This window comes from Fibrobacter sp. UWH1 (assembly GCF_002210365.1).
Lineage (GTDB): Bacteria > Fibrobacterota > Fibrobacteria > Fibrobacterales > Fibrobacteraceae > Fibrobacter.
This window is the reverse complement of sequence record NZ_MWQG01000024.1, coordinates 1-52,440: the sequence shown is the minus strand read 5'-3', so window position 1 is coordinate 52,440 and position 52,440 is coordinate 1. Positions and strand designations below refer to the sequence as shown.

Below are 52,440 nucleotides of genomic sequence, written 5' to 3'. Positions count from 1 at the left end.
GGAAACCATAGGGAGCAGAAGCCACATAGCAACCGTTAGAAGCCACAGCAGGATAGGCATCACAGGTAAAGGAACCATGGAGAGATGCATCGGTATCATAGAGAACAGCCGCCATGGAATAGGTACAGTTACCCTCAATTTCAGGATCATTCAAGGAAATCACCTTGCCATCGGGGGATTCGCCCGGATCAGCAATAAAGAACAGTTCGTCAACGCCATAGCCTTCATACAATGCGGCAGAAGCGATAGGAGTCAACTTAGAAGCGCCCCATCCATCAATACCAATTGCATCATCAAGAGATTCATCTTCAGCCTTGAAGAAAATCAGATTTTCAGGCAGTTCTTCATCCATCCACACTGCGTAATACCAGCCGCACATATCGGGAGCGACCTTCAGATACTGGCGGTTTTTATAGGTACCATCACCGGAATACATGGGAACGGAAGCCTTCCACTCTTCATCGTCGGGTACAAGGACATAGAAGTACTTGATATCAGGCTTTTGGGAAGAAATCAAAGTAGATCCAGGCTTCTTGGGATTTTCCATCACATAGACATCGCCGTCATCTGTCGGACAGGGAATATCAAGATGGCTAGGAATAAGCATAGAATACATAGATTCGTAGCCGTTCCATTTAGACGCAAGAACATAATACAGTTCAGTACGGCCATAAGCAGAAGATCCCGAATTGACCTTAACCATATGCTGGATACCAAACTTTTCCTCAGGGCTCGAATACACGCTTTGATTTACCTTAATATCATAAAAACCGGTAGCCGAATTGAACATGTCTTCTGTAATGGCAAAAGTCTTGTTCAAAATGACGACATCCATTGCGCCAGACCATTCAGCCGGTTTCTGAAAATGAATTGTTCCAGAACATGTGGCGAAAGCACTTTCGGAGCAAGCAAAAATCGCAGCGACACTCAGCAAACTTTTAATAAACTTCTTCATGTCACCCTCCTATTACAAGAACCAGAAGGTTAAATTAAACTGTCCCTGCCAAGTCTTGGGCGCATCATCAGCATCGTTTAAGGCAGTGATACCCATAACAAAACGCAAGCTCATGTCAAGGGCCTTTGTACCGATGTACTTCGTGGAACCGACACCAATGACTGCATCCATTTCAAACACGTCGCTCACGTCATGTTCGCGGAAAGTCTGCTTTCCGAAATCATCTTCGATAACAGTCTTACTCTTGGAATAAAGGGCGAAAGACGCCTGGGGGCCCACTTCCAGGAAAGCCACATTCGGCAAGGCGAAACGAGCCAATACCGGCACATCGATACGAAGCTGCTTGACGTAATATTCAATGGTCATGTCTGACTTTTCGGGAAGTCGATCAGAATCATCCCAAGTAAGAATCACAGATATGTCCGCTTCACTGCTTGCATAACGATAAGCCCCGCCCACTTCCACATGGACACCGGCAAATTCACTGGGCATGTACAGCACGCTAAGGCCGGCATTATAGCCAAGACCCCAGAAATTGCCCAGAATATCATCGGCCCCGGAAGTCTTGATGGAATAGCCCGAAGCACTCTTACCGAGGGAACCGAATCCAAGCTTTGTGTCGTAGAAATCGTTATAGGTTCCAGCAGCAAATACACCCGCGAAGAATTTCTTGCGGTCATCATTTGCGGGAACAGACGAAGTGGAGTTGACCGCAGGTTGTGAACCAAAAGGAACAAAGCTATCGCCATCCTGTGCAGCAGGAACGGCAGCAGGTGCCGCAGCATTTGCATTCCCAGTAAAAGTCCATTGCAGTCCTTCTTGCTGAGCCGCAGCAGGAGCGGCAGTGGCAGGAGCGGCCGCAGTTTTAGATTCGGCAGAGGAAGCCGGGGCGGGAGCTGCCTGACTAGGAGCAGCCGGTTCCGCAATTTCTACAAAACCGTGATCCTGAGGTGAGGGAGGCACAGGCGGAATTTCATCCTCCTGAACCGCCACAGGCGCAGGCAACGCTTCAGCGGGAGCAGCATTCCCATCGGCAACGGCACCCGTTGCAGGAGCGGCGGGCTCATCATCCCATCCAACATCAGCAGAATCCCAGTTTCCCTGGGCAAAGGCGGAAGCAAAGCAAATTCCCAGCAGGGCCATCAGTCGCTTCATATCTTCTCCTTAAAATTAAAAGTCAACTGTCCCCAGTTGACTCCCATCATTATTAAAAAATTTTCTTGGCGTCGGTCAGTTCGCCACCCTTTTCGTGGAACAGAACCAAAGTACCGCCACCCATCTTCCGGAATACGGCAGTCAATCGGGTCACCACATCGGACTCCTCGAAGCCGATTTCATTGGCAGCGGTTTCGCCAATGACCAAACCCACAGCTACCATCTGAGGAGAAACCCTACGCAGGTAGTTCAGCAAGTCTTCGTCGCTATTCAGGATATCTGTTGCGGTAGGCTTTTCCAGTTCAGCGGGATCACGCATGCTCACCAGCAGCGGATACATTTCGTCAGAAACCATCTGCTTGGCGTTCAAGTACAGCGTATTGCCAACAAAAAGGCTAATGGAATCGTTCAGGACCTGACGGACTTCGACAACCACGTCACTCTGGACAGCCATTTCCTGAATTTCCAACTTAGAAGGTCCGCAAGCCACAAGGGCCATAGACAGGGCGGACAGCAAAACAATCGCAAACTTCTTCATGATTCCTCCTATAGAGTTTGCGAGAATATAAGAAAATTATAATAAGCCTCAAAGACCTATTCAAAAAACATCCCCCTCACATCCTTTTATTTTTCGAGGATATGCAGAGCCCTTTCAATCAATTCCGGCTTAAGATCGAACACCCGGCTCAAAGTTTCCACGCGATCGGGCACCTCAATCCGTTCCATACGGGAGCCATTGGCATCTCGGGTTACCAGATTTCCCTTCTGGTAATAGTACTGCACGCCCCGTTCGCGGTCTAGGCGGTTCAGCACCGGATAAGTCATCATTTCCCTATAAAAACTTCCATTCCAGTGCTGCTTAAATTCCTCTACAGAAACGCCCTCCACCGGATAGTCAAAACGCAATTTCATGGGAGCGCCCGCACCCCCAGTCCAAAGGGACATGGCGTCGGCAGAAGGACGGTCCAGACGGACGCAGTTAGGAACCAGCGGAAAGAACGCAGTTCCCGTTCCAAAGGGAGGCGGCTGGGGAATCGGCAGCGGATCAAAAATCAAGTACCCCGGATCAAAAAGATATTCCGTTGCAGGAGCCAATGGAGACGACGTATTGTCGGGCAGAATCAACGCGCAATGGATATTCCGTTCCTTACGTTTATGGCCCATGACCAGGCGAGGCTTAAAACCCATATCCACAAAAACCTGATACAGGTGCCAAGTCATGCTAAAGCAGGTGCCGCCACCCATCCAGGCGTCCACATCGTTCTGAAAACTATCGTCCAGCTTCTGGGCGGCAGACGAACTTCCCGTCTGTTCAAGACGGATAATCTTCGTCAGGTTCTCGTAAGTCACCTTTGATAGTTTATCGCAAATTTCGCGAATCTTTTCCCACTGTTCAGAAGTCATTTTTTTACGGACAGTTAATTTTCGATTTATGGGGTAAAGTTAGAAGTGTACCGCAAACTTTATAAAAACAATAAAAGGCCGTCTACACCAAGAACCGTAACACAAGCCACCACGGCAACGCCAACAAGACCCGCGCCAAACAAGGAAGCCACCACGGCAGCCACAAGAGCGCAGGCGCCAGAAAGTTTGCTATCGGTTGAATAGAATATGGCAGGGACAGTCATGGCCGCAAGAACCGTGTAAGGCACATAAGCCAAAAAGGAACGCCAGAACGGGCTCTTCAATTTTGACTTCAGCAGCACAAAGGGGACGGCACGCAAAAGGTACGTCACCACAGCCATCACCGCCAGATACATAAAGTATAGCTTCAAGTTCATGTTTCAGCCTCCTCATCCTTGACAGGGAAAAGAGCCGCGCAAATCAGGGAAGCGATCAAGGCGCAGATGATAATGGCAAAGCCCACGGTAACACCGCTTAGGGCCGGCACAAACTTAAAGGCGAGACTACAGCCTATCGCGATAGCCACAGCAAGCATCGTCGGCTTATGGGCCTTCATCTGGGGAACCACGATGGCAATGAACATACCATACAGTGCAACCCCCAGGGCATTAGTCACAATAGCCGGTAAAATTTCGCCACATATGGCACCAGACAAAGTTCCCAGGGACCAACCTATATAAGGCAAGGTGGCCAGGCCCAAAAAGTAAATCGGGGTGACCGGTTCCTTCTGTACCATGGAAACGGCATAAATTTCGTCGGTAATACCCATGGCCAGGAACAATCGCTTTCCAGTACCGAAACTAGGCGCCACCTTCTGGGAAAGGGAAATGGCCATCAGGCTGTAACGCAGATTGATAAAGAAAGTCGCAATAGCCATTTCGACGAATGTGCCTGCCGCATCAGCCATAATCTGCAAACCGGCAAACTGCCCTGCAGAAGTCAAGTTAGTCATGGAGATCAAGGTGACCAGAGGCCAAGTCAATAATTTGGACCCGGCAATGCCAAAAGAAAAGGATACGGCAAAATATCCAATTCCAATGGGAAGTCCGTCTTTTACACCTTTCGTAAATTTCATGAGGCCAAATATACAAAAATGCCCGCTATTTCTAGCGGACACTTCGTCTAACAAATTTAGGGAATGAAGATTACTTCAGCATGATGCGCTTGGTCATGTTGGCAGAGCCAGCACGGACGCGTACGATGTAGCTACCGCCAGCCAGAGTTTCCAGGGCAACATCGCTATTGACGTTGCGGAGACTCATCATGGGGCGACCCTGCATATCGAACACATCAACATTCACAAGGTCAGCACCACCAATCTGGAGGGTACGGCCATGGAGAGCCACAGACAGCGGGTTAGCAACAACGGTATTCAGAGCGACGGTAGAAGCAGAAGAGCTGGGATCCTTGCTATCGCTGCTTGCCGGCGGAACAATCTTGAGACCATCGCACTTGAAGTTATCCACATAGAGGTAGTTGGGTTCAACTTCAGCCTTGATTTCCCAGTGGAAAGCAGAAACCAGAGACTTATCCAGAACCACTTCAGCACCCCAGCCATCCTGTTCCAGGTCAGACCAGGCGATCTTGGCAGTAGTCCAGGAAGTAGAAGCCTTCATAGCAACCATATGGCGGTCATAATCAGTCAGAGCGCCCGTGCCATCACCCTTGAGGACAGCCTTGAAGTTATGAGCGGAACCGATGTAGTCGTAAGAAATTTCGGTGCAGCTGGAAAGATCATAGGCTTCATCTTCTTCGCCCAGGTTCAAACCGAGAGCCACATAAGGATCATACTTGTTATCACCCTGATCCAGAACGACATCCTTAAGGCCAGCCATAGTGGTGGAACCGTTGGTTGCCGGGAAAATTACCACATAGCCACCATTTTCAGCGTCTTCTTCGTTAGCGAAGGTAGATGCGCCCTTGTCGCCCTTATCGTTGTAAGCGAACCAGTAGCCACCAGTGTAAGCCTGGTTGTCGCCATCTTCGAAGTCATCCACTACGCCTGCGGGGGTAGCAACAGTTGCGCTGCTTCCTGCTGTTGCAGAGCTGGAGGAACCGTTCTGGACAGCAGAGCTGGAAGAGGCACCCGCAGCAGCAACGGTCAACTTGACAACGACCTTTTCACCATTGATGGTCAGAGTTTCAGACTTGGAAGATGCCCATTCGGGAACAGTTCCAAAAATGGTTACGGTACCGTTCTTTTCTTCAATTGTCAGGAAGGACAGAGCCCAGTCGCGGCTGAAGGAAGTTACGCCGGTAATAGTAACAGTAGCGAAGGTACCGTTCGGAGCAACAGTCTGTTCCAGGTTACCGGAAACCTTGTAGCCGGCAGCGGTGGCGCTGGAGCTATTAGCCACAACGGTGCTAGAGGAGGAATTGGTCACAACGGTACTGGAGGAGGAATTGCCAACGACAATGCTAGAGGAGGAGTTGGTAACGACGGTAGAGCTAGAGCTATTGTTCAAAACAGTAGAGCTGGAGGAATTACCGGTGGTAGAGCCGGAACCAGCAACAGGCTTGATGGCCAGACCGTCGCAACGGACGTCGTCAATGTAGAGATAGTTGTAGGTGGGAGCGTCATAGGTCTTGTTAGCGTTTTCAATACCCTTCACTTCCCAGGTCAGCTTGTTAATGGTGTTCAATGCGGTAGAAATGCTGAAGTGAGTTTCCATTTCTGCCTTGCCCCAGTTTTCCTGGTCCAGATCTTCCCATGAAATTTCGGCCTTTGTCCAAGAACTCTGGGCCTTGAAGGCAATCTTATGGTAGTTGAAGTTTTCAACCTTGGAGGACTGAGCCTTGAAATTGTGTTCGGCACCCTTGTATCGGTAGCTGATAGACTTGCAGGAGGACAAGTCATAATCGGATTCGTCCTTGTTCAGCTTCACGCCGAGAGCCACATAAGGAGCATACAGATTCTTACCCTGAACCAGCTTAATGCCCTTGAGAGCCAGCATGCCCTTAGTGTCATCACCCTTCACCACAACCTTGAAACCGTCAACACCATCTTCATCCTTTTCAGGATCGTTGGTGATGGTAGATTCGCCGGCACCGTTATCGTCCTTGGAGTCATCGTAGGCATACCAGACGCCACCGGTAAAGGCATACTTGTCGCCATCTTCAAAGTCATCGATGTAGTCGGTATAGCCTGCGGCCATAGCGCTGCTGGAAGCAGTAGAAGAAGAGGTATTCGGAGTAGAACCATTTACCCACGGGGCAGTCTTGTAGTTGTTCTGCAGCTGATTGTAGACATACTTACCAGAAGCAGAATAACCGTCTACGCTCCAGTTGGAAGGATTGGTGTAGTTACCCTGATTCATGAATGCGGAAGAGGTTTCGCCCTTGTTACTTACAGACCAGTTGCACCAGGAAATCTTCTTGCTATCCAGGTAGGTCATCCATTCATTGGACTTGGATTCGCTGACGGTACCGTCGCCGCTAGCTTCGGTAGTTCCCCATTCAGTAACAAAAACAGTCATACCATTCTGGAGAGCGGTATTGACACGGCTCTTGAAGTTAGAGTAGCCGCTGTATGCACCATCGGAAACACCATGTTCCGTAGCGTAGAAATGGAACGTTACGGCATAGTTGTTGTCGTTAATGTCACCTGCGCCAACTTCTTCGGGATGAGCGGAGTACTGGCTGTTACCCACAATGACCAGATTGTCAGCTCCACCATTTTTACGGATCACCGGAATGATTTCATTGGCGTAATTCTTGATAGTGTTCCACATCTTTTCGCCGGTGGGTTCGTTGAACACTTCGAAAATGACGTTAGGATACTTACCATATTTGGAGGCCATATGGGTGAAGAATTCCTTGGCCTCTGCAACTTCATTCTGAGCGTTGTGAGAATGGTAGTCGATAATGACGTAGATATCGTTACTGATGGCAGCGTCAATGACGGTTTCGTCCAGAGACTTCCAATTGCTATTCAAATTAGTGCCGGTACCATGGGCGACACGGATAATTTCAATTTTCCAGTCGCGAACCAGGGCGTCAATAACGTTCTTCTTATAGAAGTTGTAGCCCACATCCCAGGTATCCCAGAACATGCTCATACCCTTCAACTGAACCTTATCTCCGGTATTAGCAGAATACAGGGCGGCATTTTTTGCCTGAAGTTTTCCGTAGTAGCTTACGGGTCCGGCAAAGGCTGCAGCTGCCATTACCAAGAGAGACACTAATAATTTTTTCATTTGAACATCCTTTGTTAATACACCAATCCCAAGGATCCGGCTCATTATAGATTTACAAAGGACAAAACTCAATACATATTTTGTTTACGTAATAAAAAAAACGTATACGGAGGAATACACCCCCGCCTCCAGAATGAAAAAAGCCCCGCTTTTTACAGCAGGGCGTTTTTAAGGGCTTTTGGAATTCCCCTTTTCAAGACTACATCATCTGACGGCTGGGTGGGAGTCTGGGGGCGGGTCTGCGCCCCGCCTCCAGAATGAAAAAAGCCCTGCTTTTTACAGCAAGGCGTTTTTAAGGGCTTTTGGAATTCCCTTAATTAGTTTTCGTTGTTGCGCATTTCGGTCTGTTCGCGGTCCATAGTGTGCTGGAGGTATTCCTTGAAGTCACGGTCGATGTTCACGCCGTCGAAGTCAAGGTCATCGTTTTCCAACACGAACACTGCAGACGGGTTATCGAGCCAGCCGACCACGTCCACGCCTTCGAGCTTCATGGACTTATCGCCAGCAGCCTGAGCAACGTATTCGATCTTGGACTTAGCGACCCAACCCTGACCGCAAGAACCCTTAACGAGCACTTCGGTATCACCATCCTTAACGATGGTCAGTTCTTCGTTGAAGCCAGCGGTACATACAACAGCGCCGCCATCCTTTTCCTTGGTCAGATCAACATCGCCAAGCTTGGACTTCACCTTCTTACCTGCGGCGAAAGACATTCCGACCATCAGGGCAAGAGCAATCAACAATACCTTCTTCATATTCTTCCTCAGAAACAGGGTAAAATTCAATTATGCGATAGGAATATACCTTTTATTTTTCCCTTTTGTCATAATTTCTTTTAAATTTTTGCCGTATGAAGAAGATTTTACTTTGTTTTACCCTAATTTTGGCCCTCGCAGCCGGTTTTGGAGCCTATTCCATCAACTCTAGACTCCAGGAAACGGCCCAAAACAAGACTTTAACCCTTATCGAAGTGCCCAAGGGCAGTTCCCCCACCAAGATTTTCCAGATTCTGCAGAAGAACGGAATCTGGTCTGATGAACTGGCATTCAAGATCATCTGCCACAAGCAGAAGCCCAATCTCAAGGCCGGTTGGTTCGAAATTCCCGCAGGTCTTACCCTTCCCCAGGTCCTGGCCATTATCGAAAGCGGCAAGAACGCCGTAAAAAAAGTGACCATTCCCGAAGGCCGAGCCAGCTGGGAGATTCCCGCATACCTGAAAAAGGCATTCCCCAACCTGGACGAGGACCGCTGGAACAAGTTGGTCCAGGACCCGAAGTTCGCCCAAAGCCTGGGCCTCGAAGCCAAGACTCTTGAAGGCTACCTGCTCCCCGACACCTATCCCTTCGCCATGGACGCCAACGAAGAGACAATTTTGAAGCAGATGGTTGCCGCAAACCTGAAACTCCGCGACGAAATGCTCAGCAAGCCGCAGGCCATGTGGAAAACCCTGGGAACCTGGCACCGTGTTCTTACCCTGGCCAGCGTCGTAGAAGAAGAAACCGGCATTCCCGAAGAACGCCCCCTTATTGCAGGAGTCTTCCACAACCGCCTCCGCATCGGCATGCCCCTGGGCGCCGACCCCACCGTGAGGTTCATCTTCAAGAATCTGACCGGTCCCATCTATAAGAGCCAGTTGAACAGCGACAGCCCCTACAACACCCGCAAGTTCAAGGGACTGATGCCCGGCCCCATCTCCAACCCCGGACGCAAGGCCATCTACGCCGCCCTGAACCCGGCAAAGACCGAAGCCCTCTACTTCGTGGCCAAGGACGACGGCTCCATGACACACTTCTTCAGCAGTACCCTGGCAGACCACAACAAGTACAAGGACGTCGCCGCAAGAAACAGAGGCGAATAAGTCCCTACACAATTGTAAACACAATTCCCTTTTCACCCGCTAGCAATGGCCTCACGCCATTGCTACGTTTGTTATATGCAAGTCAAAGACCGCTCCCTGCTCAGCCTATCATGGCCCCTGTTCCTCACATTTGGAATCGCCACATTCCAGCCCATGATGGACAGTTGGTTTCTCTCTAGAACTTCTGAAACCGCGGCGGCAGGCGTAGGAGCCCTCGGTCCCCTGCTAGGAGCGTTATTCATGGCCATTACCGCGTTCTCCCAGGCGGGCGCAAGTATCGCTTCCCAGTTCCTCGGGGCAGAGCGCCCCCGTCAGGCTGGCACCACCCAGACCATGGTCCTCATAGGGAGCATCCTGCTGGGCATCGCCTTCATGCTCATCATCATCCCCCTAGAAGGAAACATCGTCCGATGGATGGGACTCTCCGGAGAGGCTGCCGGATACGCCCAGGAATTCCTTCACGTAGTCGCCTTCGGTTTCGCCTTCAGGTCCCTGCAGACTACACTGACCGCCCTCATAGCTACCAATGGTCTAACCACCTGGAACTTGCTTGGAAACATTATCACCATCATTTCCAATGCGGCCATGAACGTCGTATTCCTGAACGGTTACTTCGGACTTCCCTGCATGGGCGTAAAGGGCGTGGCACTAGCCACCATGCTTTCCTGGGCGATTTCCTCTGGCATCCTGTTCTGCATCTTGCGCTATAAGGTTCACCATAAAATTAGACGTACCGATTTTAAGCGTTCCCGTATTATCCTTCCTGATTGGATCCGTATCGGTTTCCCCGCAGCCGTGGAGCCGGTCAGTTTCCAGATGTTCCAGGTAGTCCTTACAGCCATTATCGTTCACCTGGGAATCGTGTCCATGACCGCACGAATTTTCAGTGCCAACTTCGCCATGTTGGCGGTAATCCTTAGCGTGGGTCTCAGCAGCGGCAACCAGATTCTGGTGGCCCATCTGGTAGGAGCCCACGATTACCAGATGGCCAACCGTCGACTGCACCAGAGCCTTATTGCAGGTTGTTCCAGCGGGCTCATCGTCGCTATCATCGTCGCCCTCTTCGGAACAGAGTTGCTATCCCTCTACACCAACGACCCCGAGGTTCAGAGACTGGGCAAAATCTGCCTGTGGTGCGACGTTCTGCTGCAGCCGTTCAAGGCAGCCAACATGACCATAACCTCAGCGCTCCGTGCTTCAGGAGACTCCAAGTTCCCCGCCATCGTAGGCACCGCCATGATGTGGACTTGCGGCCTGGGAACCGCACTATTCCTCGGATTCACTTTAGAACTGGGCCTTGCAGGAATTTGGTTAGGCATGGCCGCCGACGAATGCTACCGCTCCATTGTCAACTATATCCGCTGGCGCGGCGGAAAGTGGAAAAACTTCGGCGTTGTATAAAGCAAAAGGGTCTCTCGCGAGACCCCTTTTTTACGTCATACATTTAGAAAGAATAATTGCCGACACGGATAAAGTAACTGTAATCCGACAGATTCCTCAACTCTTTAAACGAATCCTTGTCAACAATTCTATTCAATCCCATATACAGGACCATTGACTTGTAGACGAACCTTACCGCAGGTTCAACCACAAACTTATCTACATCAAGTTCTGCCAAGGGGCTGTCTTCAAAGTCATGGTAATAAGCAGCAAAAATCCAGGCACCTAGATGTTTTCCATGGACTCCACCATTAGCTCGCAACATACCATATTCGTGGGAAGACAACTCACGGTTATACCATTCCGTCGACCAAGGGGTTGCCTGAGCATGCAGACGGTAAGCCAAATCCAGCGGGCCGCATTCGAACGACTTGGGGGAAACATAGCCGAAACCATCTTCGTGATAGCGTTCAATTCCACCGGCAACACCAATACCCAGCGATACGTTGGGGTGAGGCGAATAGACCAGGCGACCATCAACAAGAATCTTCCAATAGATCGGCACAAGGTCCATGATGTCAAATCGATAACCGATAGATTCCATACCAGCCATCACATCAACACCGGCACCATCTTCAGCAAACCACCCAGATTCACCAGACGATTCATAAGAGTAATGAAGCATGGGAGAAACCGGGTATGTTACGACTTCACCATTTCTATAATGCAAGGTGTCCAGCTCATAGGTCCTGCTTCCAAAAAGAAATTCTGCAGCAATCTTCTGGCGAGAATCTATTTCGTAATACATGGACAAGTTCAGATCCATACGTTCTTCATGGCCGACTTTTAAATTCCAGGGAAGACTGTTGTAATATGACCGCAGCGGTTGCAATCTAAGGAAAGCGAAATCCAGAGAAACGCCCCAACCGAGTCCCAACAATTTGGAAATATCAAGACGAGGCATCACACCATAGGAATTTCCACCCCAGAATCCAGCCAGAGTCAATTGCAGTTCCACATGATCAACATAGCGAACAGAGCCTTCGGCATAGGCTTGGGGGCCAACTACGTTCGAGCCAAAACCGCCCACAGCAAGATCAAAAGTCGGATGCGATACCGTCTCTACAAACAGATCCCCCGTTGCACCCATAAAGAAATCCAACGAGTCATAAGCCGGATTTTTCAGAATAGCTCCGGCAAAATTACGAGGGCCAGCCAAACCCGTATCCGCCTCGTTCCAGTAAGACCGCACAGCTGCATGAATAGACGAACGTAAACTGTCTAGCGACGGAGAAAAACGGAACCAGGATTTTGCAGCCGGTCTACGTCCATTCCCATAATCCACCTTGCGGGAGGACAACGCCGGGTGAGAAGTACGTCGCTGTTCTACGGCAGAAAAACCCGCCTGAATCCAGGCATTACGAGAAGTGTCAGAAATGGCATGGGAGCGAATTATCACCCCCGGCTGATTGGACAGCTGCGCAGATTCCATCTTACGAAGCAACCGATTCCGCACATCTCCGACAGGGGGATTTCTAAGAGGATCCGCAACAACGATAATAGACAATTCATCTAACCGATCTTCTGCAGGCAAGGCGTAAAACGGACAAAGTTCACCGGAAGCCCGCTTAACAGAAACATCACCATCGTTCCACCACAACGGCAGGGACTTTATGATTTCATCAACAGAACCCGAACGAAATTCCGCCGTGGCGTTCTCATCGCAACCCACCAGCGAAAACGGGCGTGCATATTGAATCGGCTGTCGATACAGACTTTCCTGAAACCTCAACTTGGCCAAAGCTCGTCCAGAAGGAACGGAGTCTCTCACAAGGGGCTTTCTATTTTGAACAAGGTGACCGTCATCAGTCCTTGAAACAGAAAATCTTTTTCTCAACGAAGGAATTCCATCTTCCGACAAGGCCCATTCAAAAGCGTCACCACCTTCCTGCGAAAGGCCGGCGGTTTCCGCAGTCAAATTACGTCCCACATAAGGAGCGATGGTAGAGTCCAGCATGATTCTCTGGATTTCATCTGGAGACACCCCCTTCGCCCACAGGGCACCAACCCAGGCGCCCCATGACGTAGCCACGACAGAATCCACAGGAATTCCAAATTCTTCTATAGCATACAGAACACCTAGATGATACCAGGGAGAATGATCTCCACCTCCTAAATACAATACATTCTTGACCGTTTTAGGCAACGCCGGAGTCACCACTGCAGAAGAATCATTCACAATGGAGGCAGACGAAACAGAATCAGACGAAACCGGGCCCGCCAAAGCCGAATCCGTCGCAACGGAATCCATGACCGCGGAACCACGGGAAACAGAATCTACGGAAGAGGAATCCGTAAGAGCCATTTCCTGTGTTTCATCAAAAGGTAGCACGCCTTCCTGAGCGAAAGCTTCCGCTCCACCCCAAAAGGACAACGACAAAAAGGCGGCAAAAAATGCCGCCCCGTTTAAAGAGCTGAATGCGTTAAGCCATGCGCGCAGGGTTAGCCGCATACTTGGCAGCCTCCTCTTGCGTTACATAACCGGCTTTTACTAATTCCACAAGGCAGTCATCCATCAACAACATGCCGTCAGCGGCAGAGGCCGCAATAATCGAGGGCAGGGTATAATGTTCGCCATTACGGATTCTTGATGCCACGTTCTGAGTACCGTAAAGAATTTCCCATGCAGGAACAGCACCATTACCTTCTGCGGCAGGAACAAGACGTTGCACGACAACGGCCTTGAGAACCGAAGCCAACATGTTACGAGCCAACCCGCGATTTTCCGGAGTTTCCGAAGAAAGCAGAGCCTCCAGCACGCCAACCGTATTGCCCGCAGAAACATTAAGGACAACCAGGGCGCCGGCTTCCGCAGCTTTCAGAATAGGAATCAAGGACATGCCTTCAAAATCCCCAAGCCAAATCAAATCAGTGCCGCTACGAAGTGCCTGGGCAATCTTGCTCTGGACATCACCTCGGGAGTCTTCAAGCACAAGGCTGTCGCCTCTTTTTACCTTCAGCTCTTCCTTGGGATTCAAAAGGCTAACACGCAAAATTTTGGATTGGCACAAGGCAGACACATAAGCGGTAGCTGTAGTTGTCTTGCCGCTACAGGCGGGACCGCCAAACACAACAAGACCGCCACTCAAGCTGAGAAGGCTAGACAGCATTTCAGGAACGCCAAGGGCAGAAAAATCCGGACAATCCTCAAGAACGGGGCGGAACACCGCCGTATTCCCGAGAGCGGCACGGCAGTAGCGAACTCTCCAGCGGGAATTGCACCAGGGGCCACCAAGAATCATTCCGGACTCTCCGTCCATAGATCCCAAAAATTTTCTAAGCGTTCCAAATTCCGTTGCCGGAGCATCGGGAATGGCACAAACCTTGCCAGCCAGGCGAACCGCAGCAGGAGCACCTTCGGTAATAATCACTTCACTAGCTCCGACCTGCAGAGCGTAATCCAACAGAGAATCAATTTCTGTAGCCATCACAAACCTCCATTAATTTGTCGGACGATAAGAAGCGAAACGACGACTATCGCAAGCACGTTTCCAAGCTTCTGCACCTTCAATGTAACCAGATTCAACGCACTTCTGCAAGGAATCATCCAAGGTAATACCTTGATCCTTCTGGCTCGAGATTGCCGCAGCCACCTGAGACACATCACCACGGCGTAACAAGTTGGCCATGGGAGAAGTCATCTTCATCGCTTCTGCAGCCAGGATCAAGCCCTGATTCTGGACGATGGGAATCAAGTGCTGAACGATAACACCCTTAAGCTGGTCAGCCAGAGTATTGGCAAAAGCAGTACGGTTGCTTTCGGGAACAGAAGACAGTAATCGAGAAAGCAGGGCGTGTACATTATTGCCATCCGTTACGGCAAACACCAGAGCGCCAGAATTAGAGGCACGCAACAGCAAGTCCAGTTCCTCGGCTGTTTCCAGGTGATCAAATAAAATTACATCGGCACCGCTGGCCATGGCGAGTTCAACGCCTTCAATACCAGAACGCACATGGAGTCCCACTTCACGTTGAGCGATGGCACCACGAGGATTCTCCAGGAGACGTTCAATGGGCTTTTCAATCGTCTGGATGTATACATCACGGTTTGCGGCAATAGTCGACGCAAAAGTCGTCATGGTCGTGGAACGACCACTTGCTGCAGGGCCCGCAATCAAGACAAGACCGCTTGTCAAATCCGCAAACTGGTTACAGAATGCCGGCAGATACAAATTCTCAAGGCTTGCAACTTCCGAGGGAATCACGCGAATGGAAATGCTAGGCGTGGTTCCGTTCCAGGTAACCGTAATGCGGGCTCGACCAGCACCCGCAAGACCAATAGTCTTGCTGAAGTTCTTGCCGACAATAATCTTGTAACCGTCAGAGAAACCCACAACAGCTTCATTCAGGCGGTCGTTGATGCGATCCAGATCCAGAACAGCTTCCGACGCAACGAACAGCCCACCGGATTGACGCATCACAACGGGACGGTTTGCAAACAGGTAAATATCCGTCGCATTAAACTTTCGGGCGAACGCAATCAGCTGAGACAAATTCGTCATTGGACGGATGGTCTCGGGAGCTTCAACAGCCTTACCCTCTCCAGTAGCCACGGCAAAACGAGCCGGCAACTTGCCATCATCCTCATCTTCGGCATTTTCATCATATTCTGTCTGAACCTGCACCGTGCTGATACTAGTAGCCTCAAGCCCCGTCACAGTCTCCACTTCCATATTGGTCGTAGAAGTCGTTTCTCCGTAAGGATTATTGCCTTCAATCTGAAGACCACCGGCATCATCCGAGGCAGAAGCAGAAGATTCACCAGGCTTCGAAGCCATAGTCCGCATAGACGGTGCGGAAACCTTCGCCGAGGTTGAAGATGCGGGAGCTTCCGCAGCAGGCGCAGCAGCATTTTCGGCAGCAGCCTTGGCTTCCAAATTCTTGACGAAGGCCAAAAGTTTGATGTACACAGGAGGCTGTAATACCCCGGCATCAACCAATACCTGGCCAATATCCTTCTTGTCTGTAATTTCGCCCCAATGGGCCTGAATCTGAGCCTCGGACACCACCTTATTGTGAACGAGGACCTTTGCCATATACTGATTTCTCATAGGAAATCCCTCCGGCTAAACCACCAGCTAGCGATGGCCAAGAAAACACCCACATAGCCAACGGCGTACACAGAATTCCAGAATACATACATATCCGGAAGAGCCACGCCATGAACCACGTAACTTGTAACATTATAACGATAAAGGCCCGGGAAAACCGCGTGAATGACAACGGCAGCCTTTTCGAAAACTGCAGTAGAAGCCCCACTCATCTCGCCCATACGGCTAGCAAAGCGGACCTGTTCCAAAAGCTGATTGCTCAAGTGTCCCGCAAAATAGACACCCAGGGTAAACAGGGCGCTAAGCACAGTGCTGCTAAAGCTGCTGAACAACAAGGCCACCGCAATGACCACAGCCATCTCGCAGAAAATCAGGTAGATCGCAGTAAGCAGACTCAAAGTCGGCTCAGACCCGGTAGCCAGAAGCATCAGATAATAAATGCAAGTCAGGAGAGCCAGATGCACAGCCACCACAGCCAGCAGCCCAAAGTACTTGCCAACAATAAAGGAGGCTCGACTAATGGGCTTAGACAACAAGGTCAACACCGTACGTCCCTTGATTTCCTTCTGCACCAGGCTGATACCCACAAAAATGGAAATCAGGAGACCAGAAAGGCTCATAACAGAAAGGGTTGTAGACTTGATCACGTAAGAGCGGTCAAAAACAGACCATTCACCAAGCACAATGCTGAACAAGGTGAGCGCGATAGCCAAGAAACCGATATTATAAAGAATCTTGTCGCGAATGGATTCGCGGAAGGTATTGAGGGCAATAACGCCAATATGCTTAAACGTCTGCACGGGCAATCTCCTCTGTCAAAATATCTTCAAGACTGGGGCGCTTGTGTTCCATGCGTTCCACAGCGATTCCCTTTTCTAGGCAGTAGCGCAAGAGGCGATCACGAGCGGCATCATCAGCACAAATGCATTCCTGAGGATGACCTGCAGGGGTTACGCCCTCGGGCAACTCCGACTGGAGGATACCCTGACGGGTACGAACGTGGTATTCAACGCCGCAAGATTCCGTAATCTCGTCTACGGTACCTTCACGAACAATCTTACCATCTACAATCATGGCCACACGATGGCTGATACTTTCCACATCGCTGAGCAAGTGGCTGGAGTAGAAAATCGTCACCCCATCCTGGTTCAGCTGCTGGATTGCACCACGAACGTCACGACGGCCCATAGGATCGAGGCCGCTCATAGGTTCGTCCAGAATCAAAAGTTTGGGCTTACCGAGAATAGCCTGGGCAATTCCTACGCGCTGCATCATACCCTTTGAATATGAACGGAGGCGGCGGTCAATCCAGTCCTTGTCGGCATGCAAAAGTTCCAAGGCCCACTGAATACGCTTATCCAGTTCAACCCCATCCAGACCAACAAGCTTGCCATAGAACTTCAGAAGTTCTCGTCCAGTCAAGTAATCATAAAAATACGGCTGTTCAGGAGAATAGCCCAAAAAGGTACGACTCTTTACATCGCGGGGGCTAATACCGTTCACCAGCACCGTTCCGGAATCAAAATTCAAAAGACCGGTCAGCACCTTGATGGTGGTAGACTTTCCGGCACCGTTAGGGCCAATAAAACCATAAACTTGACCCGGTTCCACAGAAAAGCTTACGTCCTTAAGGGCGAGCTTCGGTTTCATCAAGAAACCACTGCGGTAGGTCTTGTGCAAATTCTCAATTTTTATCATAAAAATCTCAATCTAGTCTCGGGGACCAAAAGCCTTTTCTTCGGCCTCTTCAATCATGCGGCGACGTCGCTCCGCCTTTTCCTTCTTATTGATGACGAAATAAATGGCAGCACCAACAAGATATACCACAACGCCAGAATAGAAAATAGGATTGATCGACTGACCTTCAAGGCCAGGAAACAAATTCAAAATTACACTATGCCCAAACAGGCTTAGCAGTACAAACACGATGCCAAGTCCACGAAGTACATAGGTCGCAATCACAATTTTTCGCATTTTAACCTCAATAACACCGCAATTTGCTTGCGGCTCTTTTCTTCCTTGAAAAATACACTTTTAAAAAAGGATTGCAAACGAGAACATCCCTGAAATATGGGGAAATCGGGCAAAAAACTGCAAACTGGATAAAAATCCCCGGTCTGCCGCGAGACCGGGGATTAAGGGTTTCGATTGGAGGAGAACAAAGAACCTGTTTTCTAGATCCGTCACACGACGCTATAGAGAATAATGGCAAGTACCTGGCCACTCAAAATACGGAGCAGCATTGTTAACGGATACACAGAAGCATAGCCCACATTTACAGCTTCACTTCCAGAAAGGCCATTGGCAAAGGCAAGTGCCGGAGGATCGGTCATGGAACCAGCGATGGCACCGCACAGGCTCAGGTAATTTACCTTGAAAACAAGCTTGCCCACAATACCCGCAACCATCAAGGGGATAAAGGTAATAAGTGCGGCAAGTCCCATGTAGTAAAAACCATCTCCCTTCAGTAACACGTCAAAGAACTTGATACCGGCATTGAGACCGACGCAAGTCAAGAACAAAGTAATACCAAGTTCTCGAAGCATCAAGTTTGCGCTTGCCGCCATAAAGAAATTCAGAGGGCCAATCTTACGAACTCGGGAAAGGATGATGGCAATAACCAGCGGGCCACCAGCAAGACCAAGTTTCAGCGGGGTCGGCATTCCAGGAATGGTCAGGGGAATAGATCCAACGATAATCCCCAGGAAAATTCCAACGAAGGCGGGAATAATTTCGGGATGTTCAAGAGCCTTCAGGGAATCACCCAGGAGCTTTGCTGCAGCATCTATACTTTCGCGAGGACCGACAACAAGAATCTTATCGGCAAATTTCAGACGGAGATCCAGACGACCCGTAAACTTGAATTCACCACGCACGACACGGCTTGCAGTCACACCGAAACGTTCAAGAGCCAGTTCGCCCAAAGATTTGCCCAGGACTTTCTTATTGGTCACAAGGATGCTTCGAGTTTCAAACTTGGAATCGTTTTCGGTAATCGGCTTCGACAGGCGGGTACCGATAATCTTTTCCATTTCGGCAACTGCTTCAGGGAAGCCCACAATGTGGAGGCAGTCGCCCTGCTGCAATTCCACCTTACCGTCGGGCATAGAAACATTGCCGTCGCGAAGGAGACGGGTAATAACAACGCCACTGGAGCGGATTCCCGGGATTTCCTTAATCTTGGAACCCAACAGATTCTTGTTATCCAGAGAAAGGCTGCAAGAAACGATATCCTTGCGGGTCGCTGCGATTTCAGAAGCATAATCATCTGCAGACTTTTGCGGATCCTGTCTGAAGAAGATTCGAATAAGAATCATGACCAGAATGATTCCGAGAACGCCAAACGGATATGCAACAGCGTACCCAATGCCCGTCAGGGATGTGTCTGCCCCGGCCGCGACAAAGGCTGAATTTGCGGCTCCTAGGGAAGGCGTATTTGTGACTGCGCCACAAAGCATTCCAATGAGCACGGGTACGTTGTTATGCATATCCGTAAAGAAGTAAAGGCAGAGGGTGACAATCACACCCATAAGCACAACGCTTACCGCCAAAATGTTAAGTACAAGGCCGTGGCGGCGGATGGAGTCAATAAAACCAGGCCCCACCTGCATACCAATGGTGTAGACAAAAAGAATCAAGCCAAATTCCTGCATGAAGTGCAGAACATTCGGTTCAATGCGCAAGCCCACATGGCCCATCAAGATACCGACAAACAGGGCTCCCGCGCCGCCCAGGCTAACACCCTTGACCTTGATCTTTCCGATCATAAGGCCCACGGCAGCGGTGAAAGAGAGCACAACAACCTGCTGCGCTACAGAAGTACCGATAAAGAGATTAATTAGCCATTCCATATGTTTGATTGTATATTGATAAATGTTTAAGTGCTACTTCTTGATGCAACGAACAGAGTAGGCGATACTCTTGCTGAAATGTTCGTAGGAGATAGAATCATCCTTGATTCGAACCATAGTTCCGCGGGCATCGTCATAAGAATCTGCAGTCCAGAAGCTGGCGCTGACACCTTCATCGGCAAACTTACCGTTACTAGCATAGCGATAACCGGCATTCAAGACATTAAGAACTTTAAGATCAACACCTTCAAAATCTGCCTGAGACGGCAAAGCCCAACCATCGGGACAAATTGTATTGGCGGACTCATAAGGATAGAGACGTCCATACTTTTCGCAGTTTTCATGATTGCTTCCATAGCAGAAGCTAGAATCAGAATCAAAGCGAGCCAGGTTTTCTGCCATCCAGACCTTATTACCAGTCTTTACGGTCTTGTAAGTTTTTTCCTGGCAAGTAAGAGTATTTGCAGACTCATTATAGTTGCAGGCATTGGCCTTGTCGCAGGCGGTGAAGGTAAAGGCGGCAAAGGCTACAACGGCCATGGCAGCAACAAACCTGAGCTTCATAAATCAATCTCCTTAAGAGTTTTTTGACGATTAGAATTTTAAGAGCTCTTTTTACGGCGCCAAATCTAGAATCAACATTCCAGTTTGACTAATAATTTCTTCATATCACATTGATAATTTTTTTTGATGATTACATAAAACTTTCATCAAATTTTATGATATTTCAATAATTAAATATTATCAATTAAAAACCTAGGAAATAGAAGACATAAGTTTTATATTTATTATTGATGGAACTGACTCAGCTTAAATACTTTCTAGAAGTGGCACGCACTGAGCACGTCACTCAAAGCGCAAAAAACCTTTGCATCGTCCAGCCAGCTCTCACCCAAGCCATACACAAATTGGAAGATGAGCTCGGTGTAGCGCTCTTCAAGACATCCGGCAGAAACATCAAACTTACAGAAAGCGGAAAATTCTTTTACGAAAAGATGCTCCCCCTTTACGCCAACATGATGGAGTTGCCCGAACAACTGCGAGCCACAGCCAACAAGCAGAACAACAATGTCAAGCTGAACGTTCTTGCGGCATCAACATTAATTACAAATGCCGTCATTGAATACAAGCAGAACAATTCCGACATAAACGTAGACCTTATCCAAAATGAAGAAACAAACATCTTCGACATTTGCGTAAGGACATACGCCACCTACAAACCGGAACTGGATAATACAAATAGCGACAAGACTTTCGTCCATTCCGAAAAAATTTTCTTGGCCGTTCCCAATACAGCCCAATACAAAAAGCTTAGTTCCATTTCCCTTCTCGATCTAAAAGATGAAAAATTCATCAGACTCTACGGATCCAAGCAATACCGCAAAATCTGCAACGAACTTTGCGACAGAATCGGCTTCCACGCCAATGTCACTTTTGAAAGCGACAACGCAACCGCAATCAAGGAAGCTGTCGCCGCAGGTATCGGAGTGGGATTCTGGCCAGAACTTTCCTGGGGAAAGATGGATCACAAAAAGATTAAGCTCCTTGAAATTACGGACACCGAATTCAAGCGAGATATCGTGGTTTCCTTGCGACGCAACAAACAGGACAATTCCAAGACGGAGCAATTCTACAACTTCTTGACGAAATACATTCAGCAGAAGCAGACCCGCAAACGGAAATAGCAAATCGTTCAAACAATCTCATCCAAAAAAAGTGCCCCACCTTGGTGGAGCCTTTTTGATTTTATACAACGTTTTGCAACGTTAGGTATGTTAACCCTTAGTATGAATCGCAGCAGAGAATTCAGCAAGGAGTTTCGGGTCCTGGACCTTTTCCCATAGGGTGCCCGTCACGATGATATTTGCACCGGCAGCAACACGGACAGCAGCCGTTTGCGGGTCCTTAATACCGCCACCAGTAATGATGGTCATTTCGGTTGCCTTGCGGGTGTAGGCAATATGTTCTACAGGAACGGGCTCTTCGGCGCCACTACCTGCTTCCAGATAGACATAGCGCATGCCCATGAGTTCTGCGGCAATGGAATTCACCATACTGAGCTTAGGCTTGTTAGCAGGTACCGGCATGGTATTGCTGATATATTCAACTGTAGTACGCTTGCCGCTATTGATCAACTGATAAGCCGTAGGAATGGCTTCCATGTTCAGGGCACGAACCAAGGCACCACCACGAACCTGTTCATCGATCAGGTAGTTGGGATTGCGGCCACTAACCAAGGTCATGAACAGCATGGCATCAAAACCAGGAACAACTTGAGAAGCGCCACCCGGGAACAGGACAACGGGAAGATCCACATTAGCCTTAAGAGCAGCCACCTGTTTCGGCAAGGTGAAATTACCCAAATAGGAGCCGCCTACCAGCAGCAGGTCTGCGCCATTTTCAGCAGCCATGGCACCAGCCTTCACAAAGGCAGTCTCGTCTGATGTATCAGGATCCAGCAGCACCGCAAACAACGCACCGCGCTTTTCGATTTCTGCATTCAAACGAGCTTCAGTCTTACCGATTTTCATAAAACGCCTTAAAAGTAAAAGTACAGGTTCAATATAGAACTTTTTACCTTTCTAGCATACTCCTTTCGCGTGCAACACGCCATTTAGAGAGTTTTAATGGACTCTCACAGAAGAACCGCCAGCACGAACCAGATAGCTCCCCTGACCAAGGTTTTCCAGATCAACCTTGCGACTAAAGCCTCGACGGACCTCGACCCCATTCAAATCAAAAACAGTCCAACGCATATCTCTTGAAAGTTCTACGGTTCGTGTAATTCCATCATAGTGCATACCAGCAACGGATTTCACAGCAGAAATTCTTTCTAGAGAATCGCCCTCGGCTTCAGCCGCCTTAGAAAATTCGATGTTCCCGACCAGCAATTCCCCAGATAATCCAGAAGCAGTTACATAGAAATCCTGCACGCCTTTCAGCTCAGGCAAATCGGAGCACTTTACGCTAACCCACTTGGAATCCCCACAAGACGTGGGAAGATCGCACTTGGAAATTTCATCGCCCTTTTTGCTTTCAGTTCTAATGGAAAGTGATCCTCCAGCACAATTCTTCACTTCTACATGAACAGCAGGACCTGTAATAGAATCCGTAATGACATTCTCATAAATGGCGTAACCGCCATCCTTGATTGCCATCTGGTCATTTTCATCTAGGCGAAGGCGAATACCATTATCAAATCCATTTGCAGGAATGGTATCGCGAATAATGCGGAGGAAGTCCAGTCGATCCAGTTCCCCATAGCTTTTGCCCTTGGTAATTTCAACAAAGTTACTGCCACGTTTCAATTTGGCGGGAATATAGACCACAGACTTTTCTGGGAATTCACCCCAGGCTCCAGTAATGGGCAGTTTCACTTCGCGGGTTACGCCGTTAACATCCACAAAGTGGGAACCTTCATCGGTCCAGTCATTGGCGTAACGATAGCGGATCAAGTAATCGCCAGCCTGAGGTATAATCATCGGCAGACGAATACGGCTGTCAGGTTCATTGATGTAGCCAACATACTCGCCGTTGGAAGCCTTGGAACTGCTTGAGATTTCCACGTTGCTGAGAATTCCATGTTCCGCTTCGGCACTCAAATAACGTCCCAGAAACGGCTGACCGAGTTCAGGCCAGTTGTCTTCCGTATAGACAATGTCGCGAACCTGGATCTTAGCTCGACCAGTATCGTTCTTATCGTAGTAATGATTCACAAAGCGCTGACGATTAATATCTTCAAAAGCTTCGCCACCGGCAGGTCCGTAATAGCGTCCGTAGCGTTGCAGCAAAATGGTTCCACCACCTTTCAGGGCCTGATTTCCGGAACGGTCCAGGTAAGGTCCCGTAATGGAATTAGCGCGGTTCACAACAGTCTTGTAGGAATTTCCATCAAGGTTAGCACCTGTCTTGCAGCAGTTATCCCAAGCCGTAAACAAGAAGTACTTGCCATTATGTTCAATGAGGCTAGCCCCTTCTACACCGGCACCACCACGGTTGGCGATATTAATTTGTTCCGCCCCCTTGGTCACCTTGCCTGTTTTCTCGTCAAGTTCAATGATGTGGATTCCCGTACCCCAGGAGCCAAAGGCCATCCAGACCTTGCCTTGAAGGTCCTTTAGCACCGCCGCGTCAATGGCATTATAAGCGTCGTTCTTTACGGTATGAATCACCTCGCCCTGGTCCGTCCAACCATAACCAGGTTTCGTGGGATCGATTTCCTTGCTGGACATAAAGCCCATACCGGAAGAACGGATCCCCATTTCGGAACCGCAATAGTACACGCGGTATTCGCCACCAATGAAATGTATATCCGGCGCCCAGATATCGATCATGTTTGGCGCATAGGTATAAAGCCATTTCTCGAACTGGGGCATGGCAGGTTCGCCTTTTTTCCAGTTCAAGGCATCTTCGGAAGTCTGCATCAGCAGATGGTTGTCCGTAGTCATCAAGGCGTACCCGTCTTCATAACGGATAATGTCCGGATCATGGCCGGCCCACTGAGTTTCCTTGGCATACCAGTCAGCAGCCACGGCAGAAGAAACTGTAGATAAAAATGCCAACGCAAAAGCAGGTGCGTTCTTGGTGTACCCAAATCTCATATAGTCCATCCTTTCCCTAATCCACAAATAAATATAAACAAAAAAGAATCGCTAACCTGTAAATCCTATGCAAAAAAAACAGACCCCCGCATTTCTGCAGAGGTCTTGTTTAGTAGGAAGTAAAGAGTGAACAGTTATGAGCGTTGAGCTAGAGTTAGGCGCCTTCGGCGCGATTATTTACCTCAAAGGAGTCCCTCATACCTGCTCTCTCGTCTAATTAGCCCAGCTTTGCACGGATCCAGTTGTTGGCGTCCTTGATAGCTGCGGAAATCTTTTCAGGTTCACGGGTACCGGCCTGAGCACGGTCCGGACGGCCACCGCCCTTACCGTTACATGCTGCGGCAAGATCACGGACCATGTCGCCAGCCTTGATGCCCTTAGCCTGAACATCCTTGCCCACGATAACGGCGATGGAACCAGCACCGTTTACCTTGTTAGCAATGACAGCCACGGCACCCTTGTCCAGCTTGTTCTGGATACCGTCCAGGAGTTCCTTGTACTTATCTTCCGGCATATCGAATTCGCGAACGTAGAGCATGACACCCATGACGTCGAGGCCGCCATTCAGAACGTCGCCAGCGATCATTGTTGCCAGTTCCAGCTTCACGGACTGGAGAGCCTTTTCAAGGGACTGTGTCTTTTCGAAGGACTGCTGGATACGATCCAGAACTTCGGCATCCTTACAACGGAGACGATCGCGGAGAGCATTTACAATCTGAGCGCCAGCACGGAGCATAGACATAGCACCGCGGCCAGTGACAGCTTCGATACGGCGGACGCCGGCAGAAACGCTGGATTCGCTAATGATCTTTACCATGCCGATGTTACCGGAATTGGAAACATGCAAGCCACCGCAAAGTTCCTTGGAGAATTCTTCGCCAGCGGCACCCATCTTCACAACGCGTACGGTATCGCCGTACTTTTCGCCGAAGAGAGCCATAGCGCCAGAAGCCTTAGCTTCGTCCACGCCCATGACGTCGGTATTCACCGGCAAGCATTCCATGACCTTAGCGTTGACGATGTCTTCCACCTTCTGAATTTCTTCAGCGGTCATGGCGTTGAAGTGAGTAAAGTCGAAACGGAGGGAATCCGGAGTCACCAAGCTACCCTGCTGCTGCACATGGGAACCAAGCACTTCGCGGAGAGCGGCCTGGAGCAAGTGGGTTGCAGAGTGGTTGCGACGGATGTCCATACGACGTTCGTTGTCGACGGTAGCCATGAACACACCACCCATGGTCTGTTCGTTAGCTTCACCCTTCACCACCTTGGCGCGGCAGAGAGCGGTGTCGTTCACCTTGACAGTATCAAATACGCTCAGTTCCAAGTCGGCAGAAACCAGCATACCCTTGTCGCCAACCTGGCCACCCATTTCGGCGTAGAAGGGAGAAGTCTCCAGAACGATGGAAAGAACACCCTTGTCTTCGCGATAGCGGACAACCTTAGTTTCGCAAGCGGACAATTCGTAGCCAACAAAGTTGGTGGAAGCTTCGGAGTACTGGGTCCAGCCTTCGGTACCCATGGTGTTGATGCCCTGCTTCATGTTGGCGCGGGCACGTTCCTTCTGTTCTTCCATGCACTTTTCAAAACCGGCTTCATCAATGGTGAGGCCCTTTTCTTCGGCGAGGATGCCAGTGAGGTCCGGCGGGAAGCCGTAGGTATCGTAAAGCACGAAGACCTTGTCACCCGGCACAACCTTGGCAGAACCCATTTCGGTAACGATGGCTTCGAAACGTTCGAGACCTGCATCCAGAGTCTTGATGAAGCGGTCTTCTTCGCTCTTGATCACTTCGGTCACGAAAGCCTGACGCTGACGGATTTCGGGGAAGGCTTCGCCCATGGTATCAGCAAGAACCTGGACCAGCTTGTAGATGAAAGCTTCCTTCTGGCCGAGCAGACGAGCAAAGCGGCTTGCGCGGCGGAGAATACGACGGAGCACATAGCCACGACCTTCGTTAGAGGGCAGAGCGCCATCAGCAATAGCGAAGGAGACTGCGCGGATGTGGTCTGCAATCACGCGGTGGGGGGTGCCGTTTTCGTCGTCAGTGTAAGGTACGCCGGAAAGTTCAGCAACCTTGGAAATAATCGGGGTGAACACGTCGGTGTCGTAGTTGCTACGCTTGCCCTGGAGGATAGCGCAGATACGTTCGAAACCCATACCGGTATCAACGTTCTTTGCCTTCAGCGGAATGAGGGAGCCGTCGCTGATACGTTCATACTGCATGAACACATTGTTCCAGATTTCGATGTAGCGGTCGTTTTCGCCGTTCACGCCCAGGATAGGATCCTTGAAGGTTTCCATCTGGGTAGCAAGGTCGCCGCGGTCGTAATGAATTTCGGAGCAGGGGCCACAAGGACCGGTGTCGCCCATTTCCCAGAAATTGGAGTGAGCGTCGAAGCGCATGATGCGGTCATCGGGAAGACCGGAAACGTCCTTCCAGATCTGCCATGCTTCGTCATCATCCTGATAGACAGTTGCAAAGAGACGTTCCTTGGGGAGCTTCCAGACTTCGGTCAAGAGTTCCCATGCCCAACTAATAGCTTCCTTCTTGTAGTAGTCGCCGAAGGACCAGTTGCCCAGCATTTCGAAGAAAGTGTGGTGGTAGTTGTCACGACCCACAACGTCAAGGTCGTTATGCTTACCAGAAACGCGGAGGCACTTCTGGCTGTTGCATGCACGCTTCCAGCCCTTGGGATTGTCACCCAGGAAGATGGCCTTGAACTGGTTCATACCAGCATTGGTGAACATCAAGGTGGGGTCATCGTGAGGAACCACGGGAGAGCTACGGACGAACAGATGATCCTTGCTCTCGAAGAACTTAATAAAAGATTCGCGCACCTGCGCAGAAGTCATAGTAGGCATATTGTGTCCCTTATTGTTTTTTCGGCGGAAAAGATAGAATTTTAGCGCACGAATTCGAGGACTCTTGTTCTAGGGATGCATATAAAAATGCCCCGAGTCTTCTCGACGCAGGGCATTATCTAGAGAGGATTCAACAAGAAGGGCTTTTACTTGGCTTCGCGAGTCATAAGAAGCTTGCAGTATCCATCTTCCACGACCAAGTTTTCCTTTTTCAACATGACGTGTTCCATTTCCCAGTTACCGGCAGACCAGCGAGAGGCATCCAGTTCACCGTCAAAGTTGTCAGTCCAGGATTCAGTGAAGGTCTTTGTTGCAGTGTCGTAAGAATAGACTCGAACATAGTCAATCCACTGAGCGACCGGACCATCAGCCAATTCAGCGCCAGTAAACTTGCCAACCCAGGATGTACTCTTGGAAGCCCACAAGTTGAAGCGCAAGGACTGTTCCTTAGTCATAAATTCGACCTGTCCCTTAGTCATTCCCAGAACATCACGACGGACCTCGACACTATCAATTTCCCAGGAAATATATTCCGGAGTCCAGACCATGGCAAATAGGTGGAAATCTTCAGTAGCGTTGAAACCAAAGCCAGTCTTCGTTTCGGAAGTTTTCTTAGGATTCTTACGGCCACCTTCCACATCCGCTTCACGGGTAATCAAGTTAGCCTGCCACATGCCGGGATTAACACCAAGAACTTCAATATCAATTTCATTCCAGGGTTCATCGCCCAACATATAGGACGGATCATAGTAAAGGAACATGGAACTTACAGAACCAGGAATGGAGACCATCTTCATTCGAGCCTCAAAACGACCATATGTAAACTGATCCTTTCCAGTCAGTTCAGCCCCGTAATAATTATAGCTGTCAAAATCGGCCACTTCGACGGAAGCGTTGTTTGCATAGGTATTTTCAATCGTCAGGCGATAAGGTTCAGAAACCACCGGAGTTTCGCCGGGAGTCACAGGGGTTTCACCAGGAACCACAGGGGTTTCACCAGGAACCACGGGAGTTTCGCCAGGGACCACAGGGGTTTCACCGGGGACCACAGGGGTTTCGCCAGGATCCACGGGAGTTTCGCCAGGATCCACGGGAGTTTCACCGGGGACTACGGGAGTTTCACCAGGATTTGCGGGATCGTCCACGTTTCCAGAGGGATTCATAACAGCGCCCGAATCTGTCGGACTAGAGCTATCATCAGAACATGCAGTAAATGCGCAGAACATTACGCCTGCAGTGAGGAAGGGGAGAAGGATTTTGGATTTCATGTTGTACCTCGCTGTTTCTTACATGATTTAATATACCCTTCTGTGCCGCTAATAGCCAATAGACTTGAATATCAATAATAAATTTAGTGTATCAACAGAATCAAAATATCTAACTTTTAAAAACAAAAAAAACGCGGAACACGTCCGCGTTTTTTGCTTTGACAAAACCCGTTTGTCAGCCCTTAACAGAGTCAGACATAGAGAACATGGGCATGTACATTGCAATCAAGAGGCCACCCACGGCACCACCCAGGAACACGATGATCAAGGGTTCCATCATGCCCACCACGCCATCCACTGCGGCATCCACTTCTTCGTCGTAGAAGTCTGCAAGTTTCAGGAGCATGCCGCCAAGGTTACCGGTCTTTTCACCCACGCCCGTCATCTGAATCACCATGGGCGGGAACAGGTTGCATTCGGCCATAGGTTCCGCAATGGATTTACCACCAGCAATACCGATGGAAATTCGACCGATGGCACGTTCCACAACTTTATTCGAAACAGTAGAGGCCACAACCTTCAAAGAATCCATCACAGACACACCAGCATTAAGCAAGGTGCCCAAAGTTCTAGCAAAGCTTGCAGTCGTGGACTTGATCTGAAGGTCTCCTAGCTTAGGAATTTTAAGCATCAGACCATCCCAGGCATACTTCGCCTTAGGAACTTTCATCGCCAACTTATAAGCCACAATGAGAATGACCACAAAAATACCCAGGAGCAAACCATTATCGCGCAAGAAGTCAGAAATGTTCATCACCACCTGTGTGGGAGCAGGAAGTTCAGCATCAAGAGCGGCGAACTGAGCGGCGAAGGTGGGCACCACGAAAGTCATAAGTGCAATCACCACCAAGATACCCACGATGATCAACATGACCGGGTACGTCAAGGCTTTCTTCACCTTACGCTTCAGACGTTCGCCGTTTTCAAGAGTTTCGGCCAAACGGGCAAGAATGCCATCCAGAATACCACCAGCTTCACCTGCGGCCACCATGTTGGTATACAAGGTCGTAAAAACCTTAGGGTGCTGCGTCAGCGCATCAGCCAAGGAAGAGCCACCGTTAATCGACTGAGTCACCTTATGGATCACAGTTTTCAATTCAGGATTTTCGCACTGTTCTTCCAAAATGTTCAAGCACTGAAGCATAGGAAGACCGGCAGAACTCATAGACGAGAACATACGGGTAAAACGAGAAATATCGGCGGGCTTAATGCCAGAACCAATATTGATCTTGATTTCCATGGGCTTCTTTTTCAAGCTCTCGATAATCAAGCGGCGACGCATCAAGAGGGCTTCAGCTTCTGCCTTATCCTTCGCCTCAATGGAGCCTTCAAATTTATTACCGGCGCTGTTGGTCGCCTTATACAGGAATTCTGCCATAACTTACTACACTCCTTCCTTCACAAACAGCTGTTCCAGCTGATCCGGGCTGGGGGAACGAGACAAAGCTTCAAAGCGGTCCACCTTACGATTCTTAACCAAGTCGCAAAGACACATGTTCATGGTATTCATACCGAACTTCTGACCAATTTCAATCATGGATTCAATCTGGTGAACCTTGTCGTCACGAATCAGTGAACGGATACCCGGTGTGACGTTCATGATTTCGTATGCCATTACACGGCCACCGCCAATCTTCGGTACCAAGGTCTGACAAACAACGCCCTGAAGCACAAAGGAAAGCTGAGTTCGAACGGTCTGCTGTTCACCCTTGGGGAAAGCATCCACCACACGGTTAATGGTCTGCACACAGGAGTTGGTATGCAGGGTTGCGAAAGCCAAATGGCCCGTTTCAGCAATGGTCAATGCAGCACGAATAGTTTCAAGGTCACGCATTTCGCCGATAAGCACCACGTCAGGGTCCTGACGGAGAGCCATCTTAAGTGCGCTAGCAAAGCTTACGGTATCACTTCCCACTTCGCGCTGGTTAATCATACAGTTCTGATGCTTGTGCAAAAATTCGATAGGATCTTCCACAGTCAAAATGTGATCGTGACGTTCCTTGTTAATCTTATCGATCATTGCAGCCAGGGTAGTAGACTTACCAGAACCCGTAGCACCGGTCACCAGCACAAGGCCAGAGGGACGCGTCGTAAATTCAGCCAGAATTTTCGGAAGGCCAAGATCCTTAAAGGTCTTGATTTCCAGCGGAATAATACGCAAGGCAATCGCCACGCAACCACGCTGCAAATACGCATTGGCACGGAAACGAGCCAAGTTCGCAATACCAAAGGAAAAGTCGCATTCCTTGTTCTGTTCAAAAGACTTCTTCTGACCTTCGTTCATCAAACTATAGGTCATTCGCATAGTTTCATCCGGTTTCAGCTTGGTTTCACCAATAGCCGTAAGATTACCATGCAGACGAATAAGAGGAGGAGCTCCTGCTGTCAAATGCAAGTCAGAGCCACCACGTTTCACCATTTCAGCGAGAAGATCTTGAATATTGTATGCCATATCCAAGAATATAACATTATGTGCAAGTTTTTTTCACCCTATTTTTATCAAAATTCTTCCAAAAAACACTATTTTAAGGATAGTAGAATGAAAAAGTCTGGTTCCATAATAAAAATGATAATGTTTTCGCTGGCCACCTTATTGGTAGCCTGCGGTCATGATTCATTCCAGACCATGCCTTCAAAAATTTCAGACTTCAAGGGGATCCTCATCGGGCAAAAGGACAGCATCACAAGCTATCGGACGCAAAAAGGAGAGGCAACCCTTATAGTCCTTACGGCATCATGGTGCCCCGCCTGCCAGGCAGAAGTTCCCAGCCTCAAGGAAATTTCCCTAGACTACACCAACAGGGGGCTTAAAATTCTGCTTATCAGCGAAGACGACTCCCCCACTATAGCAGCCCGATACAAAAAGAAGGCGGAACTCCCCTGGACAATGATTCACTGGAATTACGACATCATGAACGCCTTGGGAAATCCAGGCGTCCTTCCAGTCAGCTACCTCGTCAACCAACAAGATAGTATCGTCAAAGTGAACGTGGGCATTTTCGACAAAAAAGAAATGCGATATCAACTAGATAAAATTCTGCGCTAGGCAACAGGGCTGGGGAACAAAATCACATCGGCGATTTCTTCCTTACCCATGGCAAGCATAAACAAACGGTCCAAGCCCAACGCGACGCCAGAACAGGCAGGCATGCCTGATTCTAGACCGGCCAAGAAATGTTCGTCGATCGGAGGCAGAGGCTTACCCATGGTCTTGCGGATTTCCAGGTCAGCATCAAATCGTCTGCGTTGCTCCACAGCGTCTGTCAGCTCGGTATATCCATTACAAAGTTCCACCTGATCTACAAACAATTCAAAACGCTTTGCCCAGGTGAGTCCTTCAGAATCCACATAGGTTTGAGCGAGAGCTGCCTGAGAGGGCGGATAATCCAGAATAAATTCAGGTCCGTTACTTGCAAGAGCCGGTTCAATTATAAAGACCATCAGATAATCCCACCAGTCTTCGCGGGACATGGACTGCATTTCGGGAACAGGAATTTCGCGAGTGCGGCAAGCCTCGGCAAAGTCCCCGAGATTTTTGCAGAAAGGGTCAACGCCGGCATAATTTTTAAAGGCATCGATCCAGCGGGTGCGACGAGCGTTTATGGGCTTTCCGAGAATTTCACTTACCAAAGCTTCCACTTCGTCCATCAGTTTTTCTTGAGGCCAGCCAACGCGGTACCATTCCACCATACTGAACTCATTGTTATGATGGCTTCCGAATTCATCTTTACGGAAAGATTTTGCAATCTGGAAAATGTCGCCGAACCCGGCAGCCAGCAATCGCTTCATGTGGAATTCGGGGCTAGTCATCATGAAACGCAAAGGCTCACCAGCGGCACCCACCTGAAAATAATCCAGCTGGGGATCCGTTCCACCAGCGTTAGAAAGAGTGGGCGTTTCTACTTCAAGAGAACCTCGAGCAGTAAAGAATTCGCGGACCTTGTTCATCAGGGATTGACGTTTCAGCCAATTCTCTCGAGAACAGGTGGGAGCAAACGAAACGGGAGCCTTACCATCCATCATATTATTCTTCCGTAGAAGCGGCATCACCGCCGGCAACAGGATTCATGACGCAACGGACAGACATGGAGAAAGCCTTGTCCACTGGCATAGAGGAAACTTCCTTATCGGTGCTGAACATAGATCGAGCCACACCGCGGCCATCACCAACGTCAGCATCAGTCCAGAAGTATGCGCCCTCACCCTGAATGACAGAGATGTTATTCTTGTTGACATAACCGCCAAAGAGAACGGTAAAGGCGTAATCGTCAGAGCCATTGCTACGAAGTTTTTCGGCAGCTACATTGGCACCGCCGGCATAAACTTCCAGCATTTTCCATTCGTCATCAGTAGAAAGGTGAGAACCTTCGGGGCAAGCCGCCTGAGCTCCATCATAGGAATAGAGACGTCCGAAGACCTTGCAGTTCTCTTCTTCTCCGTCATAACATTTAGACTTGTCTTCCATGACGTAAGCCAAGTTCTGTACAAACCACTTGGTACCATTAATGTCCTTCACCTTGTAGCTCTGGTTATCACGCGGATCCACAAATGTTTCAAAAACAGGGCAACGGGCTTCAAGTTCCTTGGAAGCTAGGATGGAATCCACCTGAGGTTGCCACATATAGCAGAAGCGGAAAAGCTCGCCACCGGGAAGAGCGGAACTGTCGGCCTTGTGCCTGTCAGCCCACTGGTTCACGTAGGAAACGCTGATTACAGAAGAATCGGGAATCGAAAGACCCTTGGCATTAGCCTGCATCAATTTTGCAAAAGGTTCCGCAGCGGACATGGGGACTTTCCAGAAGCCATCCACGATTCCATTACGGAGAGCCTCGTAAAGGGGAGACGGTTTAGAAATGGTGATCACCGTATCCACATAATGTTCGGGAACAGCATCGCAAACCGGTTTATGCTCCACGCCACGCAGGGTATCTGCCTGAGCCCAGCATTCCTCGATGCAAGCCTCGCGAGCCTTACCTTTCTTCGCGCAAGGAACCCAGAGGGTCGTGTCCACCTGTTCCTTCACAGGCTTCGCGTAAGCCTTAGTTTTCAAGGCGGACTTTGCCACGGAACCAAGAGTTTCAATGGCATTTGCATTTCCTGCCGTAGCATCGGCAATCAATTTGTTGGTCACCTTGAGACATGTTTCCATGTCCTTGCCATTGGAGCAGGCCTTGACACCATAGCCATACACAAACTGGTTGGGGCAACTTTCAAAAGATTCACCAGGCATGGCCTTAAAAATCTTTTCATAAACTTTTACGGCATCGTTGGGGGAAAGTTCACCGCAGTAAATTTCCTCAACTTGACCTTTTTTCACCATCTTCTGCACAGTAGCCACATCGCCTGCATCCACAGCGTCACGAAGTTCCTGTTGGGCAAAAGCAGTCGCTGCAAAAGACAATGCAAGCCCGGTCATAACAAAAATGTTTTTACGTCTATAAACCATACCAATAACCCTTTAATTTTTTTCAGCCCCAAATATACAAAACACGGCTCTATAAGACATCAAAACAATTCTAAACATTTTTCAATTTCTATTTTTGGACATATGATTGATGTAAAGTTTGATGCAGAAAAAATCCGTAGCGAATTTCCCATGCTCGTGGCAGGTGACAAGGAAGCTAAACCCCTGGCATTCCTGGATAGCACCGCCACCACCCAGAAGCCCGCATGCGTTATCGATGTCATGAACGACTTCTACCGAGAACACTACAGCTCCGTAAAGCGCGGCGTCTACCGTTTGAGCGCACGCACTACCGAGGCCTACGAAGCCACCCGCAAGAACATCGCCAAGTTTATAAACGCCAAGAGCGAAAACGAAATCGTCTTTACCCGCGGCACCACCGAAAGCATCAATCTGGTGGCCTGGAGTTACGGACGCAAGTTCTTTAACGAAAGCGATGAAGTTCTCATTAGCGGATTGGAACATCACGCAAACATCGTCAGCTGGCAAATCGTTGCCGAAATGAAGGGTGCAAAAATCAAGGTCATCCCGGTAAAGGACGATGGAGATTTGGATTTGGGTAAGCTACCGGAACTGCTAACCGAAAAAGTAAAGATGGTGGCCGTAACCCATGTAAGCAATGCCGTGGGCACGGTAAATCCCATCAAGGAAATTATTAAGACCGTCCGCAGCAACGCTCCCCAGGCAAAGATTTTGATTGACTGTGCACAGAGTTCTTCCCACCTAAAGATTGACGTGCAGGAATTGGACTGCGACTTCATCGCTTTTAGCGGACACAAGATGTACGGACCCACAGGAATCGGCGTTCTTTACGGTAAGTACGACGTGTTAGATTCTATGCCACCTTGGCACGGCGGTGGAGAAATGATCAAGAACGTCACCTTCGAAAAGACCACTTACGCAGATGTCCCTGAACGTTTTGAAGCAGGCACTCCCGCCATCGCCGAAGTCCTTGGTTTGGGCAAGGCTGTAGAATGGATTCAGGAAATTGGGCTGGACAATATCCGCGAACATGAAGAAAAGATTGTTGCATACGCTCTTGAGCAATTGGCAACCATCCCGCAGATCAAGGTGCTCGGCAACCCCAAGAATCGCGGAGCTTTAATCAGCGTAACTCTAGACGGAATCGCCGTCAGCGACGCCGCCATGATTCTCGATGAAGAGAACGTCGCTGTGCGCAGCGGCCACCACTGCGCTCAACCGGTCATGGACCGGTTCGGCGTGGATGCCACCCTCCGACTTTCCTTTGGCGTTTACACTCTAGAACGAGACGTAGACAGGTTCATCGCAGGCATCAAGCGAGTGGTGAGGTTGTTCGCCTAAAGCAAGTAATCACAACGACCGGTAACATTTTTTAGCACCTTGTTCAAAAGGTGCTTCTTTATTATATTCGTAACGTATTAGACAATCCTGTTGACTGGGGCGTAAGCATCCCCGAATGGGCACACAAACCTTTTGCAAAAGACGCTGGATAGCTGACCGGAACACGACCGGTTCGAGTTCGCTACCTTGGGTAGCGCAGGTAACGCCAGAGAATACCTCTGCCATCAAACTTAGCAAATCATCCTAAAAGGAAACATTTTTCTACTTGAGCCGTAAAGACGGCTCCTTCCACGCATTCAGACAATGCGGTTTTCTTTGACATGGAATGATTATGGCTTTCTAAGTTAAGCGAACTACATGCGCCTTGAATGTAAATAAAAACTATTGACACATAAATAAAAAATATTTATACTTATGTATGAAGTTGTAATTAAAAAGAAAATTGTAAAGAAAGCGACAACGTTGCCTAAAGAAATCTTTCAAAAATTTAGACAACTCGTCGAAGAAATCAAAGTTCAGGGTCCCGCACGCTCCAACTGGTCAAATTACGGAATCTTGAAAGGAACCAACACCCACCATTGTCACCTATCACTCAAATGGGTTGCATGCTGGGTTGAAACAGAACAAGGAATACAAGTGGAGGTAACATATGTTGGCAGTCGTGAGAGCGCCCCGTATGCCAAAAACTGAGCCAGCATGTTTCTCTATTCAAGGGAACGTGCCTGAATACGTGATGAAATATCTGCGTAGCAAGTTTAACGACGTTCAAGTTTTTGAGCCCGAATCATGCTTTACAGAAAACGATTCTGCAGAAGATGACGAAGAATTAATCCGTTGGGAAGATTCTGGACTTGAAGAAAAATTTCAATCCATGACAACCCCTGGCGAGAGTCTCAAGCTTCTTCGTACCAACTTCAAGATGACCCAGCGTCAGCTTGCCGAAAAAGTGGGCATTGCAGTGCAGGCAATTTCTGCCATGGAGCGAGGCCGCGCACCCATCGGTCGCAAAATGGCTCATAAGCTGGCTGATGCACTAGGAACAAGCTACAAGAACCTGTTCTGGTAAAAACAGAAATCGCACCTATAAAAATTCCCCGGCACTCGTTGTAAGTGTCGGGGATTTTGCAAGACGTTCATCTTAATAGATGAACATCATCTCACGATACTTAGGCAGGGGCCACATTTCGTCGGACACAACCTTTTCGAGAGCATCCACTACCTTACGGGTTTCTGCCATGGCAGCGAGAATATGTTCATGTTCAGCTTCGAGAGCGGATTCAATCTTGGAGATTGCAGCGGTCAAGTCGCGGTAGCCTTCGCCCAAAGACTTTGCGTAAACGTCCACACCAGGGAAGCCCTGATTTAGAGCCATTTCGTTAGTCTTGAGGGCACAGGAGTAAGCCTCCACCACCTTGGGCAAGATAATATTCTTGGCCATGTCGCGGCAGATTTCACCTTCGATGCGAACGCGCTTGTGGTAATCTTCCACGTTCACTTCGTAGCGGGATTCCATTTCCACGCGGTTCATGACGCCGTACTTTTCGAAGAGGGCAATGTTGGCTTCATTCTTCAGAGCCTTCAGCGCTTCCAGAGAAGTGCGGATGTTGGGAAGGCCGCGGCGTTCTGCTTCGGCAATCCATTCGTCGGTATAGCCGTTACCGTTGAAGATGACACGCTTGTGTTCCTTCACGATCTTCTGCAGAATCTTCTGGAGACCGGTGTGGAAATTCTTGTCATCCAACTTTTCCAGCTGTTCGGCAATCATGTCGAAGGCTTCTGCAACGATAGTGTTCAGAACCACGTTAGGTTCGGAGCAGGACTGGCTGGAACCCGGAGCGCGGAATTCAAACTTGTTGCCGGTGAAGGCGAATGTACTGGTACGGTTACGGTCCGTAGCGTCGCGGGGCAACGGCGGCAAGCTGTCGGAACCAAGTTTCATGGCACCGGCCTGCTTACTGGACTTGGGAGCACCCTGTTCCAACTGTTCAATCACGTCCATGAGCTGATCGCCCAAGTACATGGAGACAATGGCCGGAGGAGCTTCGTTAGCACCGAGGCGGTGATCATTACCAGCGCCTGCAGTAGTCATGCGGAGCAAGTCAGCGTGAGAATCCACAGCGTAGATCACTGCGCAAAGAGTGGTCAGGAACACTGCATTTTCGTGAGGGTTGGTACCCGGATTCAGCAGGTTCGCGTTACCGTAAGAAACACTCCAGTTGTTGTGCTTGCCTGAACCGTTCACGCCAGCGAAAGGCTTTTCGTGAAGGAGGCAAACCAAGCCGTTCTTGTCAGCCACATTGCGGAGCACTTCCATAACCTGCATGTTATGGTCGCAAGCCAGGTTCACTTCTTCGAACATGGGAGCAAGTTCAAACTGTGCGGGAGCCACTTCGTTGTGGCGAGTCTTTGCAGGAATACCGAGCTTCCACAGTTCCATTTCCACTTCATTCATGAAGTTCAGAATACGAGCGGGAATAGAACCGAAGTAGTGGTCATCCATCTGCTGATGCTTTGCAGGAACGGCACCGAAGAGGGTGCGGCCAGCCTGGTACAGGTCCGGGCGCTGCAGGTAGAAACGCTTGTCGATGAGGAAGTATTCCTGTTCAGCACCCAGAGTAACGGTGGTCTTCTTCTTGCCAGCCTTGAAGCAGCTCATGAGGCGTTCGGTAGACTTGGAAAGAGCCTGCAGAGAGCGGAGCAGCGGAGTCTTCTTGTCCAGAGCTTCGCCCGTGTAAGAGCAGAATGCAGTAGGAATGCAGAGGGTGGCTCCGTTACCGTGACGCTTGATGAAAGCGGGGCTAGTGGGGTCCCAAGCAGTATAACCGCGGGCTTCAAAAGTAGAACGGATACCGCCGCTGGGGAAAGAGGAAGCGTCCGGTTCGCCCACGATCAGGTTCTTGCCGCTAAAGACCATGATAGCATCGCAGCCACCGAGGCCATCCGGTTCCAGGAAGGAGTCATGCTTTTCGGCAGTGGAGCCAGTGAGAGGCTGGAACCAGTGAGTAAAATGAGTGGCACCGCGATCCATGGCCCACTTCTTCATGGCATGGGCAACTTCGCCGGCGATGTTCGGATCAAGGGGAGCACCCTGTTCGATGGTTGCAAGCAACTTCTTGCAGATATCCTTGGGCAGGTAAACCTTCATGGCGTTGGCGTTGAAAACGTCTTCACCGTAGTAATCCACATTGACGGTTTCGGCAGGCTTCACCGGAGCGGTCTTTGCCTTGGCGATTTCGTCGATGGTATTCTTTCTATAGGTGCTCATAATGTTTTTCCTTGTGTTCGGTTCCGCGTTGCGAAAACCGTTGTGAAGGCAAAATTAGGAACATCATAGACGCATTTCATCTGTTTTTTTTATAAAAAAGCCTTCTTTTCATTACATTTTTGTAAAAAAGGTTAGATTTTTTACGTTTTAGTAAAACATCAAACAAAAATTATGTATATTTACGGCGTCATTTGAGATTTTTTCTCTCCTAGAACATGCTGCACCGAGGGCAGAGTACTCCTAAAAAGTCCCTCGGTGCAGCAATTTTCATAACGGGCCACCCCGAACGGGACCGAAAAGCCAAAAGGACAGCGAGTGGATTTTAACGCGCTAAAGACATCAGCTTTTGTCGAAATAGCGGACGTTCTCAAGACCGTCCGTAAGCGCGATTTGCAACTTGCAGAAGTCCAAAACATCCTTCAAAAGAATTTTAGCGTCGCAGAAAACCTCCACAACGAGGAATGCAATAAAATCCGTGACGTCATAGAAGGTAGATCCGGTGAACTCATTGGAAACACCAGCGAAATGCGCGAAGTTTCCAAGCAGGTCAAGCAAATCGCCCCCACCATCGCCGTCGTCCTCATCCGCGGAAACGCGGGCACCGGCAAGGAATACGTGGCGCGAGCCATCCATCAGACCTCCGACCGAAAGGACGGCCCCTTCGTCACCCTGAATTGCGATTCCCTGAACGATTCCATCGCCAACAACTTCGAAACGGAACTTTTCGGCTACGAACGAGGAGCCTTCACAGGCGCCACCAACCGTCATTTGGGAAAGGCAGAACTTGCCGCCCGCGGCACCCTATTCCTGGACGAAGTCGGCAACCTCTCCCCCACCGCCCAAAAGAAATTACTCCAGTTCATCCAAGGGCAAAGCTTCAGCCGCCTCGGCAGCAACATCGTCCAGCACACCGACGTCCGCATCATGGCCAGTACCGGGAAAAATTTGGAAGCCATGATGCAGCAAGGGCTGTTCCGGGAAGACCTCTATTACCGTTTAAACATCTTTCAGATTAACCTGCCCGACTTAACCCAAAGAAAAACGGACATTCTTCTTTTGGCGGACCATTTCATCGCCAAGATGAACTTGAAATACGGTAAGAAAATCCTTCGTCTGAGCTCCCCCGCCATCGACATGCTCCTGAGCTACCACTGGCCGGGCAACGTCCGCGAACTGGAAAACTGTATTGAACACGCCTGCCTCGTCACCACTGACGTGGCAATCAACGCCTACGACTTGCCACCAACACTACAAACAGACGTCACTAGCGGTTCAGCCCTTTTACCCGAAGGAACCGCCTCGCTAGAAACGCTTTTGGATTCCTACGAAAAAGAAATCATAACCGAGGCCCTCCGACGCAACAAGGGCAACATGAGCGCCGCCGGCAGAGATCTAGACATCAGCCCCCGCGTCATGCACTACAAGATAAACCGTCTTGGAATCGAAATAGACAAAGGCTAGACCTAGCGATAGAACGTTTTTATAACTTTACACTATTACATCAATTATCTAAATTAGCGGCGTAAACATAGTTTTTGTGCCCTGAAAAGCCTTAGAGAGAACTCCGGTGAAAATCCGGGACGGTCCCGCCGCTGTATGGGAGTACGAAACCGGCATAATTTCAAAACCAGTGGAAGGTAGCCAATCCCTCTGCGAAGGAGCCGGAAGTAGGACGATCCCCGAGTCAGAAGAACTGCAAAAACGGAAAACTTGTAGAGGATCGATGCGAGAGACATCCAACCCAACAACCGCAATAGATGCGGTTCGTTTTTGCGTTATGCAGAAAACACGCCAAACGCTTTTTGCGTTTACGTTTTTTGCGTTTGCCTTGGGTGTAATCACTAGCATCACAAACGCAGCCGAAATACAGGATTTAGGGGTCTCCGAAATTGTCGAACCTCCCCCAACACCCGCCGATGTAGCCCCCAGTTACGAAGAAATCAAGCCCGACTCCTGGGAAGGCCGCGGACTTTCCGCAGCGGAAGTCCTTTCTGCACTCCCCGGCATTCAAAGTTACAAGCAAGGCGGTATGGGCAGCTTCCAGACCGTAAGTATCCGTGGCGTGGCGGCAAGAAACGTTTTGATTTGCATTGATGGAGTTCCCGTCAACGACGCAGGTGGCGGAGCAGCCGATTTAGGCGTCATCGACTTAAACAACATCGAAAAAATCGAAGTCTACAAGGACCGCGTTCCCGCAAAGTTCGGCGGAGCAGGTCTCGGCGGAGCAATCAATTTCGTTACAAAATCAGCCATCCGCAAAAACGGAAGCAAAGGCACCACAGGGCGCATTCTCGCAACCATCGGTTCCCACAATTCTTTCGAAGGTTCTGCACAAGTTTCCGCAAGTCCCAAGGACAGCATTCAATTTTCCGCGACACTTTCCGCACGGCACAGCGACAACGATTACGAATTTCTGAATCGAAACGGAACCGCCTACAACGCGGATGACGATTTTACCGACAAACGGGAGAACGCCGAGTTCACGGAATACTCCGGAAACCTGCAATACCGCATACTTCACAAGGGTGACTTCTTTTCTACGATTTCGGCCAGCGTCACCCATACCGAGGCAGGCAACCCGGGACACGAAAGTTCCCAGACCAAGGTGGCCGAGTTCGTAGGCGACAACGCGCAGGTTTCCTACCGTTTAGAGGCACCCATTTTGTGGCAGAGTCTCTTGCTAGAAACTGGCGTTTCTGGGAAATTTGAAAAAAATGTTTCTGCATCCTATTACCCCCTGGATTACATCGGCTACAGTTACCCCGATTTTATCCACTACGGTTTAGCAGGATACCGACTGATTCCTGAACTCACCGGCACGCTGATTCTCGACCGTTTCGAGAGTTCCGTACGGATCGGCGCATCCGCTGAAAAATGGGAAGCTCGCGGAACTATCAAGGATTTTGGAATTGCACGTTATACAGGCTCCATCGCCGCCAACGGAGAATTCGCCCTTACGAAATGGCTAAGCCTCTTTGCAGAGGGAAACATTCTCAAGACCAATGACGAAATTGATGGCGGAAAGTTCCTTATGCCTACAGGCACGGCAATTATCAGCGATGCGGAAGATCGAGACCTTAGTTTCGCAGGAATGGTCCAGGCAAAGTTCGGCAAGAAGGACGGTTGGTTTGGCGGAAACATCAGCATCGGTCGTTATTATAGACAACCTCAGCTGATGGAACTTTACGGTGTGTACCAGGGAGTGCTTTCCAATCCCAAGTTGAAAGACGAAACCGCTGTTCGTTTTGAAGTAGGCGGATTTGTACAAAGTCCTTCCAAAAAAAGCACCCTACGCGCCACTTACTTTGACACTCAATTGGAAAATGGAATTTTCTGGACCGTCAGCACAAACACAATGAAGGCTTTCAATGTAGATGACGCCAGTATTCAAGGCATCGAGCTGGAATTAAACAGCAGGCCCGCCAACTTCTTCGAGACCACAATCCGCGGCACAATCCAGGATCCAAGGGACGAAAGCAAGGTAAGAATGTACAACAGCAAGATTTTGCCAAGCGAACCCGTACACAGCTACTATGTTGAAGGAAAGTTCTATTTGCCACTGCACTTCGACTTGGCTTTTGACGTAAACTATAGAACTCGGATTTACACGGACAGGTTAAACAAAATAAGGCAGCCCCCCGTCGCCAGGTATAACGCAGCACTGGGCTTCGCCCCCTGGGAAACCACCCGTTTGATTTTAGGCATTACAAATATTTCAGACGAAACCTACACAAACATTTTTGCCCCGAACCCCACTCCGGGTAGGGAATGGCATTTCACTCTTTTACAAAAATTCTAACCTCCAAAACATTTCCCGTTCAAACCGGGAATGTCAACCCCCAAAAAAGGAAACGACATGAATCGCAAGATACTCACCCTCCTTACAGCAGCAAGCTTCGCCCTATTCTTCGGCGCCTGCGGCGACGACAACAGCGCATCCAGCAACGGTCCGGAAATTTCCTGCCTTGACAACGAGGACTGCCTAGACGAAGACCTTTCCAGTGCCGACGACGAGCCCACCTCTTCTAGCAGCAAGAAGGGCGACGCCAAGTCTTCCAGCAGCGTAAAGGATAGCAAGGACGAAAATAAGTCCAGTTCCTCCGTCAAGAAAGATAATGATGAAGGCAAGTCCAGTTCTTCTGAAACAAAGGACGACAAATCTTCCGATAGCAAGAGTGAATCCTCCAACAGCAAGGGCGATTCTTCTTCAAGCGAAACTCAGGAATCCAGTTCTTCCGAAGCTTCCGAATCTTCCTCCAGCGAAGAAGTAAAGCCTGTTGAATACGCAAACACCACCCCGAACCTGGCCGACCTTGAAGTTTCCGGCGACACTCTGTTCGCTGTGTTCCAGCGCCAGAACGCCGACTACAGCATTACTCACAATGGTCTGCTTGCCATGTATAAGTTGAGCGACGGCACTCTCCTGGACACCATCCAGCTTGCCACCAAAAATCCTTCCGCTGTGAAGGTTGCAGGTGGCAATGTCTATGTGGCAACCGCAGGTGCTTATGGTGCAGGCTACAGCCTCCCCGCCGACAACAACCGCGGCATCGAAAAGGTTGACCTTTCCAAGAAGACCTCCAGCCTCTTCATTGCAGGAACAAAGTTGGGCGGTGGCGTCAACGATTTCGTTGTAGATGCCAAGAACAGCAAGGGCTATACCTTGATTTATAATGCCTACGGAGTCACCCCGAAAATTGTGGAAATCAACCTTTCTGCAGGTTCTGTCATCAAGACCATCGGCGAAAGCGAGCTGAAGGATCCTGAAGGCAGTCTGGAATTTGACGCCACCAAGGGTATCCTCTACATCGGCGAACGTTTCCTGGACTGGGACACCTTCGAAATGCACAACAACGTCTATGCCTACGACGGAACCACTCTGGAATACATTTCCGATCTCGATCCCGAACTTGAAGAATATCGTCAGCCCTACAGCATCAAGGCAATCAACGGCGTTCCCTATGTATTCGTTTCTGACTACAACACCGGAGCACTTTATGTTGATTACGCAGACTCCGAATCCGAAGGTACCGACTTCTACCAGGATTCCAGGCTGGCCGCAGTAAACGGCGAGCTCTTCCTGATGGAACGTGGCGATGCAGCTACCATCGCAAAGATCAACACCGCAGACGGTTCCGCTACATGGCAGTCCATCGCCTCCGGCAAGAATCCCTACGACATGGTCGCCGCAAGTGCCTCCACCGCATGGGTCGCCTACTACGGCTCTCCCGTTTTGGAACTGATCAGCACCTCCAACGGTTCTTCCGTGAAGCTGATCGACACCAAGGAATTCTGCGCCGTCAAGGTTGCAGACTAATTGCATAGACCCAGGTAAAACTGGTTAGGAGACAAGGAGGCCCTTCGAAAAAATCGAAGGGTTTCTTTTTACTCAGAACGAACCGCCCTGCATTATTCTCAAAAATATACTTTGTAAGTTAAATATCATCTTTTTGTAGCAAAAACAATGATGTTTGACCGATTTTTCGGATCCATTTAAGAATTTCGACTTTGACGATTTCCACCAAAAAGGTACATTTGGCCCAAATAACATTAAACTAACCACTTGGCGGTTTGAACCCGCTAAAGAAATATCATTATGAGTCTAAAAATCGTTGTACTTGCTAAGCAAGTTCCTGACACACGAAACGTGGGTCCCGACGCCATGACGGAACAGGGTACCATCAATCGTGCTGCCTTGCCTGCAGTCTTCAATCCTGAAGACCTGAATGCATTGGAACAGGCCCTCCGTCTGAAGGACCAGTTCCCCGGCTCCACCATTTCCGTTGTGACCATGGGTCTTCCCAAGTCTGCAGAAGTCGTTCGCGAATCTCTCTATCGCGGCGCTGACGAAGGCTTCGTCGTTACCGACCGTACCCTCGGCGGTGCAGACACCCTGGCTACCAGCTACACCCTGGCTCAGGCCATCAAGAAGGTTGGCAACTACGACATTATCCTCTGCGGCCGTCAGGCTATCGATGGCGATACCGCACAGGTCGGTCCCCAGATCGCCCAGAAGCTGGGTCTCACCCAGGTGACTTACGCCGAAGAAATTCTTTCTCTCGACGAAAGCGCTCGCAAGGTTGTTATCCGCCGTCTTATCGACGGTGGTGTCGAAACTGTGGAAGCACCGCTCCCGCTGGTCGTGACCGTTAACGGTTCCGCTGCTCCTTGCCGCCCCCGCAACGCAAAGCGCGTCATGAAGTACAAGAACGCAACCGCAGTTGCCGAACGTGCTCCCGAAGCCGCAGAAAAGTATGCAGCCCTTATCGCAGAAAAGCCCTACCTGGACATCGCCCAGTGGGGTGCAGCCGACATCGAGGCAGATCCTGCCCAGATCGGTAAGGCCGGTTCTCCGACCAACGTGAAGGCTGTGAAGAACATTGTGTTCAAGGCCAAGGAAAGCCGCACCCTCACCGCTAGCGATGAAGATGTGGAAGGCCTGATCAAGGAACTCTTAGAAGGAAAGATTATCGGTTAACCTATGAATAACGTATTTGTATATTGCGAAATTGAAGGGACTACCGTTAAGGACGTTTCCCTCGAACTGCTCTCCAAGGGCCGTAAGCTGGCCGACACCCTGGGTGTCCAGTTGGAATGCATTTGTGCCGCCTCTGGTATCGACGGCATCGAAAAGCAGGTTTTCCCCTACGGTGTCGATAAGGTTCACGTCTTCGACGCTGAAGGCCTGTTCCCCTACACCACCAATCCCCATGCATCTCTCGTGATCAACCTGTTCAAGGAAGAACAGCCCCAGATCTGCCTCATGGGTGCAACCGTGATTGGTCGTGACCTTGGCCCCCGCATTTCTGCCGCCACTCACAGTGGTCTGACCGCAGACTGTACCGAACTCGAAATCGACAGCTTCGAAATGAGCATCGGCGGTGTCAAGAAGTTCTACGAAAATCAGCTTTGCCAGATTCGCCCGGCTTTCGGCGGTAACATCGTTGCTACCATCGTGAACCCGGAACACCGCCCGCAGATGGCTACCGTCCGCGAAGGCGTGATGAAGAAGGAAATCAAGGATCCGAACTACAAGGGCGAAGTCGTAAAGCACGACGTTGCCAAGTACGTTCCCGAAGCTGAATACGTGGTGAAGGTTCTGGAACGCCACGTTGAAGCCGCCAAGAACAACCTGAAGAGCGCTCCCATCGTGGTCGCCGGTGGTTACGGCATGGGCTCCAAGGAAAACTTCGACATGCTGTTCGAACTGGCCAAGGAACTCCACGGCGAAGTTGGTGCAAGCCGCGCTGCTATCGACGCAGGTTTCGTTGCCGACCATGACCGTCAGATCGGTCAGACCGGTCTCACCGTTCGCCCCAAGGTTTACATTGCTTGCGGTATTTCCGGCCAGATCCAGCACATCGCTGGTATGCAGGATTCCGGCATTATCATTTCCGTGAACAATGACCCGGATGCTCCGATCAATGCAATTGCAGACTACGTCATCAACGGCAACGTTGAAGAAGTGGTTCCCAAGTTAATCAAGTACTACAAGGCAAACAACAAGTAAGCGCTATGGCAAATTTCTATACAGATCATCCAGAGATTAAGTTCAATCTCGAAAGCAGCCCCTTGATGAACCGCATTGTGGAACTCAGGGAAAATGGCTTTGCTAATGAAGAAAAGTCCGATTACGCTCCGGCCGACTACGCCGACGCAATCGACAACTACAACAAGGTTTGCGAACTGGCTGGCGACATCGTTTCCAACGTGATCGCACCCAACGCAGAAGCAGTTGATGCAGAAGGTCCTCATTGCGAAAACGGTCGCGTCCGTTACGCAAGCAAGACTTACGAAAACCTGGAAGCAACCGTGAAGGCTGGCCTTTGCGGCGTTACCATGCCCCGTCGTTTCGGTGGCCTGAACTTCCCCGTCACTGCTTACACCGCCATTAACGAAATGATCGCTGCCGGCGACGCAGGTTTCGAAAACATCTGGTCCCTCCAGGACTGTATCGAAACTTTGTACGAATTCGGCGATGAAGATCAGCGTTCCCGTTTCGTGCCCCGCATCTGCGCCGGCGAAACCATGTCCATGGACTTGACCGAACCCGATGCCGGTTCCGACCTGCAGCGCGTGATGCTGAAGGCAACCTACAGCGAAGCAGACAAGTGCTGGTACCTGAACGGCGTGAAGCGCTTCATCACCAACGGCGACTCCGACATTCACCTGGTTCTCGCCCGTTCCGAAGAAGGCACCAAGGATGGCCGCGGCCTTTCCATGTTCATCTACGACAAGCGCGACGGTGGTGTCGATGTTCGTCGTATCGAAAACAAGATGGGTATCCACGGTTCTCCGACCTGCGAACTGGTTTACAAGAACGCCAAGGCAGAACTCTGCGGCCGTCGCAAGTTCGGTCTCATCAAGTACGTGATGGCCCTCATGAATGGCGCACGTCTCGGTATCGCAGCACAGGCAGTGGGTATCAGCCAGGCTTCCTACGACGAAGCTCTCGCCTACGCCAAGGACCGTAAGCAGTTCAACCAGGCTATTATCAACTTCCCCGGCGTCTACGAAATGCTTTCCAACATGAAGGCTCGCCTGGACGCTGGTCGCGCCCTCCTTTACCAGACAGCTCGCTACGTCGACATCTACAAGTCTCTTGAAGATATCGAACGCACCCGCAAGCTCACCGATGAAGAAAAGGCTGAACTGAAGCTGTACAACAAGTTGGCATCTGCCGGCACTCCGCTCACCAAGGGCATGAACGCCGAATACTCCAACATCAACAGCTACGACAGCATCCAGGTTCACGGCGGTTCCGGCTACATGCTGGAATACGCTTGCCAGCGCCTCTACCGCGACGCTCGTATTACCTCCATCTACGAAGGTACTACCCAGCTCCAGGTTGTTGCCGCCCTTCCGCACATCACCACCGGCACCTACACTTCCATGCTCGACGAACTGGAAGCAGCCGCTGTTGCACCGGAATTCGAAAGCCTCAAGGCCCGCGCAAAGGCTATGGACGACAAGTTCAAGGCAGCCATCGACTACGTCAAGGCCGCTGAAAACAACGAGTTCCTGGACCTCTGCAGCCGCCGCCTGTACGAAATGGCCGGTAACTGCGTCATGGCACAGCTCCTCATCCGCGACGCTTCTGCAAACGCAGAACTGTTCGGCAAGAGCGCCAAGGTTTACCTGAACCTTGCTGAAGCAGAAGTGATGAAGCACTCCAACTTCATCATGAACCTGACTGCAGAACAGATCGCTGATTACAAGGCTTAATTGATAACTAAGGCGAGTGAAGCGACTAAATTTATTTAGTCATTTCCGAGCCGGTTATCAAAGCAACGAAGTTGCTTATCGCCGACAGGCTCCGCGCAGTTAATGGATGTCATCCCGGCCTTGAGCCGGGATCTCCCTTAAAACTTAAAAGACCTCGACTCACAGGAGTCGGGGTCTTTTTTATCGTCATTAAATAATGTATATTCTTTTTGAATATTCATGGAGATTCTTATGGATACCACCCTAAACCCGACACAGCTGCATCTTTTGAAGATGTTTTCCTTCGCCAAGGATTCCAAGTCCCTGGAAGAGATTCGCGTTGCCTTGACGGATGTTTTCGCCAAGCGTGTAGAAAATGATATGGACGCACTGTGGGAATCCGGCGAGTGGGACGACAAGAAAAACGAATCCATTTTGAACGAACATCTTCGAACCCCCTACAAGAATGTATGAGAATCGTTCTTGATACAAACTGTCTTTTAGCATCCCTTTCCAAAAGGGGTGCCTATTTCAATGTTTGGCGGGGACTACAAGAAGGAAAATACACTCTTTGCGTGTCAAACGAAGTACTTGAAGAATACGAAGAAATCATCGCGCAAAAAACAAATTCCACAATAGCTTCCAACGTAATTCAAACTCTACTGAACGCTCCATCTGTCGAACTTATTGACACTTTTTTCAGATTCAATCTAATCAAAGACGATCCAGACGACAACAAGTTCGTTGATTGCGCAATCGCCGGAAACGCCACATTCATTGTTTCCAACGACACTCATTTCAACATCCTCCGAGAAATAGATTTTCCGAAGTTAATTTTGAAGAGCCTGCAAGAGTTCTCCGCAATGCTTCAAAATCCTGAATTATAATTCCGACCTTTTCTACCAATCTCGCGAATACCTGGCGGAATGCTATAAAGCAGGCGAGATACTGGCTGCATAACGGAAGTAAAAGACCTCGACTCATAGGAGTCGGGGTCTTTTTTCGTTCAATTTTTACGCATTTAGTTTTTGCCTATGTTTAGGGAACGTTTCACATTATCCAGGTGTTCCTGAACAACTGCAAGTTCCTTTTGTACATCCATAGTATTGTTTTCATTTTTCGCTTCATATGATTCGCTGACAAAATTCACAACAATGCCAACAACAATATTGAGCATAATAAGCGCCGATATCACAATGAAACTAATCAAGTAAATCCATGCATAAGGATGGACAACCATCAACCCACGTAAGAGATCTCCCCAACCTTCAAAAGTTGTGGTAATTATCAAGGTCAACATTGCAGTTCCTATATCAGCAAACGGTTGGATATCATCATAGATAACATCCGCATAAAGATTCACTCCTATTACAGAGTATATGTACAAGGTTACCAGCATTAACAATCCTGCATATCCTAGACTCGGAATGCTCTTGAATATTGCGTTTACGATAACCTGCATTGTTTTTACCGAGCTAACCAATCTCATTGCCCGAAATTGTTTCAGCAAACGAACAACACGAAGACTTGAGACACACCCCGTAACAGGAATAAACGATATTGCGACAACTAAAACATCAAACCAGTTCCACACAGATACGAAAAAACGACTTCGTCCAGCTATGATTCTTATAATGATTTCTAAGGCAAAGACTCCCAAGCAAAAGGAATCTATGATATCAAGAATTTTTCCACAAGAATCCATTACCGTAGGAATCGTTTCTAAACCTAGGACAATGGCGTTAACCGTAATGAAGAACATTACGATTAACTGGAACCATTTGCTTTCAACTATATGATTCATACGGAAGATTCTGTTGCAAGATTTTCAGATTTTAATTCTTTGACTCGAGGTCCAGCAAAGCTTATTTCCGCTTCCGCACGAACTCGATCTTTGTGAACAAAAATTTCCTTGGGATCAACTAGAGCAATTGTATCACCTTGCGCCCCGTCAGCCTTAGGAAATGCAATACCTTCAAAACGATACTTGTTGTCGATAATTTTTCCAATGATCCAAAGAATCGGCTGACCAGATTTAGGCCCGTTAAAATGAACTTTTGCAAGAAGACCACTATTGAAATCGCTCAAATTGATAATTGATGTATCATATTTATCAGCAAGAAGACCAAGAACAATAGAATATACCATAAGTTCTTCGGATTCAATATCATTCTTATAACGAGCTGCCTCTGCTTCCGCTTCTGCTTTATACTTGGCCTTTTCCTTTTCCACAATATTCATCATGGCGGCCTGAAAATAATTCTCGTAGCTATCAAGTTTATTTTGATTGACGACATTAACGCCAGGCTCAACTTTACGGATGATATGTTTCTTCTCATCTTCGGAAAGATATTTACGTTCTTCCATAATTGCCGCTTCAATTTTCGCCATAAGATTTTGTTCTTCAGCTTTTTTCTTACCCTCTTCGTAGGCAGAGCGAATCTTCGCTAAATCAGCGCCAGGCTTCTTAAAAAGATCCAGAAGATACTTTTTATCCTCATCCGAAATCTTTTCAAAATCTATCGTTTTAAACGGAGATTTCTCCATGACATGACTAGCAGCATCTGCGATAAAGAAGGACCATTTACGTCCGTTTGTCAAAATTCCAACTTCGACAAGCATGTTCTGCACATAGGAAGCCAGTTCATCAATATGCTTTTGATTTTCAACATCTTCCGAAAGACGTTTCGCCTCAATAATGCACTTGTAATTCGCTGTTTGAATAAGATAATCACAACGACTATGATTTACCTTAGCTCCAATTTGAGGCAATTCTACTTCAACCTTATAGCAATCAACACCAGCACCATATTCATACCCCCACACTCGTTCCACCATGTTTCGGATGATGTAATTTTTTACAGCCTCCTCATTATTAAGTTCGTTCGTTAGGGTGAGAGACTTATACTTCTCAACAAGAGCGTTAAGATTTTTCATTTTTACTCCTTCTGATATTATTCTGTTATAAATTCATTCCAAGTCTGTTCACTTGTAATAAAGATCGGGGCACCTTTCTTTTTAAGACCTACGGCCTTTTCAATTTTACGTCCCGATGATTCATGGATCCAATCTCGACTGACCATTGTTCCAATCACTACATAATCCGTAGAATTGGTAACACTACCTTGTGGGATAGCTCCAAGGCTAGCGGCCTTTGACTCAACTTGCTTACGACTTCCGGAAATAAACTTTCCCGTAAAACAAATATTTTTACCATTTAAGCTTCCCGATATGGGATCATTAAATAGAGACGTTGCACCACCAATAGCATCACCGTCTTCTGTAAAGTGGGTTCCAACAATGTCAGAGACAAGGGTATTCAATTCCTTAAGTTCCGCATCATCCACAACCTGATCCCTTAGAATCATATTGATTCTATCATACACAATATTGAATGGGAACGTTTTTTGAAGTTTCAAAGGTGCATTAAACACATACTGTTTAAGTCTTTCAAATTCAGCTTTGTTTATTATACCATCAGCTGAAATTCCTTTCAAAAAACCCACAAACTGATTTACCTCAACATCACTTTCAAAGACGTTTTCCGAAAATTCGAGACAATCATCTAGAAGACATTTTAAATCTTCACGTTCCTCACTTGTAATCACACCATCTTCCAAAGCAGCCTTTACGGCATCATAAATATCAAGGATATCTCCTTTCATTTCGCTTTGCTGTTCAAGCCAGACCTGAAGGAATAATATTTCTGTGTCATTTAATTGCTGGTCCGCCGTAATTCCATTCAATACGCCGTAAAGAGTTGCTGCAGCTTTATTTCTGTTGCGCACTCTATTAAAATTGCCATTCAACGGCTGACCATCAACGTCAAGTTCTGTATTCTTTTCAATGCCTTCCATAAATCATTTCCCATATGGTTTTAGGGTAAGATTCTTTTGCAAAAAGACTAAAGAACTTCAACTTGCACATTTTACCAAACAAAAAAAGCGTGGGTGCGTAAGTGCAATCTCACCTGAGGCTCGGCAAAGCCTACCACGAAATAAACACAAACGACCCACGCCCATTTCTGGACGTGAGCGTCTGCTACTCATTCTATCGTGATGTGAAATTTTGCCGATTTCAGGTGATGAACAAGAGCAAAGCTCTATATGTCAAAAATGCATCAAATCCTTATAAAAACCTCTTATGCTTATACATTCACAATATAATTCATTTAATTGTCATTAAAGTGACAGTAACTCGTTTTTATTTGCATATAGACGAACAAGTGAAAGAAGCAGGGCATTGCGGGGCGGCGACTGAGCCCCGCAGAGGGGGTAGCGGAAGACCCGGCCGGGTGGGTTTCGAAACTTTATTCCCGAAGGGAATGATTATAAGGGTGGGGCCGGGGCTGGAGCGACCTTTGGACACTTGGCCTTTAGGCCTTAGTGTACATGGCCACCTTTAGGTGGTGCGGGACTCTTCCCCCCTCCTATAAATAAAGCTGTCCGCCCGAAGGTGTATATCGCCTGCGGTATTTCCGGCCAGATCCAGCACATCGCTGGTATGCAGGATTCCGGCATTATCATTTCCGTGAACAATGACCCG

At 49.0% G+C, this 52,440-nt stretch carries 41 protein-coding genes, 2 pseudogenes and 1 riboswitch; of the genes and pseudogenes, 15 read left to right on the top strand and 28 right to left on the bottom strand.

Annotated elements, in window-relative coordinates; genetic code table 11:
• The 8 genes and pseudogenes from B7992_RS11340 to B7992_RS11305 all read right to left on the bottom strand — a co-directional run.
• Nucleotides 1-955: pseudogene (locus B7992_RS11340) on the bottom strand (hypothetical protein); the annotation flags it as partial.
• A gap of 12 nt (nucleotides 956-967) precedes the next feature.
• Nucleotides 968-2,110 carry an outer membrane beta-barrel protein gene (locus B7992_RS11335; protein ID WP_073157593.1) on the bottom strand — a complete coding sequence of 381 codons (1,143 nt, stop codon included), beginning with the start codon at nucleotides 2,108-2,110 and terminating at the stop codon, nucleotides 968-970.
• Between the two features lie 52 nt (nucleotides 2,111-2,162).
• The gene (locus B7992_RS11330) at nucleotides 2,163-2,648 is read right to left on the bottom strand and encodes a hypothetical protein (RefSeq protein ID WP_073157595.1); all 486 of its coding nucleotides are present in this window, start codon (nucleotides 2,646-2,648) and stop codon (nucleotides 2,163-2,165) included.
• Between the two features lie 86 nt (nucleotides 2,649-2,734).
• On the bottom strand, nucleotides 2,735-3,514 hold the full coding sequence (locus tag B7992_RS11325; protein ID WP_073233250.1) for a hypothetical protein: 780 nt from the start codon (nucleotides 3,512-3,514) through the stop codon (nucleotides 2,735-2,737).
• A 59-nt stretch (nucleotides 3,515-3,573) separates the two neighbouring features.
• Nucleotides 3,574-3,891: an AzlD domain-containing protein gene (locus B7992_RS11320; protein WP_073157601.1), complete on the bottom strand. Its 318-nt coding sequence runs from the start codon at nucleotides 3,889-3,891 to the stop codon at nucleotides 3,574-3,576.
• Nucleotides 3,888-4,589, bottom strand: coding sequence for an AzlC family ABC transporter permease (locus tag B7992_RS11315; protein ID WP_088666302.1), 702 nt, complete (start codon nucleotides 4,587-4,589; stop codon nucleotides 3,888-3,890). The genes B7992_RS11320 and B7992_RS11315 overlap by 4 nt, the downstream gene beginning before the upstream one ends.
• A gap of 70 nt (nucleotides 4,590-4,659) precedes the next feature.
• A complete protein-coding gene (locus B7992_RS11310) occupies nucleotides 4,660-7,710 on the bottom strand; it encodes a cellulase family glycosylhydrolase (protein WP_176421929.1) in 3,051 nt (1,016 codons plus the stop codon).
• 317 nt (nucleotides 7,711-8,027) lie between these two features.
• Nucleotides 8,028-8,465: a hypothetical protein gene (locus B7992_RS11305; protein ID WP_073157933.1), complete on the bottom strand. Its 438-nt coding sequence runs from the start codon at nucleotides 8,463-8,465 to the stop codon at nucleotides 8,028-8,030.
• Nucleotides 8,466-8,560: 95 nt separating this feature from the next.
• Between B7992_RS11305 and mltG the strand changes: the two genes are divergently transcribed.
• Nucleotides 8,561-9,568: an endolytic transglycosylase MltG gene (gene mltG / locus B7992_RS11300; protein WP_249269441.1), complete on the top strand. Its 1,008-nt coding sequence runs from the start codon at nucleotides 8,561-8,563 to the stop codon at nucleotides 9,566-9,568.
• Nucleotides 9,569-9,643: 75 nt separating this feature from the next.
• The gene (locus tag B7992_RS11295; protein WP_073157610.1) at nucleotides 9,644-10,969 is read left to right on the top strand and encodes an MATE family efflux transporter; all 1,326 of its coding nucleotides are present in this window, start codon (nucleotides 9,644-9,646) and stop codon (nucleotides 10,967-10,969) included.
• A gap of 43 nt (nucleotides 10,970-11,012) precedes the next feature.
• On the opposite strand, the gene B7992_RS11290 is transcribed toward B7992_RS11295, so the two are convergent.
• The 8 genes from B7992_RS11290 to B7992_RS11255 all read right to left on the bottom strand — a co-directional run bounded on the left by B7992_RS11290 (nucleotide 11,013) and on the right by B7992_RS11255 (nucleotide 20,474).
• Nucleotides 11,013-13,460 (bottom strand): patatin-like phospholipase family protein, encoded by a 2,448-nt coding sequence (locus B7992_RS11290; RefSeq protein ID WP_088666300.1) that lies wholly within the window; start codon nucleotides 13,458-13,460, stop codon nucleotides 11,013-11,015.
• A complete protein-coding gene (locus tag B7992_RS11285; protein WP_088666299.1) occupies nucleotides 13,432-14,436 on the bottom strand; it encodes an ATPase, T2SS/T4P/T4SS family in 1,005 nt (334 codons plus the stop codon). Before B7992_RS11285 ends, B7992_RS11290 begins: the two co-directional genes overlap by 29 nt.
• Nucleotides 14,437-14,448: 12 nt before the next feature.
• Nucleotides 14,449-16,059 carry a type IV pilus twitching motility protein PilT gene (locus B7992_RS11280; protein WP_083537908.1) on the bottom strand — a complete coding sequence of 537 codons (1,611 nt, stop codon included), beginning with the start codon at nucleotides 16,057-16,059 and terminating at the stop codon, nucleotides 14,449-14,451.
• Nucleotides 16,056-16,859: an ABC transporter permease gene (locus B7992_RS11275; RefSeq protein WP_073157621.1), complete on the bottom strand. Its 804-nt coding sequence runs from the start codon at nucleotides 16,857-16,859 to the stop codon at nucleotides 16,056-16,058. The genes B7992_RS11280 and B7992_RS11275 overlap by 4 nt, the downstream gene beginning before the upstream one ends.
• A complete protein-coding gene (locus B7992_RS11270; protein WP_073157624.1) occupies nucleotides 16,846-17,757 on the bottom strand; it encodes an ABC transporter ATP-binding protein in 912 nt (303 codons plus the stop codon). Before B7992_RS11270 ends, B7992_RS11275 begins: the two co-directional genes overlap by 14 nt.
• 12 nt (nucleotides 17,758-17,769) lie before the next feature.
• Entirely contained in the window at nucleotides 17,770-18,033 is a 264-nt protein-coding gene (locus B7992_RS11265) for a hypothetical protein (protein WP_073157627.1), read from the bottom strand.
• A gap of 209 nt (nucleotides 18,034-18,242) precedes the next feature.
• Nucleotides 18,243-19,910: a putative transporter gene (locus B7992_RS11260; protein WP_073157630.1), complete on the bottom strand. Its 1,668-nt coding sequence runs from the start codon at nucleotides 19,908-19,910 to the stop codon at nucleotides 18,243-18,245.
• A gap of 33 nt (nucleotides 19,911-19,943) precedes the next feature.
• The gene (locus tag B7992_RS11255; protein WP_073157633.1) at nucleotides 19,944-20,474 is read right to left on the bottom strand and encodes an FISUMP domain-containing protein; all 531 of its coding nucleotides are present in this window, start codon (nucleotides 20,472-20,474) and stop codon (nucleotides 19,944-19,946) included.
• Nucleotides 20,475-20,704: 230 nt separating this feature from the next.
• On the opposite strand from B7992_RS11255, the gene B7992_RS11250 reads away from it, so the two are divergent.
• A complete protein-coding gene (locus B7992_RS11250) occupies nucleotides 20,705-21,595 on the top strand; it encodes a LysR family transcriptional regulator (protein WP_073157636.1) in 891 nt (296 codons plus the stop codon).
• A gap of 90 nt (nucleotides 21,596-21,685) precedes the next feature.
• Here B7992_RS11250 and B7992_RS11245 read toward each other — a convergent pair whose 3' ends face one another.
• From B7992_RS11245 to B7992_RS11220, 6 genes are all read right to left on the bottom strand, one after another.
• The gene (locus B7992_RS11245) at nucleotides 21,686-22,441 is read right to left on the bottom strand and encodes a geranylgeranylglyceryl/heptaprenylglyceryl phosphate synthase (RefSeq protein WP_073157638.1); all 756 of its coding nucleotides are present in this window, start codon (nucleotides 22,439-22,441) and stop codon (nucleotides 21,686-21,688) included.
• 93 nt (nucleotides 22,442-22,534) lie between these two features.
• Nucleotides 22,535-24,511 carry a family 43 glycosylhydrolase gene (locus B7992_RS11240; RefSeq protein ID WP_088666304.1) on the bottom strand — a complete coding sequence of 659 codons (1,977 nt, stop codon included), beginning with the start codon at nucleotides 24,509-24,511 and terminating at the stop codon, nucleotides 22,535-22,537.
• A gap of 217 nt (nucleotides 24,512-24,728) precedes the next feature.
• Entirely contained in the window at nucleotides 24,729-27,371 is a 2,643-nt protein-coding gene (gene alaS, locus B7992_RS11235) for an alanine--tRNA ligase (RefSeq protein WP_083538371.1), read from the bottom strand.
• Nucleotides 27,372-27,517: 146 nt separating this feature from the next.
• The gene (locus B7992_RS11230) at nucleotides 27,518-28,639 is read right to left on the bottom strand and encodes a family 16 glycosylhydrolase (RefSeq protein WP_249506287.1); all 1,122 of its coding nucleotides are present in this window, start codon (nucleotides 28,637-28,639) and stop codon (nucleotides 27,518-27,520) included.
• Nucleotides 28,640-28,814: 175 nt separating this feature from the next.
• Nucleotides 28,815-30,017, bottom strand: coding sequence for a type II secretion system F family protein (locus tag B7992_RS11225; RefSeq protein ID WP_073157647.1), 1,203 nt, complete (start codon nucleotides 30,015-30,017; stop codon nucleotides 28,815-28,817).
• Between the two features lie 6 nt (nucleotides 30,018-30,023).
• Entirely contained in the window at nucleotides 30,024-31,091 is a 1,068-nt protein-coding gene (locus B7992_RS11220) for a type IV pilus twitching motility protein PilT (protein WP_073157650.1), read from the bottom strand.
• An 87-nt stretch (nucleotides 31,092-31,178) separates the two neighbouring features.
• Between B7992_RS11220 and B7992_RS11215 the strand changes: the two genes are divergently transcribed.
• Entirely contained in the window at nucleotides 31,179-31,685 is a 507-nt protein-coding gene (locus B7992_RS11215) for a TlpA disulfide reductase family protein (RefSeq protein WP_073157653.1), read from the top strand.
• Here the strand turns inward: B7992_RS11215 and epmA are convergent.
• Nucleotides 31,682-32,662 carry an EF-P lysine aminoacylase EpmA gene (gene epmA / locus B7992_RS11210; RefSeq protein ID WP_249269440.1) on the bottom strand — a complete coding sequence of 327 codons (981 nt, stop codon included), beginning with the start codon at nucleotides 32,660-32,662 and terminating at the stop codon, nucleotides 31,682-31,684. The genes B7992_RS11215 and epmA overlap by 4 nt on opposite strands.
• 1 nt (nucleotide 32,663) lies before the next feature.
• Nucleotides 32,664-34,055 (bottom strand): FISUMP domain-containing protein, encoded by a 1,392-nt coding sequence (locus tag B7992_RS11205; RefSeq protein ID WP_249269439.1) that lies wholly within the window; start codon nucleotides 34,053-34,055, stop codon nucleotides 32,664-32,666.
• 132 nt (nucleotides 34,056-34,187) lie between these two features.
• Here B7992_RS11205 and B7992_RS11200 point away from each other — a divergent pair, with 132 nt between their 5' ends.
• Nucleotides 34,188-35,426 carry an aminotransferase class V-fold PLP-dependent enzyme gene (locus B7992_RS11200; protein ID WP_088666298.1) on the top strand — a complete coding sequence of 413 codons (1,239 nt, stop codon included), beginning with the start codon at nucleotides 34,188-34,190 and terminating at the stop codon, nucleotides 35,424-35,426.
• Nucleotides 35,427-36,159: 733 nt separating this feature from the next.
• Nucleotides 36,160-36,492, top strand: a complete 333-nt coding sequence (locus B7992_RS11190) for a helix-turn-helix transcriptional regulator (protein WP_083541920.1) — start codon at nucleotides 36,160-36,162, stop codon at nucleotides 36,490-36,492.
• 72 nt (nucleotides 36,493-36,564) lie between these two features.
• Here B7992_RS11190 and B7992_RS11185 read toward each other — a convergent pair whose 3' ends face one another.
• The gene (locus B7992_RS11185) at nucleotides 36,565-38,691 is read right to left on the bottom strand and encodes a glutamine synthetase III (RefSeq protein WP_088666297.1); all 2,127 of its coding nucleotides are present in this window, start codon (nucleotides 38,689-38,691) and stop codon (nucleotides 36,565-36,567) included.
• A gap of 315 nt (nucleotides 38,692-39,006) precedes the next feature.
• On the opposite strand from B7992_RS11185, the gene B7992_RS11180 reads away from it, so the two are divergent.
• From B7992_RS11180 to B7992_RS11145, 8 genes are all read left to right on the top strand, one after another.
• Nucleotides 39,007-40,152, top strand: coding sequence for a sigma-54-dependent Fis family transcriptional regulator (locus tag B7992_RS11180; protein ID WP_073157666.1), 1,146 nt, complete (start codon nucleotides 39,007-39,009; stop codon nucleotides 40,150-40,152).
• Between the two features lie 57 nt (nucleotides 40,153-40,209).
• Nucleotides 40,210-40,407, top strand: a riboswitch (cobalamin riboswitch).
• Between the two features lie 112 nt (nucleotides 40,408-40,519).
• On the top strand, nucleotides 40,520-42,490 hold the full coding sequence (locus B7992_RS11175; protein ID WP_176421928.1) for a TonB-dependent receptor: 1,971 nt from the start codon (nucleotides 40,520-40,522) through the stop codon (nucleotides 42,488-42,490).
• A 57-nt stretch (nucleotides 42,491-42,547) separates the two neighbouring features.
• Complete coding sequence (locus B7992_RS11170; protein WP_088666295.1) at nucleotides 42,548-44,008, top strand: hypothetical protein; 1,461 nt, start codon at nucleotides 42,548-42,550, stop codon at nucleotides 44,006-44,008.
• Between the two features lie 279 nt (nucleotides 44,009-44,287).
• Complete coding sequence (locus B7992_RS11165) at nucleotides 44,288-45,169, top strand: electron transfer flavoprotein subunit beta/FixA family protein (protein ID WP_088666294.1); 882 nt, start codon at nucleotides 44,288-44,290, stop codon at nucleotides 45,167-45,169.
• 3 nt (nucleotides 45,170-45,172) lie between these two features.
• Complete coding sequence (locus B7992_RS11160; protein ID WP_073157676.1) at nucleotides 45,173-46,201, top strand: electron transfer flavoprotein subunit alpha/FixB family protein; 1,029 nt, start codon at nucleotides 45,173-45,175, stop codon at nucleotides 46,199-46,201.
• A 5-nt stretch (nucleotides 46,202-46,206) separates the two neighbouring features.
• Entirely contained in the window at nucleotides 46,207-47,916 is a 1,710-nt protein-coding gene (locus B7992_RS11155; RefSeq protein ID WP_088666293.1) for an acyl-CoA dehydrogenase family protein, read from the top strand.
• Nucleotides 47,917-48,147: 231 nt separating this feature from the next.
• Nucleotides 48,148-48,369, top strand: a complete 222-nt coding sequence (locus tag B7992_RS11150; protein ID WP_073238670.1) for a hypothetical protein — start codon at nucleotides 48,148-48,150, stop codon at nucleotides 48,367-48,369.
• Nucleotides 48,366-48,782 (top strand): putative toxin-antitoxin system toxin component, PIN family, encoded by a 417-nt coding sequence (locus tag B7992_RS11145; RefSeq protein WP_073157685.1) that lies wholly within the window; start codon nucleotides 48,366-48,368, stop codon nucleotides 48,780-48,782. Before B7992_RS11150 ends, B7992_RS11145 begins: the two co-directional genes overlap by 4 nt.
• A gap of 134 nt (nucleotides 48,783-48,916) precedes the next feature.
• Here B7992_RS11145 and B7992_RS11140 read toward each other — a convergent pair whose 3' ends face one another.
• From B7992_RS11140 to B7992_RS11130, 3 genes are read right to left on the bottom strand one after another with little or no spacing between them, the layout of a single operon-like run.
• Nucleotides 48,917-49,699 carry an ion transporter gene (locus tag B7992_RS11140; RefSeq protein ID WP_073157687.1) on the bottom strand — a complete coding sequence of 261 codons (783 nt, stop codon included), beginning with the start codon at nucleotides 49,697-49,699 and terminating at the stop codon, nucleotides 48,917-48,919.
• Complete coding sequence (locus B7992_RS11135; RefSeq protein WP_073157690.1) at nucleotides 49,696-50,832, bottom strand: type I restriction enzyme HsdR N-terminal domain-containing protein; 1,137 nt, start codon at nucleotides 50,830-50,832, stop codon at nucleotides 49,696-49,698. Before B7992_RS11135 ends, B7992_RS11140 begins: the two co-directional genes overlap by 4 nt.
• Before the next feature lie 17 nt (nucleotides 50,833-50,849).
• Nucleotides 50,850-51,752 (bottom strand): BRCT domain-containing protein, encoded by a 903-nt coding sequence (locus B7992_RS11130; RefSeq protein WP_073238626.1) that lies wholly within the window; start codon nucleotides 51,750-51,752, stop codon nucleotides 50,850-50,852.
• A 586-nt stretch (nucleotides 51,753-52,338) separates the two neighbouring features.
• Between B7992_RS11130 and B7992_RS17420 the strand changes: the two are divergent.
• Nucleotides 52,339-52,440 (top strand): annotated as a pseudogene (locus B7992_RS17420) (FAD-binding protein); the annotation flags it as partial.

Coding starts and splice junctions, on each gene's coding strand:
- B7992_RS11135 (WP_073157690.1), bottom strand. CDS start 50,832: ATGAAAAATCTTAACGCTCTTGTTGAGAAGTATAAGTCTCTCACCCTA.
- B7992_RS11160 (WP_073157676.1), top strand. CDS start 45,173: ATGAATAACGTATTTGTATATTGCGAAATTGAAGGGACTACCGTTAAG.
- epmA (WP_249269440.1), bottom strand. CDS start 32,662: ATGATGGATGGTAAGGCTCCCGTTTCGTTTGCTCCCACCTGTTCTCGA.
- B7992_RS11335 (WP_073157593.1), bottom strand. CDS start 2,110: ATGAAGCGACTGATGGCCCTGCTGGGAATTTGCTTTGCTTCCGCCTTT.
- B7992_RS11190 (WP_083541920.1), top strand. CDS start 36,160: ATGAAATATCTGCGTAGCAAGTTTAACGACGTTCAAGTTTTTGAGCCC.
- B7992_RS11245 (WP_073157638.1), bottom strand. CDS start 22,441: ATGAAAATCGGTAAGACTGAAGCTCGTTTGAATGCAGAAATCGAAAAG.
- B7992_RS11205 (WP_249269439.1), bottom strand. CDS start 34,055: ATGACCGGGCTTGCATTGTCTTTTGCAGCGACTGCTTTTGCCCAACAG.
- B7992_RS11145 (WP_073157685.1), top strand. CDS start 48,366: ATGAGAATCGTTCTTGATACAAACTGTCTTTTAGCATCCCTTTCCAAA.
- B7992_RS11130 (WP_073238626.1), bottom strand. CDS start 51,752: ATGGAAGGCATTGAAAAGAATACAGAACTTGACGTTGATGGTCAGCCG.
- B7992_RS11225 (WP_073157647.1), bottom strand. CDS start 30,017: ATGGCAGAATTCCTGTATAAGGCGACCAACAGCGCCGGTAATAAATTT.
- B7992_RS11170 (WP_088666295.1), top strand. CDS start 42,548: ATGAATCGCAAGATACTCACCCTCCTTACAGCAGCAAGCTTCGCCCTA.
- B7992_RS11215 (WP_073157653.1), top strand. CDS start 31,179: ATGAAAAAGTCTGGTTCCATAATAAAAATGATAATGTTTTCGCTGGCC.
- B7992_RS11250 (WP_073157636.1), top strand. CDS start 20,705: ATGGAACTGACTCAGCTTAAATACTTTCTAGAAGTGGCACGCACTGAG.
- B7992_RS11325 (WP_073233250.1), bottom strand. CDS start 3,514: ATGACTTCTGAACAGTGGGAAAAGATTCGCGAAATTTGCGATAAACTA.
- B7992_RS11310 (WP_176421929.1), bottom strand. CDS start 7,710: ATGAAAAAATTATTAGTGTCTCTCTTGGTAATGGCAGCTGCAGCCTTT.
- B7992_RS11240 (WP_088666304.1), bottom strand. CDS start 24,511: ATGAGATTTGGGTACACCAAGAACGCACCTGCTTTTGCGTTGGCATTT.
- B7992_RS11200 (WP_088666298.1), top strand. CDS start 34,188: ATGATTGATGTAAAGTTTGATGCAGAAAAAATCCGTAGCGAATTTCCC.
- B7992_RS11330 (WP_073157595.1), bottom strand. CDS start 2,648: ATGAAGAAGTTTGCGATTGTTTTGCTGTCCGCCCTGTCTATGGCCCTT.
- B7992_RS11270 (WP_073157624.1), bottom strand. CDS start 17,757: ATGATAAAAATTGAGAATTTGCACAAGACCTACCGCAGTGGTTTCTTG.
- B7992_RS11285 (WP_088666299.1), bottom strand. CDS start 14,436: ATGGCTACAGAAATTGATTCTCTGTTGGATTACGCTCTGCAGGTCGGA.
- B7992_RS11295 (WP_073157610.1), top strand. CDS start 9,644: ATGCAAGTCAAAGACCGCTCCCTGCTCAGCCTATCATGGCCCCTGTTC.
- B7992_RS11320 (WP_073157601.1), bottom strand. CDS start 3,891: ATGAACTTGAAGCTATACTTTATGTATCTGGCGGTGATGGCTGTGGTG.
- B7992_RS11255 (WP_073157633.1), bottom strand. CDS start 20,474: ATGAAGCTCAGGTTTGTTGCTGCCATGGCCGTTGTAGCCTTTGCCGCC.
- B7992_RS11265 (WP_073157627.1), bottom strand. CDS start 18,033: ATGCGAAAAATTGTGATTGCGACCTATGTACTTCGTGGACTTGGCATC.
- mltG (WP_249269441.1), top strand. CDS start 8,561: ATGAAGAAGATTTTACTTTGTTTTACCCTAATTTTGGCCCTCGCAGCC.
- B7992_RS11150 (WP_073238670.1), top strand. CDS start 48,148: ATGGATACCACCCTAAACCCGACACAGCTGCATCTTTTGAAGATGTTT.
- B7992_RS11185 (WP_088666297.1), bottom strand. CDS start 38,691: ATGAGCACCTATAGAAAGAATACCATCGACGAAATCGCCAAGGCAAAG.
- B7992_RS11315 (WP_088666302.1), bottom strand. CDS start 4,589: ATGAAATTTACGAAAGGTGTAAAAGACGGACTTCCCATTGGAATTGGA.
- B7992_RS11220 (WP_073157650.1), bottom strand. CDS start 31,091: ATGGCATACAATATTCAAGATCTTCTCGCTGAAATGGTGAAACGTGGT.
- B7992_RS11260 (WP_073157630.1), bottom strand. CDS start 19,910: ATGGAATGGCTAATTAATCTCTTTATCGGTACTTCTGTAGCGCAGCAG.
- B7992_RS11230 (WP_249506287.1), bottom strand. CDS start 28,639: ATGAAATCCAAAATCCTTCTCCCCTTCCTCACTGCAGGCGTAATGTTC.
- B7992_RS11305 (WP_073157933.1), bottom strand. CDS start 8,465: ATGAAGAAGGTATTGTTGATTGCTCTTGCCCTGATGGTCGGAATGTCT.
- B7992_RS11290 (WP_088666300.1), bottom strand. CDS start 13,460: ATGCGGCTAACCCTGCGCGCATGGCTTAACGCATTCAGCTCTTTAAAC.
- B7992_RS11155 (WP_088666293.1), top strand. CDS start 46,207: ATGGCAAATTTCTATACAGATCATCCAGAGATTAAGTTCAATCTCGAA.
- B7992_RS11165 (WP_088666294.1), top strand. CDS start 44,288: ATGAGTCTAAAAATCGTTGTACTTGCTAAGCAAGTTCCTGACACACGA.
- B7992_RS11140 (WP_073157687.1), bottom strand. CDS start 49,699: ATGAATCATATAGTTGAAAGCAAATGGTTCCAGTTAATCGTAATGTTC.
- alaS (WP_083538371.1), bottom strand. CDS start 27,371: ATGCCTACTATGACTTCTGCGCAGGTGCGCGAATCTTTTATTAAGTTC.
- B7992_RS11280 (WP_083537908.1), bottom strand. CDS start 16,059: ATGAGAAATCAGTATATGGCAAAGGTCCTCGTTCACAATAAGGTGGTG.